Annotated in this window: 46 protein-coding genes (2 of these 46 only partly in view); 23 read left to right on the top strand and 23 right to left on the bottom strand. The window is 75.1% G+C overall.

Going from position 1 to position 57,671, the window contains the following annotated elements; genetic code table 11:
* From HNR12_RS21990 to HNR12_RS21980, 3 genes are all read right to left on the bottom strand, one after another.
* On the bottom strand, positions 1 to 13 hold the start of the coding sequence (locus HNR12_RS21990) for a GTP-binding protein (protein WP_179769351.1). Its footprint begins 587 nt before the window's first position; the window shows 13 of its 600 coding nt (coding positions 1-13); it begins with the start codon at positions 11 to 13; its stop codon lies off the left edge, out of view.
* A gap of 198 nt (positions 14 to 211) precedes the next feature.
* Positions 212 to 1,747, bottom strand: a complete 1,536-nt coding sequence (locus HNR12_RS21985; protein ID WP_179769350.1) for a uracil-xanthine permease family protein — start codon at positions 1,745 to 1,747, stop codon at positions 212 to 214.
* A gap of 185 nt (positions 1,748 to 1,932) precedes the next feature.
* Positions 1,933 to 3,723 (bottom strand): helix-turn-helix domain-containing protein, encoded by a 1,791-nt coding sequence (locus tag HNR12_RS21980; RefSeq protein ID WP_179769349.1) that lies wholly within the window; start codon positions 3,721 to 3,723, stop codon positions 1,933 to 1,935.
* Between the two features lie 634 nt (positions 3,724 to 4,357).
* On the opposite strand from HNR12_RS21980, the gene hisS reads away from it, so the two are divergent.
* The 4 genes from hisS to HNR12_RS21960 all read left to right on the top strand — a co-directional run bounded on the left by hisS (position 4,358) and on the right by HNR12_RS21960 (position 12,400).
* On the top strand, positions 4,358 to 5,698 hold the full coding sequence (hisS, locus tag HNR12_RS21975; protein ID WP_179769348.1) for a histidine--tRNA ligase: 1,341 nt from the start codon (positions 4,358 to 4,360) through the stop codon (positions 5,696 to 5,698).
* Between the two features lie 180 nt (positions 5,699 to 5,878).
* Complete coding sequence (locus HNR12_RS21970; RefSeq protein ID WP_179769347.1) at positions 5,879 to 8,326, top strand: tetratricopeptide repeat protein; 2,448 nt, start codon at positions 5,879 to 5,881, stop codon at positions 8,324 to 8,326.
* 172 nt (positions 8,327 to 8,498) lie between these two features.
* Positions 8,499 to 10,961, top strand: a complete 2,463-nt coding sequence (locus HNR12_RS21965) for a helix-turn-helix transcriptional regulator (RefSeq protein WP_179769346.1) — start codon at positions 8,499 to 8,501, stop codon at positions 10,959 to 10,961.
* 596 nt (positions 10,962 to 11,557) lie between these two features.
* Positions 11,558 to 12,400, top strand: coding sequence for an AMP-binding protein (locus tag HNR12_RS21960; RefSeq protein WP_179769345.1), 843 nt, complete (start codon positions 11,558 to 11,560; stop codon positions 12,398 to 12,400).
* A 52-nt stretch (positions 12,401 to 12,452) separates the two neighbouring features.
* On the opposite strand, the gene HNR12_RS21955 is transcribed toward HNR12_RS21960, so the two are convergent.
* Positions 12,453 to 13,388, bottom strand: a complete 936-nt coding sequence (locus tag HNR12_RS21955) for an alpha/beta hydrolase (RefSeq protein WP_179769344.1) — start codon at positions 13,386 to 13,388, stop codon at positions 12,453 to 12,455.
* A 79-nt stretch (positions 13,389 to 13,467) separates the two neighbouring features.
* Positions 13,468 to 14,022, bottom strand: a complete 555-nt coding sequence (locus HNR12_RS21950) for an ATP-binding protein (protein ID WP_179769343.1) — start codon at positions 14,020 to 14,022, stop codon at positions 13,468 to 13,470.
* A 418-nt stretch (positions 14,023 to 14,440) separates the two neighbouring features.
* Here HNR12_RS21950 and HNR12_RS21945 point away from each other — a divergent pair, with 418 nt between their 5' ends.
* From HNR12_RS21945 to HNR12_RS21925, 5 genes are all read left to right on the top strand, one after another.
* The gene (locus HNR12_RS21945) at positions 14,441 to 15,406 is read left to right on the top strand and encodes an ATP-binding protein (RefSeq protein WP_179769342.1); all 966 of its coding nucleotides are present in this window, start codon (positions 14,441 to 14,443) and stop codon (positions 15,404 to 15,406) included.
* Between the two features lie 536 nt (positions 15,407 to 15,942).
* On the top strand, positions 15,943 to 17,541 hold the full coding sequence (locus tag HNR12_RS21940) for an ABC transporter substrate-binding protein (RefSeq protein WP_443729147.1): 1,599 nt from the start codon (positions 15,943 to 15,945) through the stop codon (positions 17,539 to 17,541).
* 85 nt (positions 17,542 to 17,626) lie between these two features.
* Entirely contained in the window at positions 17,627 to 18,577 is a 951-nt protein-coding gene (locus HNR12_RS21935; RefSeq protein ID WP_179769341.1) for an ABC transporter permease, read from the top strand.
* Positions 18,574 to 19,467 (top strand): ABC transporter permease, encoded by an 894-nt coding sequence (locus HNR12_RS21930; protein ID WP_179769340.1) that lies wholly within the window; start codon positions 18,574 to 18,576, stop codon positions 19,465 to 19,467. Before HNR12_RS21935 ends, HNR12_RS21930 begins: the two co-directional genes overlap by 4 nt.
* Positions 19,464 to 21,191 carry an ABC transporter ATP-binding protein gene (locus HNR12_RS21925; protein ID WP_179769339.1) on the top strand — a complete coding sequence of 576 codons (1,728 nt, stop codon included), beginning with the start codon at positions 19,464 to 19,466 and terminating at the stop codon, positions 21,189 to 21,191. Before HNR12_RS21930 ends, HNR12_RS21925 begins: the two co-directional genes overlap by 4 nt.
* A 65-nt stretch (positions 21,192 to 21,256) precedes the next feature.
* On the opposite strand, the gene HNR12_RS21920 is transcribed toward HNR12_RS21925, so the two are convergent.
* The 7 genes from HNR12_RS21920 to dxr all read right to left on the bottom strand — a co-directional run bounded on the left by HNR12_RS21920 (position 21,257) and on the right by dxr (position 31,782).
* Positions 21,257 to 22,456: an acetate/propionate family kinase gene (locus HNR12_RS21920; protein WP_179769338.1), complete on the bottom strand. Its 1,200-nt coding sequence runs from the start codon at positions 22,454 to 22,456 to the stop codon at positions 21,257 to 21,259.
* Positions 22,453 to 24,540, bottom strand: coding sequence for a phosphate acetyltransferase (gene pta / locus HNR12_RS21915; RefSeq protein WP_179769337.1), 2,088 nt, complete (start codon positions 24,538 to 24,540; stop codon positions 22,453 to 22,455). Before pta ends, HNR12_RS21920 begins: the two co-directional genes overlap by 4 nt.
* Before the next feature lie 155 nt (positions 24,541 to 24,695).
* Entirely contained in the window at positions 24,696 to 25,535 is an 840-nt protein-coding gene (locus HNR12_RS21910; protein WP_179770812.1) for a GNAT family N-acetyltransferase, read from the bottom strand.
* 170 nt (positions 25,536 to 25,705) lie between these two features.
* On the bottom strand, positions 25,706 to 27,316 hold the full coding sequence (locus HNR12_RS21905) for an alpha/beta hydrolase (RefSeq protein WP_372451124.1): 1,611 nt from the start codon (positions 27,314 to 27,316) through the stop codon (positions 25,706 to 25,708).
* A 207-nt stretch (positions 27,317 to 27,523) separates the two neighbouring features.
* Complete coding sequence (gene ispG, locus HNR12_RS21900) at positions 27,524 to 28,681, bottom strand: flavodoxin-dependent (E)-4-hydroxy-3-methylbut-2-enyl-diphosphate synthase (RefSeq protein ID WP_179769336.1); 1,158 nt, start codon at positions 28,679 to 28,681, stop codon at positions 27,524 to 27,526.
* Between the two features lie 509 nt (positions 28,682 to 29,190).
* On the bottom strand, positions 29,191 to 30,549 hold the full coding sequence (locus HNR12_RS21895; protein WP_179769335.1) for a M50 family metallopeptidase: 1,359 nt from the start codon (positions 30,547 to 30,549) through the stop codon (positions 29,191 to 29,193).
* Between the two features lie 30 nt (positions 30,550 to 30,579).
* On the bottom strand, positions 30,580 to 31,782 hold the full coding sequence (dxr, locus tag HNR12_RS21890; RefSeq protein WP_308118797.1) for a 1-deoxy-D-xylulose-5-phosphate reductoisomerase: 1,203 nt from the start codon (positions 31,780 to 31,782) through the stop codon (positions 30,580 to 30,582).
* A gap of 259 nt (positions 31,783 to 32,041) precedes the next feature.
* On the opposite strand from dxr, the gene HNR12_RS21885 reads away from it, so the two are divergent.
* The 3 genes from HNR12_RS21885 to HNR12_RS21875 all read left to right on the top strand — a co-directional run bounded on the left by HNR12_RS21885 (position 32,042) and on the right by HNR12_RS21875 (position 36,022).
* On the top strand, positions 32,042 to 33,070 hold the full coding sequence (locus tag HNR12_RS21885; RefSeq protein ID WP_179769333.1) for a trypsin-like serine peptidase: 1,029 nt from the start codon (positions 32,042 to 32,044) through the stop codon (positions 33,068 to 33,070).
* A 173-nt stretch (positions 33,071 to 33,243) separates the two neighbouring features.
* Positions 33,244 to 34,866 carry a D-alanyl-D-alanine carboxypeptidase/D-alanyl-D-alanine endopeptidase gene (gene dacB, locus HNR12_RS21880; RefSeq protein ID WP_179769332.1) on the top strand — a complete coding sequence of 541 codons (1,623 nt, stop codon included), beginning with the start codon at positions 33,244 to 33,246 and terminating at the stop codon, positions 34,864 to 34,866.
* A 187-nt stretch (positions 34,867 to 35,053) separates the two neighbouring features.
* A complete protein-coding gene (locus HNR12_RS21875; RefSeq protein ID WP_246425147.1) occupies positions 35,054 to 36,022 on the top strand; it encodes a 3-methyladenine DNA glycosylase in 969 nt (322 codons plus the stop codon).
* Positions 36,023 to 36,120: 98 nt separating this feature from the next.
* Here HNR12_RS21875 and HNR12_RS21870 read toward each other — a convergent pair whose 3' ends face one another.
* Positions 36,121 to 37,731 carry a serine hydrolase domain-containing protein gene (locus HNR12_RS21870; RefSeq protein WP_179769331.1) on the bottom strand — a complete coding sequence of 537 codons (1,611 nt, stop codon included), beginning with the start codon at positions 37,729 to 37,731 and terminating at the stop codon, positions 36,121 to 36,123.
* A gap of 185 nt (positions 37,732 to 37,916) precedes the next feature.
* Here HNR12_RS21870 and HNR12_RS21865 point away from each other — a divergent pair, with 185 nt between their 5' ends.
* A complete protein-coding gene (locus tag HNR12_RS21865) occupies positions 37,917 to 38,774 on the top strand; it encodes a hypothetical protein (protein ID WP_179769330.1) in 858 nt (285 codons plus the stop codon).
* Between the two features lie 52 nt (positions 38,775 to 38,826).
* On the opposite strand, the gene HNR12_RS21860 is transcribed toward HNR12_RS21865, so the two are convergent.
* Entirely contained in the window at positions 38,827 to 40,242 is a 1,416-nt protein-coding gene (locus HNR12_RS21860; protein ID WP_179769329.1) for a GH1 family beta-glucosidase, read from the bottom strand.
* 414 nt (positions 40,243 to 40,656) lie between these two features.
* On the opposite strand from HNR12_RS21860, the gene HNR12_RS21855 reads away from it, so the two are divergent.
* The 5 genes from HNR12_RS21855 to HNR12_RS21835 all read left to right on the top strand — a co-directional run bounded on the left by HNR12_RS21855 (position 40,657) and on the right by HNR12_RS21835 (position 44,536).
* Positions 40,657 to 41,406, top strand: coding sequence for a hypothetical protein (locus HNR12_RS21855; protein WP_179769328.1), 750 nt, complete (start codon positions 40,657 to 40,659; stop codon positions 41,404 to 41,406).
* Positions 41,407 to 41,660: 254 nt separating this feature from the next.
* Positions 41,661 to 42,290 (top strand): phospholipase, encoded by a 630-nt coding sequence (locus tag HNR12_RS21850; protein WP_179769327.1) that lies wholly within the window; start codon positions 41,661 to 41,663, stop codon positions 42,288 to 42,290.
* A gap of 110 nt (positions 42,291 to 42,400) precedes the next feature.
* Positions 42,401 to 43,183 carry an alpha/beta fold hydrolase gene (locus tag HNR12_RS21845; RefSeq protein WP_217783076.1) on the top strand — a complete coding sequence of 261 codons (783 nt, stop codon included), beginning with the start codon at positions 42,401 to 42,403 and terminating at the stop codon, positions 43,181 to 43,183.
* A gap of 91 nt (positions 43,184 to 43,274) precedes the next feature.
* Positions 43,275 to 44,075 (top strand): carbon-nitrogen hydrolase family protein, encoded by an 801-nt coding sequence (locus tag HNR12_RS21840; RefSeq protein ID WP_179769326.1) that lies wholly within the window; start codon positions 43,275 to 43,277, stop codon positions 44,073 to 44,075.
* 296 nt (positions 44,076 to 44,371) lie between these two features.
* Positions 44,372 to 44,536: a hypothetical protein gene (locus HNR12_RS21835; RefSeq protein WP_372451158.1), complete on the top strand. Its 165-nt coding sequence runs from the start codon at positions 44,372 to 44,374 to the stop codon at positions 44,534 to 44,536.
* Between the two features lie 317 nt (positions 44,537 to 44,853).
* Here the strand turns inward: HNR12_RS21835 and HNR12_RS21830 are convergent, their stop codons facing one another.
* Positions 44,854 to 46,368 (bottom strand): CoA-acylating methylmalonate-semialdehyde dehydrogenase, encoded by a 1,515-nt coding sequence (locus HNR12_RS21830; protein WP_179769324.1) that lies wholly within the window; start codon positions 46,366 to 46,368, stop codon positions 44,854 to 44,856.
* Positions 46,369 to 46,399: 31 nt separating this feature from the next.
* Entirely contained in the window at positions 46,400 to 47,692 is a 1,293-nt protein-coding gene (locus tag HNR12_RS21825) for an aspartate aminotransferase family protein (RefSeq protein WP_179769323.1), read from the bottom strand.
* Between the two features lie 211 nt (positions 47,693 to 47,903).
* Between HNR12_RS21825 and HNR12_RS21820 the strand changes: the two genes are divergently transcribed.
* Both HNR12_RS21820 and HNR12_RS21815 read left to right on the top strand, forming a co-directional pair.
* Positions 47,904 to 49,523 carry a PucR family transcriptional regulator gene (locus HNR12_RS21820; RefSeq protein ID WP_179769322.1) on the top strand — a complete coding sequence of 540 codons (1,620 nt, stop codon included), beginning with the start codon at positions 47,904 to 47,906 and terminating at the stop codon, positions 49,521 to 49,523.
* 157 nt (positions 49,524 to 49,680) lie between these two features.
* Positions 49,681 to 50,178 (top strand): AsnC family transcriptional regulator, encoded by a 498-nt coding sequence (locus HNR12_RS21815; protein WP_179769321.1) that lies wholly within the window; start codon positions 49,681 to 49,683, stop codon positions 50,176 to 50,178.
* Between the two features lie 27 nt (positions 50,179 to 50,205).
* On the opposite strand, the gene HNR12_RS21810 is transcribed toward HNR12_RS21815, so the two are convergent.
* Positions 50,206 to 50,643, bottom strand: coding sequence for a VTT domain-containing protein (locus HNR12_RS21810; RefSeq protein ID WP_179770808.1), 438 nt, complete (start codon positions 50,641 to 50,643; stop codon positions 50,206 to 50,208).
* Positions 50,644 to 50,749: 106 nt separating this feature from the next.
* On the bottom strand, positions 50,750 to 51,847 hold the full coding sequence (gene rlmN / locus HNR12_RS21805; RefSeq protein ID WP_179769320.1) for a 23S rRNA (adenine(2503)-C(2))-methyltransferase RlmN: 1,098 nt from the start codon (positions 51,845 to 51,847) through the stop codon (positions 50,750 to 50,752).
* Positions 51,848 to 52,039: 192 nt separating this feature from the next.
* Between rlmN and HNR12_RS21800 the strand changes: the two genes are divergently transcribed.
* Positions 52,040 to 53,125, top strand: a complete 1,086-nt coding sequence (locus tag HNR12_RS21800; protein ID WP_179769319.1) for a suppressor of fused domain protein — start codon at positions 52,040 to 52,042, stop codon at positions 53,123 to 53,125.
* A gap of 15 nt (positions 53,126 to 53,140) precedes the next feature.
* Here HNR12_RS21800 and HNR12_RS21795 read toward each other — a convergent pair whose 3' ends face one another.
* The gene (locus HNR12_RS21795) at positions 53,141 to 53,410 is read right to left on the bottom strand and encodes a hypothetical protein (RefSeq protein WP_179769318.1); all 270 of its coding nucleotides are present in this window, start codon (positions 53,408 to 53,410) and stop codon (positions 53,141 to 53,143) included.
* 181 nt (positions 53,411 to 53,591) lie between these two features.
* Between HNR12_RS21795 and HNR12_RS21790 the strand changes: the two genes are divergently transcribed.
* Complete coding sequence (locus HNR12_RS21790; protein ID WP_179769317.1) at positions 53,592 to 54,206, top strand: winged helix-turn-helix domain-containing protein; 615 nt, start codon at positions 53,592 to 53,594, stop codon at positions 54,204 to 54,206.
* On the top strand, positions 54,203 to 55,426 hold the full coding sequence (locus HNR12_RS21785) for an MFS transporter (protein ID WP_308118372.1): 1,224 nt from the start codon (positions 54,203 to 54,205) through the stop codon (positions 55,424 to 55,426). The genes HNR12_RS21790 and HNR12_RS21785 overlap by 4 nt, the downstream gene beginning before the upstream one ends.
* A 6-nt stretch (positions 55,427 to 55,432) precedes the next feature.
* On the opposite strand, the gene HNR12_RS21780 is transcribed toward HNR12_RS21785, so the two are convergent.
* The 4 genes from HNR12_RS21780 to pyrH form a co-directional block, all read right to left on the bottom strand.
* Positions 55,433 to 56,266, bottom strand: a complete 834-nt coding sequence (locus tag HNR12_RS21780; protein WP_308118377.1) for a phosphatidate cytidylyltransferase — start codon at positions 56,264 to 56,266, stop codon at positions 55,433 to 55,435.
* A 215-nt stretch (positions 56,267 to 56,481) separates the two neighbouring features.
* On the bottom strand, positions 56,482 to 56,628 hold the full coding sequence (locus HNR12_RS21775; RefSeq protein ID WP_179769316.1) for a hypothetical protein: 147 nt from the start codon (positions 56,626 to 56,628) through the stop codon (positions 56,482 to 56,484).
* Positions 56,629 to 56,633: 5 nt separating this feature from the next.
* Positions 56,634 to 57,191, bottom strand: coding sequence for a ribosome recycling factor (frr, locus tag HNR12_RS21770; protein ID WP_179769315.1), 558 nt, complete (start codon positions 57,189 to 57,191; stop codon positions 56,634 to 56,636).
* A 47-nt stretch (positions 57,192 to 57,238) separates the two neighbouring features.
* Positions 57,239 to 57,671, bottom strand: the 3' portion of a protein-coding gene (gene pyrH, locus HNR12_RS21765; RefSeq protein WP_218903109.1) for a UMP kinase. The gene runs 293 nt beyond the window's last position; only the last 433 of its 726 coding nucleotides appear in the window; its start codon lies beyond the right edge, outside the window — the gene reads right to left on this strand; its stop codon occupies positions 57,239 to 57,241.

The raw sequence follows: 57,671 nt of genomic DNA, 5'->3' as shown, positions 1-57,671 counted from the left end.
GGGTTTCGCTCACGTGGATCTCTGGCTCCCTCACGACGCTGGAAGCCGCCGGGCGTACCGCAAAGGACGCCCTGGCGGACAGAAGGGGAAGAAAGGCGCGGGTCCCGTTGGTGGCGGCGCATCGGGCACCACGCACTGAAACTAGCACCGCCCCGCACACTCCAGCGCCACGCGGTGACGATACGGATTCACCCCCGCCGTGATTGGCGCCTCACCCCGCGCCCGCGCCGCCGCCGGGCCGCCCCTCGGCCCCGCCGGAACCACCCGCGCGGCGCTGTGCCGGCCCGGCCGGGGCGCCGGGGCCGCCGTCGGGCTCCTCGGCGCCGGCCGGCTCCTCAGCCGCCATGGCGTCGACCCCGCTGCCCAGCAGCAGCCCGGCGCCGGAGTCGGCGTCGGTGTGCCCGTGGCCGAGGGGGCCGGCGGGCGCGGCGGCCGGGCGCATCGCGGCGGGCGCCAGGCGCACCAGCGCGTGGTAGCCGACCAGGGTGATGAGCGTGCCCAGCGCGATGCCCTCGATCGCGAAGGTGCCGGTGATCTCCAGCCGGACCCCGCCGATGCCGGCGATGAGGCCGGCGGCCACGGGCACCAGCACGATCGGGTTGCCGAAGTCCACGCGGTTCTCGACCCAGATCTTGGCGCCGAGCAGGCCGATCATGCCGTAGAGCACCACCGTGATCCCGCCCAGCACGCCCGCCGGGGTGGCGGCGACCAGGGCGCCGAACTTGGGGCACAGCCCGAACAGGACGGCCACCACGGCCGCCACGTAGTAGGCGGCGGTGGAGTAGACCCGGGTGGCGGCCATGACGCCGATGTTCTCGGCGTAGGTGGTGGTGGGCGGGCCGCCGACCGCGCTGGACAGCGAGGTCGCCACGCCGTCGGCGATGATGGCGCGGCCCATGTAGCGGTCGAGGTCGTCGCCGGTCATCTCCTGGACGGCCTTGACGTGCCCGGCGTTCTCGGCGATCAGCGCGATGACGGCGGGCAGCACCACCAGCACGGCCGAGGTCTCGAACTGGGGGGCGTGGAACTCGGGCAGGCCCACCCACGGGGCGGCGGCGACGTCGGCGAGGTCCACGCGCGGCGCGCTGCCGCCCTCGGGCAGCGCGGCCGGGCCCAGCAGCAGGTCGGCCGCCCAGGAGAGCGCGAACCCGAACACCAGGCCCAGCAGGATGGTCACGCGGCCCAGGAACCCGCGCAGCAGCACCGTGGCGAGGATGACGAAGGCCATGGTGAGCAGGCCGATCCACTGGTCGAACGGCCAGTAGCTGTCGGCCACCACGGGCGCCAGGTTGAACCCGATGAGCATGACCACCGCGCCGGTGACCGCGGGCGGGAACGCGGCGAGCACGGCCCGGGGGCCCAGCAGGTGGATGACCAGGCCCGACAGCGCCAGGACGGCGCCGGCCACGCACACGGCGCCGGTGAGCACGGCGGGGTTGGCGCCCTCGGGCGAGACGACCGCGGCGGCGGCCACGAACGAGGCGCTGCTGCCCAGGTAGCTGGGGATCCGGCCCTGCACCACGAGCAGGAACAGGATCGTGGCCACGCCCGACATCATGATGGCGAGGTTGGGGTCCAGGCCCATGAGGACGGGGAACACGAAGGTGGCGCCGAACATCGCGACGACGTGCTGGGCGCCCAGCCCCGCCGTGCGGCCCCACGACAGCCGCTCCTGCGGCCGGACGACCTCGCCGGGCGGCGGCGCGCCGCCGTCGCCGTAGAGCTTCCACCGCAAGCCGAGATCCACCGGGCCTCCACCAGGACGAGTCGGGTGCGACCGCGCCTGTCGCTGTGGCGGTCGCGGGGCGCGGGCCGTGCACAGCACTACCCCATTGGTCGCATTCGCCCCATAGGTCGCACACAAGGATGTACCACCATGATCGCCGGGAGGTTTCGCGCCGGTAACCGCTGCCGCTCGGTGGGGGCGGGGGGCTACCCCGGGTCGCGCATGCGCAGCACGCGCAGGGCCACCAGCAGGTCCAGGCGCAGCTGCGGGTCGGTGCTGAAGGGGCCCAGCATGCGCTCCAGCTTGCCGATCCGGTAGCGCAGGGTGTTGTAGTGGAAGTGCAGCGCCCGGGCGGTCTCGGCGACGTTGAGGTTGTTGTCCAGCAGCGCCTCCAGGGTGGCGCGCAGGTCGTCGGCCTCGGGCGAACCGGTCTCGGCCAGCTCGCCCAGGGTCTCGGCGGCGAACGCGCGCAGTTCGGCGCCGTCGCCGACCAGGCTGAGCAGCCGGTCCACCCCCAGTTCGTCGAACTCCGCCACCGCGCCCGGCCCGCGCGTGCTCCGGGCCACGCGGGCGGCGCGCCGCGCCTGCTCGTAGGCGCGCGGCAGCTCCCGGGGCCCCTGCGCCGCCCGGCTGATGCCGGCGGTGAAGGCGGGCGCCCCGCCGGGCCCGCCCGGCTCCCCCGCCATCCGCGCGACCAGGTCGCGGGCGGCCGACGCGGAGGCGCCGCGCCGGCCCGCGCCCTTGGCCGCGCCGCCGGCCCCGCCGCCCCGCCCGGGGCCGTCGGCGCGCGTCAGCACCACGACCTCCCGGCGGTAGCCGGCCACGGCCGCGCCGGGGTCGCGCTCGCGCGCGGCGGCGGCCCAGGCGGCGGCCCGCTCGTGGTCGGGGCGCGCCCCGCCGTCGGCGCCGGCCTCCGGCGGGAACTCCGCCGCCGCCACCACCAGCGGCCGGTCCACGTCCCAGCCGAGGGCCGCGCAGCGGCGCGCGGTGCCGCCGGGGTCGCCGGGGTCGTCGGCGCGCCCGGCCAGCAGGTCGCGCAGCAGGTCCCCCCGGTACTTCTCGGCCATGGCGGCCTCGGCCAGGCCGCGGGCCAGGGACAGGGCGGCGGTGGCGGCGGCGCGCTCCAGCAGGCCGACGTCCTCGGGCGCCGCCGCGCGGCCGTGCGGCAGCAGCACGACGCGGCCGTGGTCGACGCCCCCCGATACGACCGGCACCTGCACCGCGCGGGGCGCCGCCGCCGGCCCGGCCGCCCCGGCGGCCTCGGACGCCGCCTCCTCGAACTCCGCCGGCCCCAGCGGGAAGTCGGCCGTGCGGAACCGCGCGCCGCCGTCGTCGAAGAGCGCCGGGTCGGCCGCGGCGCCGCCGGAGACCCCGGCCCGCGCCAGCACCCGCCCCTCCGGCGTGGTCACCAGCACCCCGCCGCCCAGCGGACCGGCCAGCGCGGCCGCCAGGGCGGCCGGGCCGCCCCCGGCGCGGTCGGCCTCGGCCAGGGCCCGGCGCACCCGCTCGGCGCGCTCCAGGCAGGCGGCGCGGCGGTCGAGGACGTCGCCGAGCAGCCGGGCGGGCACCTCGCCCAGGGGGACCTCCGCGCCCAGGCGCAGGACGGGCAGCGCGATGTTGTCGGCGGTGCGCAGCGCCTCGCGCGGCACGGCGGCGGCGCCGGGGCCCACCGCCACGGCCGCCAGCCCGCGGTCGTCCAGGTCGCGCAGCAGCCGGACCGCGCCGCCGCGCCCGCCGCCGCGCAGCGGCGCGGCGGCCAGCAGCAGCTCCCCCGCGCCGGCGCCGGCCATCTCCTCGGCCGTCGCCGCCACGGCCAGCCGGCGGACCACGCGGCCCAGGCCGGCGGCTCCGGCGAGGATTTCGGTGCCGCGCAGGCCGGGCAGGCCCAGGGCCTCGGCCACGGTGATGCCCCGCGCCGGCGCGTCGGCCGGACGGGGCCGGTCGGCGCCGGACGCGTCCGCGGCGGGCGGGGCGTGCTCGTCGGCCGGGTGGTCCATGGCAACGACGATAACGGCCGCCCCGGAGCCGCCCCGGGGCGCGCGGCCCCGCGCCGGCGCGCCCCGCGCGCCCCGCGCGCGCCGGGATCGCCGCGGTGGCCGGGCGGCCCGGCCGCGCGCGGGCGGCCCAGGACGGCTCCGAGCTGCTCCGGGACGCACGTGTGCTTTATGACATTGTGAGCGGCCCATTTCGGCCGCCTCCGGCTCTGGGCGTGGTGGGCTCGGCGGTCTACCGTGAACCCAAGGGCCCGCGCCGTGCGGGCTCCGGCGCCGTTCTCCTGGCACGAGACCCCGCCGGACCACGCGGCCGCAAGGGTCCGCGTCGACACACGCTGAGCGTGGGGCCGTTCGCTGACGTCGCTGGGGCAACGTCGGCCCGCATCGGTCGATGCTCCGCGGTGCTCGACGGCCCCACCGGCCCGCGAACCGTCCACGCGGGCCGGTGGCGGTGTCCGCCGCCCCGGCACCGCCGGGCGGTCGGGGCCGACTCCGGCCGCGCGCCCGCTCCGCTCCCCCACGCGCACCCGTGCGCGCCCGCGCCCGCGCGCGGCGGCCGCCCGCCCGGCGGCGAGGGCCTACCATTGAGCTGTTTGGGCTGTTAACGCACACCGGCCGCAAGGAGCCACACGAACCAATGTCCGACCAGCGCGTCCTCCGCCCCGCACCCATCAGCGGCTTCCCCGAGTGGTCGCCGGAGATCCGGTCCGTGGAGCTGCGCTGGCTGGACCATATCCGCGTCAACTTCGAGCGCTACGGGTTCGCCTCGGTCGAGACCCCCTCGGTCGAGAGCCTCGACGTCCTGCTGGCCAAGGGCGAGACCTCCCAGGAGGTCTACACCCTGCACCGGCTCCAGGAGGACCCCGACGACCGCTCCGACGCCCGCCTGGGCCTGCACTTCGACCTCACCGTGCCGTTCGCCCGCTACGTGGCCCAGCACTTCAACGAGCTGACCTTCCCGTTCAAGCGCTACCAGATGCAGCGCGTGTGGCGGGGCGAGCGCCCCCAGGAGGGCCGGTTCCGCGAGTTCACCCAGTGCGACATCGACGTCATCAACGTCGACCAGGTGCCCCTGCACTTCGACGCCGAACTCCCCCGCATCGTCCACGAGGTGCTGAGCGGCCTGGACCTCCCCGCCTGGACGCTCTACGTCAACAACCGCAAGGTGCTCCAGGGCTTCTACGAGGGCCTGGGGATCGCCGACCCCGTCGCCGTCATCCGCGCCGTCGACAAGCTGCACAAGATCGGCGCCGACGCCGTGCGCGAGATCCTGGTCGACCGGGCAGGCCTCACGCCCGAGCAGGCCGGGGGCTGCCTGGAGCTGGCCGCGGTCAAGGGCGCCGACGCCTCCTCGGTGGTCGCCGAGGTCAAGCGGCTGGGCGTGGCCTCCGAGCTGCTGGACCAGGGACTGGAGGAGTTGGCGTTCGTACTGGACTCCCTGGCCGACCTCCCGGCCGGCGGGGTCGTGGCCGACCTGTCCATCGCGCGCGGCCTGGACTACTACACCGGCACGGTCTATGAGGCGTCCTTCGACGACGACCCCGGCTACGGCAGCATCTGCGCGGGCGGGCGCTACGAGGACCTGGCCGGCCAGTTCATCCGGCGCAGCCTGCCCGGCGTGGGCATCTCCATCGGCCTGACCCGCATCTTCGCCAAGCTGGTGGCCGAGGGCCGGATCGCCCCGGGCCGCTCCTGCCCCACCGACGTGCTGGTGGTCCTGCCCTCGGCCGAGCGCCGCGACGAGGCCCTGCGCACCGCCGCCCTGCTGCGCGGGCGCGGCATCAACACCGAGGTCTACCACCAGCCCGCCAAGCTGGGCAAGCAGGTCCAGTACGCCTCGCGCAAGGGCATCCCCTTCGTGTGGTTCCCCCCGTTCGAGGACGGCCGGGAGCACGAGGTCAAGGACATGGCCGGCGGCGCCCAGACCACCGCCGACCCCGCGTCCTGGGCGCCGCCCGCGCCCGCCGCGCAGGGCTGAGGGCGGCGGCGGGCACGCCCGCCGCCGCTGCCGCGCCTCCCCCGCCTCGGCCGCGCGCCGGAACCGGCCATTCCCGAGACAGGGCCGGACCCGCGTGCCAAACTGGCCCACACCGGCGCCGGAGCCCCCTGTACGGCACCGGCGCGGCCACGACGACGCGGCTGCCCAGTGAACGAGGCCATGACACACCCGCGCCCCACCCCGAGCCTGGCCACCGGACCGCGCCCCGGCGACATGGTCGGCCGCGAACGCGATGTAGCGGAACTGTGCCGGATCCTCGGGCAGAGCCGCCTGGTGTCCCTCACCGGCAGCGGGGGCATGGGCAAGACCCTGCTGGCCGTGCGCGTCAGCGACCTCGTGCGCTCGCGCTTCACCCACGGCAGCAGCTTCGTGGACCTCAGCGAGGCCGCGACCCCCGACCAGGTCGTGCGGGCGGTCGGCCGGTCCCTGCGCGTGCTGGAGAACAGCCAGCGGCCCCCGCTGGAGGCGATCGTCACCGCGCTGCGCCACCGCAGCGTCCTGCTGCTGCTGGACACCTGCGAGCGCGCCGTCGCCGCGCTGGCCGAGCTGTGCCGGGTGCTGCTGGACACCTGTCCGGGGGTGCGCATCCTGGCGACCAGCCGCCAGCCGCTGCGGATACCCGGCGAGACCGTGTGGCGGGTGCCCCCGCTGTCGCTGCCCCCGCCGCCGCGCCCCTCCGACGACGGCTGCCCGCCCGCCGCAGTCGGACCCGACCAGGTGCTGCGCTACGAGGCGGTCCGCCTGTTCGCCGCCCGCGCGGCCCGCGCCCGGCCCGGGTTCCGGGTGACCGCCGACAACGCCGCCGCCATCGCCAGCGTCTGCCGGATGCTCGACGGCGTGCCGCTGGCCATCGAACTGGCGGCGGCCCGCGTGCGGGTGCTGTCGGTCCACCAGATCCTCAGCCGGCTCGACGACCGGTTCCGGCTGCTGGTGACCGCCGGCAGCGAGCTCCCGGCCCGCCAGCGCACCCTGCGCGCGGTGCTGGAGTGGAGCCACGACCTGCTCGTCCACCCCGAGCAGCTGCTGCTGCGCCGCCTCACCGTGTTCGGCACCTGGAACGGCGCGCAGGCGGCGCGGGTGTGCGGCCGCGACGGGGTCGACCCCGCCCAGGTCGGCCGGCTGCTGGAGTCGCTGCGCGACAAGTCGCTGATCGTGCTCGACTGCGAGGTCGGCGGGGACGCCTACTACCGCCTGCCCGACACCGTGCGCGCCTACGCCGCCGAGCGGCTGGCCGCCGCCGGCGAGGAGGCCGCCACCTGGCAGCACTGCCTGAGCGCCGCCGTGGCCGAGATGGAGGACATGGCCGAGGCGGTGGCCCGCCCGCTCACGTGGGCCGAACGCCTGTCCTACCTGCACCTGCTCGACCACCACCGCGAGAACACCGCCCGGCTGCTGGAGTGGGCGCTGCGCCAGGGCCGCGCCGAGGAGGGCCTGCGGCTGTGCGTGGCGCTGCGGCCCTACTGGTTCGCCCGCGGCCTGCTGGCCGAGGGCAGCCGGTCGCTGCGCCGGCTGCTGTGGGAGTCGCCCGAGACCCAGCCGCCGCACGTGCGCGCCCGCGCCCTGGCCGTGCACGCCGAGCTGTGCCTGGACCTGGAGGGCGCCCGCACGGCCGCCTCCATCGCCACCACCGCCCTGGACACCGCGCGCGCCTGCGGCGACACCCCGGCCGCCGTGGTCGCCTGGGGCGTGCTGGCGGCCGCGGCCCTGCGCGCCGGCGACGACCGGGGCTGCCGCGAGGCCGCCGAGCGGGCCCTGGCCCGGGCCGCCGCGGTGCCCGACCACTTCACCGAGGTGTCGGTGCTGGGCACCCTGGGCCGCCTGGCCCGCCGCTCCGGCGACCTGGACACCGCCGAGAAGTACCTCGACCGCGGCGTCGAGGCGGCCGAGAAGCTGGGCGACCTGTGGTGCGTGGCGCGCTGCCTCAACGGGCTGGGGGTGATCTCCACCGAGCGCGGCGACCTCGACGTCGCCGCCGGGCGGCTCGACCGCGCCATGGAGATCTTCGGCGACATGGGCGTGGCCCCCGAGACCGCGCGCTGCTCGGCGGCCATGGGCTACCTCGACCTCGCGCGCGGCGACATCTCCGGGGCGCGCCGCCGGTTCGCCGGCTGCCTGCGCATCAGCGCCGCCTCGGGGCGGCGCGCCGCCGCGGCGCGCGCGCTGGAGGCCCTGGCCGAACTCGCCATCGCCGAGGAGCAGCCCGAGCGGGCGGCGTCGCTGGCGGGGGTGGCGGCGCGGCTGTACGCGGCGCTGCGCCAGCCCTACCCGCGCGCCGAGCGCCTCTTCGCGGCGGCCTGCCGGACCCTGCCGGCCGACGTCGCCCAGCAGGCGTGGAAGGCCTGGCGCACACTGCCGCTGGACCAGGTGGTGGAGCGCGCGGCGAGCTTCCCGGTGCCGCGCCGCCCGCTGCCGGCCCTGCTGACCCCCCGCGAGCGCGAGATCGCGGTCCTGGTCGGCGAGGGGATGTCCAACCGGCAGATCGCCCGGCACCTCACCATCAGCCAGGCCACGGTGGCCCGCCACATCGCCAACATCTTCCGCAAGCTGCTCATCACCTCCCGCGCCCAGCTCGCGGACTGGGCCGCCGAGCACGGGCTGAACCGCTGAGCCCGCGGCGGGGCACCGGGGCGGGCGGCGGGCGATTCCGCGGTACCGCTTGCGCACCGACTGTGCACCTACTAAGACAGAGCTTTAGGCACGAGCACGCACCACTCCCGATCCCGCCCTTACCCCCAGGCAAGGTGAGCGCGGTCCCCGACTGCCTACTCGTGTGAAGGCCATGGCACCTCAGACCGCTCCCGCGCGGCAGAACCTTCCCGTTGAGACCGACAGCTTCATCGGACGCGACCGGGATCTGAGCGACCTCCTGCGGCTGCTCGGCGCCGACCGGGTCGTCACCCTCAGCGGCGCCGACGGTATCGGCAAGACCCGGTTGGCGCTGCGGCTGGCGGCCCACGCCACCGCCTCGTTCCCCGACGGCGTGTGGCTCGCCGGGCTGGCCTGCGCCGGCACGCGCGCCGACGTCGCCGCCCGGATCGGCGCGGCGGTGGGTGTCGCCGAGGAGGCGCTGTCCGACCCGGTCGACCACCTGTGCGAGGCGCTGCGCCGCCGGGCGCTGCTGCTGGTGCTCGACGACTGCGACGGGGCGGCCGACCACGTCGCCGAGGTCGCCGCCGCCCTGACCGCGTCCTGCCCGGCGCTGTCGCTGCTGCTGACCTCCGGTGAGCCGCTGCGCGTGCCCGGCGAGCGGGTGTGGCGGGTCCCGCCGCTGACCCTGCCGCGCGAGGGCGTCGACCCCGCCGACAGCGGCGCGGTGCGGCTGTTCCTGGACCGCGCCCGCGCCGCCGACCCCGGGTTCGCCGTGGACACCGGCACCACGGCCGACCCCGCCGGCCTGCGCACCGTCGCCGAGGTGTGCGAGCGGCTCGACGGCGTGCCGCTGGCCGTGGAACTGGTGGCCGCGTGGGCCGGAAGGGTGCCGCTGGACCGCCTGGCCGAGGGGCTGGCCGCCCACCTGCCCGCGGCCGATCCGCGCCGGCACGGCCGCGCCGCGCGCCGCCGCCTGCTGGAGGGCGTCCTCACCTGGAGCCACGCGCTGCTCAGCGATCCCGAACGGGTGCTGCTGCGCCGCCTGGCCGTCTTCCCCGACTGGGACCTCGAAGGCGCCGAACGGGTGTGCGGCGCCGCTCCGCTGGCCGAGTCCGACGTCTTGGACCTGCTGTCGGGCCTGGTGGACCGCGGGCTGATCTCGCTCACCGGCGAGCACCACAACCGGGTGCGCTACCGGCTGCCCGGCGCCGTCCGCCGCTTCGCCGCCGCCCGCCTGGCCGAATCCGGCGAGGCCGACGAGGCCCGCGCCCGGCACACCGCGCGGATGGTGGCGCTCACCGAGGACCTGGGCCGCATCGCGGTGGAGGGCCGGCCCATGCCGTGGGCCGAGCGGTTCGGCCACCTGCAGCGGGTGGTCTGCGAGTACGACAACGTGCGCGCGGCGCTGCTGTGGGCGGAGCGGCGCCGCGACGCCGAGGCGGGCCTGCGGCTGTGCGCGGGGCTGCGGACCTACTGGGTCCTCGGCCACCACTTCGGCGAGGCCGGGACCTGGTGCGACACCTTCCTGGCGGTCGAGGGCGCCGACGACGCGCTGCGCGGCCGGGTCATGGTGCTGCGCGCCCAGGTGTACCGCGCCCAGCGCCGCTACCCCGAGGCCGCGCGCATGGCCGCCGAGGCCGAGGCCCGCTGCCGGGCGGCGGGCGACACCGAGTCGGTCGGCCAGGCGCTGAACGTGCTGGCCGACTTCGACATCCGCGACGGCGCCTACGCGCGGGCGCGCGAGCGGGCCACCGAGGTGCTGGAGGCGGCCCGCGCCACCGGCGACCTGTGGAACGAGGCCGTGGCGCTGGCCCTGGTGGGCGCGGTGGCCGTGCACACCGGCGAACTCGGCGAGGCCGAGACCCGGTTCAACACCGCGCTGATGATCATGCGGGGCATGGACCACCGCTGGGGGGTGGGCCTGGTGCTGATGGCCCAGGGCGCCGCCGCCGAGGTGCAGGGCGACGCCCAGAGCGCCGACCGCTGCTACCGCGAGGCGCTGGACATCCAGCGCGGCATCGGCGCGGTGCCCGAGATCGCGGCGGCGCTGGCGGGGGTGGGCCGCATCGCCCCGGCCCTGGGGTCGGTGGCCCAGGCCTACGACTACCTCAGCGAGAGCCTGCTGGTCAGCCACGCCGCCGGGCACCGGCCCGGCGCCGCCCGCGCCCTGGAGGCCATCGCCCAGGTGGCCCTGGACCACGGCGTGGCCGAGGACGCGTTCCGGTGCGCGGGCGCCGCGGCGGCCCTGCGCGGCGGCCTCGACTCCGAACTGCCCGACCCCCGCCGCCCGGCGGTCCCGCTGAAGCCCGGTGTCGAACCCGAGCAGGTGCGCGCCTGGTGGGAGGAGGGCCGCGGGCTGGGCCTGGACGCCGCGGTCGACCTCGCGCTGCGCATCACCGAGTCCGGCCGGCCGGCCCGGCCGCGCCCGGCGCCCGCCCGCCTCTCCGAGCCGCCGCGCACGGCGCTCACCCCGCGCGAGCACGAGATCGCGCAGCTCATCGGGCAGGGGGAGAGCAACCGGGTGATCTCCGAGCGGCTGTTCATCACCCAGGCGACCGTGGCGCGGCACGTCGCCAACATCAACCGCAAGATGGGCTTCAACTCGCGCCGGCAGATCGCGGCGTGGGTGAACCGCCATGCGGTGTCGCCGTGAGAAGCCGGTGAGCTGCGGCGTTCCCGGCTGAACCCCTCCGCGCCGGATCTACATATGCAGATGCACTCGTTTCTGCATGTGCAAAAGCTCGCGAAAACGCTAGAGTCGTCATCATGAGATCGGGCCCGGGAGGGCGCCCCTGGCGCCACCACCGGAACCGGCTCAGACCTCCCGGAGGCCGCACCTCCGGGACGCCGTGACCGCCGCGGACCCGCGCTCGCGCCACGCCCCGCCTGACGCCCAACGGGGGCGCCGGAGCGGGCGGGGGTCCACCGGCGCCGCGGCATCGCTGGAGCCGTATCGCCGCGGGTGCGCAGAGGGGAGGCGCCCGCGGGGCCCATCGGTACGGCGACGCCGGGCTCGCCACGTGGAGGGGGCGTGACGAGCCCGGCGCGCGATGACGGCCGGGGTGTCCGGCGGTGCGCGCCCGCCTGTCCGACGCGGGCGGCGACGCGCGCCGGTGCGCCGCGGGCGCCGCCGCCGCGGCGTGAGGGGCCGGGGGGCTCTCCGCCGATTGGGAGGCGGCCGGCGGCGCCCGCGCACCGCGCGCTTCCCACCGACACCGCCGAACACCCCGCGCCGGACGGGAGGACCCTATGGACGTCGACCGGTTCGACCAGCGGGTGCGCCGCCTCCGGGCGCCGGCCCGCGCGCGTCCCGCCGGGTCGCTCACCGGCGGGCTGGCCGACCGGCTGCGCCGCGGCTGCGGCCGCCCCCGGGTGCGCGACACCTCCGGCACCGACCTGGACGCGCTGACCTTCGCCGTGACCGTCGAGCGCGCCGCCGCCGGGCTGAGCCGGCGCGGCACCTGCCCCGACGACGTGGTCGGCGTGCTGGCCCCGGTGGGCCCCGAGCGGCTGACCGCCGTCTACACGGTGATGGCCCTGGGCGGGATCGCGCTGCCCCTCGACCTGGACTCCGACCTGGAGACCATCATCGATGTCCTCACCGCCGTGGACGCCCGGATGATCCTGGTGACCGCCCCGCTGGCGGGGATCGCCCGCGAACTCGCCGACCGCTCCCGCGTGCGCCAGGTCGTGGCCTTCGGCGAGGCGCCCGAGACCACGCCGTTCGGCGAACTGCTGATGCCCAGCCCCGACGGCAGCGGCTACGACCCCGCGCGCGGCCTGTTCGACAACGGCATCCTGGCCTACTCCGCCGACGCGGGGGGCGTGCGCACCGCGCTGCACGGCCACCGCGAGCTGCTGCGCCGCCTGGGCGAGGTCACCGAGGCGCTGGGGCTGGGCCCCGGCGACACCGTGGCCGTGGACTCCGGCATGGCCGAACCCGAGCGCGCGGTCCTGGCCGCCGCCGCGCTGTGGAGCGGGGCGTCGGTGGTCACCACCGCGGCCCGGGGCGCCGAGGCCGTGGGGCGCGAGCTTGCCGGGTTCGGCGTGACCGTGCACGGCTCGCCGGCGCCCGCCCGGGTGGCGGGCTGAGGGCGCCCCCGCCCACCCGGCACGCGCCGCACCTCCGGCGGGCGCGCCGCGCCTACGGCGCCGCGAACGCCGCCCGCAGCGCGTCGAACGCCGGCTGGGCGGCGGCGCGGGCCGCCGGCACCGCGTGCATGAACCGCAGGAAGCCGTGGACCATACCCGGGCTGTCGTGCAGGCGCGCCGGGACGCCGGCCTCGGCGAGGCGGCGCGCGTAGAGGGCGCCGTCGTCGCGCAGGGGGTCGCCCTCGGCGGTCAGGACGAAGGCGGGCGGCAGGCCGGAGAGGTCGGGCACGCGCGCCGGCCGCAGGTAGGCGGGGAGGTCCTCGGGCCGGGCGCCGCCGAGGAAGGCGCGCCCGTACCACTCCAGCTCCGCGGGCCGCAGCCCCGACGCGTCGGCGAACGCGCGCGCCGACGGGGTGTCGCCGGCCCCGGTGGAGGGGTAGACGAGCAGCTGGAAGACGGGCGGGCGCACGCCGCGCTCGGCCGCCGCGAAGCACAGCACCGCCGCGAGCAGGCCGCCCGCGCTGTCGCCGGCCACCGCCACGCGGCCGGGGTCGCCGCCCAGCTCGGCGGCGTGCTCCAGGCACCAGCGGTAGGCGGCGAACGCGTCCTCGACGGCGGCGGGGTAGGGGTGCTCGGGCGCCAGCCGGTAGTCGACCGCCACCACGAGGGTCCGGGCCTGCTCGGCGAGCAGCCGCGCGGCGTTGTCGTGGGTCTCCAGGCTGCCCACCACGAAGCCGCCGCCGTGCAGGTAGAGGGTCACCGGCAGGTCGGGACCCGGCGAGGGGCGGTAGACGCGGACCCGGACGTCGGGGGCCCCGGGCGGGCCGGGCACGGAGGTGTCGCGGACCTCGTGCGGGCGGGCCAGGCGGGGCGCCGCCAGGCTCTCGGCGTTCTCGGCGGCGCGCACGGCCGCGAGGTCGAGGTCGTCGTCCCACACCAGGTCGGGCTGGTCGGCGAGGTAGGCCGCCAGGACGGGGTCGAGCTGCACGGTGCCCGTGCTCCTCTCATCGGGGGTGGCGGGACCGGCCGCCGGGCGGGCGGCCCTCGCCCCGGCGACGCTGAGGGGGCTACTCGGCCGCGGCGCCGCGGTCGGGGTCGTTGACGTCGATCTCGAACCACGCCACGTGGGTGGTCTCGGTCCAGTACTCGCCGCTGCGCGTGGTGCAGCTCTCGATGATCAGCTTGCCCCGGCCGTAGTCGTCGTTGTCGGGGCGGGCGGGGTCGGTGGGGGCGGCGGTGGTGTGCTTCTCGCCCTGGTCGGCGACCGCGACGCGCACGCGGTCGCGGCTGGAGCGGATGAAGAGGGTCATGACGCCGCCGGTCTGGCCGGAGCGGGAGTGCAGGAGGGCGTTGGTGGCCAGCTCGCTGGAGGCGAGTTCGGCGTCGTCGAGGACGCTCTGGGGCGGCGCGGAGCGCTCCAGGAACTCCCGCACCCGCGCCCGGATGGAGCGGACGGCGGTCAGGTTGCCCACGCAGCTCCACACGGTGTGGTCGGTGGCGGCCTCGGTGTACTCGCTGGCCTCCAGCGCGGCGGTCTCGACGGGGTCGGCCGGGTCGGCGGCGGAATCGGGAACGACCGGACCGGCGGCGCCGTACTCGCGGAGTCGCTGCGAATCGCTCATACCCGTCTCACTCCCATCGCGACCGGGGGACAGCCGACGGCCTCACCTTAGACAACCCCTCGACACGCCCTCGACAAGGCACACCACCACCAGGACAGCACACCAGGTGCCGGCTGTTCTCGTATACCCCGCAAAACGCGGCCGTGTGGCCGATCCGACAGGGGGCGGGCGCGGGCGCACCGGCTCCCGGTCATGCGCGGTGACCTGCGTGTTCACGATACGCGCCCGCGCAAGCGCGGCGCGGGAGGCGGGCGCGCGCGGCCCGGCGGCGCAGGTCAGCGGGCGTCCGGGCGGCCAGGACACGATCCGGTGAATTACCTGACAGGCACTCTCGGCAACAACGATAATCGTTTCCACAAGACCGCGGAGCGTGCCGGCCACCGGACGCTCCGCCCGGATCCCATGGAAAGAGGACCTCGTGAAGATCGCGTTCGCCGGCAAGGGCGGCAGCGGCAAGACCACCCTGTCCGCGCTGTTCACGCGCTACCTGGCCGCCACCGGGGCGCCCGTGGTCGCCATCGACGCCGACATCAACCAGAACCTCGGCGCGGCACTGGGCCTCAGCGCCGAGGACCTCGCGCGCGTCCCGCCGATGGGCGGGCACCTCACCGAGATCAAGGAGATCCTGCGCGGCGACAACCCGCGCATCGCCTCGGCCGAGGCCATGACCAAGACCACCCCGCCCGGGCGGGGCTCGCGCCTGCTCTCCGTCTCGCCCGACAACCCGCTGCACCTGCGGTTCGGGGTGCCGGCGGCGGGCGCCACACTGATGGTCACCGGCCCCTACGGCGAGGACGACCTCGGCGTCTCCTGCTACCACTCCAAGGTGGGCGCCGCCGAGATGTACCTCAACCACCTGGTCGACGGCCCCGGCGAGTACGTCGTGATGGACATGACCGCCGGCGCCGACTCCTTCGCCTCGGGCCTGTTCACCCGCTTCGACATCACCTTCCTGGTGGCCGAGCCCACCCTGCGGGGCGTGGGCGTCTACCGCCAGTACGCCGAGTACGCCGGCGACCACGGGGTGGAGATCCAGGTGATCGGCAACAAGGTGCAGGGCGAGGACGACGTCGCGTTCCTGCGCGAGCACGTCGGCGACGCGCTCGCCGCCTGCTTCGGGTTCTCGCCGTTCGTGCGGGCCATGGAGAAGGGCCGCCACCCCGAACTCGCCGAACTGGAGGAGGCCAACGTCAAGACCCTGGCCTGGATGCGCGACGCGGTCGACTCCGCGGGCAAGGACTGGGCGAAGTTCACCCGGCAGAGCGCGGAGTTCCACCTGCGCAACGCGCGGCGCTGGGGCGGCGACAACGGCGCCGAACTGGCCGCCCAGGTCGACCCCGACTTCCAGATGGGCCCCGAGGCGCTCGCCGCCCAGCGCGGCTGAGCGAGGCGGCCGGGCGCCCTGCCACTCCAGGCGCCCGGCCGCCGCCCCGCTCGGGGCGGGCGGGGGCGGGCCGAGACGCGATGGCGTCGGGAAGCGAGGATGTTTCTACCGTGCAAAATCCGACAAACTACGCAAATCTCCTCATAAACAACAAGATTTCACCACCCCGCGGCATCGATCGGATTACGACCTGCGCGCCCGAACTGACACGCCTCGGCCCGCAGAGCACGCTGCGAGCACACCTCCGGCGCACCGCGGCCCCGATCTTGCGATAATCGCAAACCCCCTGCTGGCAGCGGAAATCACTACGCACCGTGCACACCCCCGCACGCGCCATTCGCGCCGCCCCGCACCCCCCATTGCCACGCCGGGTGATCATCCAGACACGGTTTGACGTGCGTGTTCGGTGTGACAACTATCGAAACGGTCGGCGTGTGCGCTCGTGCACACGCCGGCGGGACGCGCCCGCGAACAGCCGGGACCACGGCCTTGCGGCGCCGCCTCCTGACCGAACACCCGACCGAACCGAGGTTGCCGTGCCGCCCACCCCCGCCGACAGCGAACATCGGGTTCCCCCCGCCGCCGCAGCGCAGACCGCCCCCAGCCGCCGCAGCGTCCTGATGGCCGGAGCCGCCGGTGCCGTCGTCGTCCCCGCCCTGTCGGCGTGCGGCGGTGGCGGTTCCAGCGGAGCCGGGAGCGGGCGGCTGCGGGTGGGGGTGGCCGGCGGGTCGGCCGAGGACACCCTCGACGCGCACAAGCCCACCGACAACACCGACATCGCCCGGGCGCACAACCTCTACGCGGGCCTGTGCTACTTCGAGACCGACTACAGCATCCAGATGGCGCTGGCGGAGTCGATCGAGCCCAACGAGGACGCCACGGTCTGGACCATCCGCCTCAAGCCCGGCCTCACCTTCCACGACGGCTCCCCGGTCACCGCCGACTCCGTCGTCTTCACCCTGCGCCGGGTCACCGACCCCGAGATCCTGGGCATCGGCGCGCCGCAGCTGGCCACCATGGACCGCGACAACATCGAGCGGGTCGACGACCGCACGGTCCGGGTGCCCTTCGCCGAGCCTTACGTCACCCTGCTGGACCTGCTCGCCGAGTACTCCATGGGCATCGTCCCCGAGGACTACGACCCCGACAACCCGGTCGGCGCCGGGCCGTTCCGGCTCGTGGAGTTCACCCCCGGCCAGCGCAGCCTGTTCGAGAGGTTCCCCGGGTTCTGGCAGGAGGGCCACCCCAGGATCGAGGAACTGGAGATCATCAACTTCCCCGACGAGACCGCCCGGGTCAACGCCCTGCTGGGCGGGCAGGTCGACGCCATCAGCCAGCTGCCGCCCAGCCAGATCGAGGTCGTGCGGGCCAACCCCAACATCGAGACCCTGGAGTCGGAGTCGGGGATGTGGACCCCGTTCACCATGCGGGTGGACAAGGCGCCCTTCGACGACGTCCGGGTGCGCCAGGCGTTCCGGCTCATCGTGGACCGCCGGCAGATGGTCGACCAGGCGCTGGCGGGCTACGGCAGCGTCGGCAACGACATCTACGGCCGCTTCGACCCCGCCTACGTCGAGGACGAACTCCCCGACCAGCGCGAGCGCGACATCGCCGAGGCCAAGCGGCTGCTCGCCGAGGCCGGACACGGCGACGGCCTGGAGGTCCAACTGGTCACCGGCCCCATCACCCCCGGGGCCGTGGCCGCCGCCCAGGTCTTCAAGGAGCAGGCGCGCGCCGCCGGCGTCACCGTCAACCTCAAGCAGACCAACTCCACCGAGTACTACGGCGAGAACTACCTCCAGTGGACGTTCGCCCAGGACTTCTGGGCCACCCGCAACTACCTGTCCCAGGCGGCGCAGGGCTCCCTGCCCGACGCCCCGTTCAACGAGACCCACTGGGCCGACGAGGAGTGGGTGGAGATCGTCAACGAGGCCCGCCGCACGGTCGACGAGGAGGAGCGCAACCGGCTCATCCGGCGGGCCATGGAAATCGAGCACGAGCGGGGCGGCTACATCATCTGGGGCTTCGTCAACACCCTCGACGCCTTCCACCGGAAGGTCAAGGGGCTGGAGCCCTCGGTCACCGGGCACCCGCTGACCTCCTACGGCTTCCACCGCGTCCGCATCGAGGAGTGAGCGCGCCGCGGCCGCCGCGCCCGCGGCCGGCCGCCCGCTCCCGCCCCGATCCCCGCTGACCGATGTCTCGCAAAGGTCGTCTCACATGTCACGTCTGATCCTCTACCGCCTCGGCTACGGGCTGCTGACCCTCTTCGTGGTCTCGCTCGTGGTGTTCCTGGCGACGCAGGCCCTGCCGGGCGACGCCGCCCGCGCCATCCTGGGCCGCGACGCCACCGCCGAGCGCGTCGCCCTCCTGCGCGACCAGCTCAACCTCGACGACCCGCTGGCCGTGCAGTACGGCAAGTGGCTGGCCGGCCTGTTCACCCTGGACCTGGGCGACTCCTTCGCCAACGCCCGCCCGGTCAGCGAGTACCTCGGCCCGCGCGTGACCGCCAGCTTCGTGCTGATGGGGCTGGCGGCGCTGATCGCCACCCCGGTCTCGCTGCTGATCGGCGCCTACAGCGCCCTGCGCCGCGACCGCGCCGCCGACCACGCGACCTCCGCGGTGTCGCTGGTCCTGGCCGCCCTGCCGGAGTTCGCCGTGGGCATCCTGCTCATCCTGCTGCTGTCCACCGGCTGGCTGCACCTGCTGCCGCCGGTGTTCGCGGGCAGCGCCGGCGCCGTGCTGGCCGACCCGGCCCAGCTGATCCTGCCGGTGCTGACGCTGGTACTGGCGGTGAGCCCGCCCATCATCCGGATGATGCGCGCCTCCATGATCGAGGTGCTGGAGAGCGAGTACGTGCAGCAGGCCCGGCTCAAGGGGCTGCCCGAGCGGGTGGTGGTGTGGCGGCACGCCGCGCCCAACGCCATCGGCCCGGTGGCGCAGGTGATCGCGGTGCAGCTGGGCTGGCTGGCCGGCGGCGTGGTGGCCATCGAGTTCCTGTTCGCCTTCCCGGGGATCGGGCTGGCGCTGATGGACGCGATCACCACCCGCGACATCCCCGTCATCCAGGCCGTCACCCTGCTGATCGCCGTCGTCTACATCGTGGTCAACCTGCTGGCCGACGTCGTTGGCCTGGCCGCCAACCCGAAGGTGAGGGTGTCCGCCCGATGAGTCTCGCCACCGCAACCGCCCCCGAGTCGGCCGCGGCCGCTCCCCCCGGCCGCCGCCAGGGCCTGTTCCGCGCGGCCTGGCGGCACGGCCGCACCAGGATCGGCGTGGTGCTGGTCGGCCTGGTCGTGCTGACCGCCGTGGCCGGGCCGTTCCTCAGCCCCTACTCCCCCACCGAGCTGGTGGGAATCCCCAACCGCACCGGCGTCGAGGGGACCGTCTTCGGCACCGACGGCATCGGCCGCGACGTGCTGAGCCGGTTCCTGCACGGCGGCTACACGCTGATCACCATCGCGGTGTCGGCGGCGCTGGTGGGCGTGGTGCTGGGCGCCGCCGTCGGCGTCGTGGCCGGCTACCGGCGCGGCTGGCTGGACGAGGCGGTCATGCGCACCAACGACATGGTGCTGGCCTTCCCGCAACTGGTGCTGGCCCTGCTGGTCATGTCGATCATCGGCCCCGAGGTGTGGCTGATCATCGCGCTCATCGGCGTCTCCCACGCCTCGCGCGTGGCCCGGGTGGCCCGCGAGGCCACCCTCAAGGTGGTCGAGCAGGACTTCGTGAAGTCGGCCGAGGCCATCGGCGTCCCGGGCTGGCGGATCATGGGCGGGGAGATCCTGCCCAACATCACCAGCCCGCTGCTGGTGGAACTGGGCCTGCGCATCACCTACTCGGTGGGCCTGATCGCCACGTTGAGCTTCCTGGGCATGGGCCTGCAACCGCCCACCGCCGACTGGGGCCTGATGATCAACGAGAACCGCATCGCCATCACGGTGCAGCCGTGGTCGGTGGTCCTGCCGGTGGCCGCGGTCGCGCTGCTGACCATCGGCGCCAACCTCATCACCGACGGCCTGTCGCGGGCGTCGATCGGCATCGACCGGGGGGTGGAGAAGTGACGACGAGCCCGGACACGACCCAGCGCGGCGACGCGCGCGTCGCCCTGGAGGTGGAGGGCCTGACCGTCGTCGGGCGGCCCTCCGACGTGGAGATCATCCACGACGTCACGCTGCGGGTGGCCCGCGGCGACATCCTCGGCCTGGTCGGGGAGTCCGGCTCGGGCAAGACCACGCTCGGGCTGGCCCTGCTGGCGCACTGCAAGCGCGCCACCGAGATCACCGCCGGGCGCATCGCGCTGTCGGGCTCGGTGCTGGACCCGGCCGACGCCGCGGCGGTGCGGCGCATGCGCGGCCGCCGGGTGGCCTACATCCCGCAGTCCCCGGCCTCGGCGCTGAACCCGGCCCTCACCCTGGGCACCCAGCTGCGCGAGGCGCTGCACGACTCCGGCGTGGCCGCCGACGGCGGGGACGGCGCGGGCGGGCCGGGCGCCGGCGCGGCGCCGACCGCGCGCGAGCGGGCCGTCTCCGGCGACCCCGAGGCCCGGGTCCGGGAGGTGCTGCGCGAGGTCGCGCTGCCCGACGACGACGCGTTTCTGCGCCGCTACCCCCACCAGCTCTCCGGCGGCCAGCAGCAGCGCGTGGCCATCGCCATGGCGTTCATCGGCTGCCCCGACCTCATCGTGCTGGACGAGCCCACCACCGGCCTGGACGTCACCACCCAGGCGCACGTGCTGCAGACCATCCGGCACATGACCCGCGAGTACGGCACGGCCGGGGTCTACATCAGCCACGACATGGCGGTGGTGGCCGACCTCGCCGACGAGATCGCCGTGATGTACAGCGGCGAGGTCGTGGAGCGCGGCCCCGCCGACCGGCTGCTGGGCGACCCCCAGCACCCCTACACGGTCCAGCTGCTGCGCGCCGTGCCGCTGCTGAAGACGGCCGGGCACACCGCGCCCGCGCCGGCCGCCGAGGAGGACGTACTGCTGCGGGTGCGCGGCCTGCGCGCCGGCTACGGCCGCACCACCGTGCTCAGCGGGATCGACCTGGACCTCGCGCGCGGGCAGTGCGTGGCGCTGCTGGGCGAGTCGGGGTCGGGCAAGACCACGCTGTCGCGCTCGCTGGTGGGCCTGCACCACCAGTTCACGGGCGAGGTGGTCTTCGACGGCGCACCGCTGGCGCCCAGCAGCTACCGGCGCACCGCCGAGCAGCGCCGCCGGGTGCAGTACATCTTCCAGAACCCCTACGAGGCGCTGAACCCGCGCAAGCGGGTGCGCGACCTCATCCTGCGGCCCTACACCCACCTGGCGGGCCGGCCCAAGGACCCCGACGCGGTGGTGGCCACGGCCCTGGAGCGCGCGGCGCTGCCCGCCTCCTACGGCGAGCGGTTCCCCGACCAGCTCAGCGGCGGCGAGCGGCAGCGGGTGTCCATCGCCCGCGCGATCGCCACCCGCCCCGACCTGCTGATCTGCGACGAGATCACCTCGGCGCTGGACGTGTCGGTGCAGGCCGAGATCGTGGAGCTGCTGCGCAACCTCCAGGACGACGGCATGGCCCTGCTGTTCGTCACGCACAACATCGCGCTGGTCTCCAACATCGCCCAGCACGTGGCCGTGCTCAACAAGGGCGAGATCGTGGAGTACGGCGACGTCGGCACGGTGATGTCGGCGCCCGCCCACGCCTACACCCAGGCGCTGATCGCCGACACCCCCGACTTCGAGCTGTCGTTCGGGGAGTCCCCGCTGCACCGCCCGGCCACGGGCTCGGCCCCCCGGACCGACTAGCCGCCCGCTCCCGCGCCGTGTCCCGCGCCCGTCCGCCGCCCCCGCGGCGGGCGGGCGCGGCGCCGTCAGCGGCGTCCCTCCACCAGGGCCACGGCCTCCACCGCGATCTCCCACTCCTCGTCGGTGGGCACCACCAGGACCGGCACCCGCGCGCCCGGCGGGGAGACCTCGCGCTCCTCGCCGCTGTCGGCGGCGTTGCGCTCGGGGTCGACCGCCAGGCCCAGCGCGTCCAGGCCGCGCAGAGCGTCCTCGCGCAACCGGGCGTCGTGCTCGCCCACCCCGGCGGTGAACACCACCGCGTCCACCCGGCCCAGCACCGCGTAGTAGGCGCCGACGTACTTGCGCACCCGGTGGGCGTAGACCTCCAGGGCCAGCGCGGCGCCGGACTCACCGGCCGCGGCGCGCCGCCGCACCTCGCGCATGTCGTTGGCCCCGGCCAGCGCCAGCAGCCCGCTCTCGCGGTTGAGCGCGGTGTCCACCTCGCCCGCCGTCAGCCCGGCCTCGCGCGCCAGGTAGCCCGGCAGGGAGGGGTCGATGTCGCCGCTGCGGGTGCCCATGACCAGGCCCTCCAAGGGGGTCATGCCCATGGAGGTGTCGACGCTGCGCCCGCCGGCCACGGCGGTGGCGCTGGCGCCGTTGCCCAGGTGCAGCACGATGAGGTTGACCTGCTCGGGATCGCGGCCCAGCCACGCGGCGGCGCGGCGGGTGACGTAGGCGCAGGAGGTCCCGTGGAAGCCGTAGCGCCGCACCCCGTACTCGGTGCGCCAGGTGCCGGGCACGGCGTAGGTATGGGCGGCGGGGGGCAGCGTGCTGTGGAAGGCGGTGTCGAACACGGCCACGTGCGGGACGTCGGGGAAGGACTTGCGGGCGACCCGGATGCCCTCCAGGTTGGCGGGGTTGTGCAGCGGCGCGAGCGGCGCCAGCTCCTCCACGGCGCGCATCACCGCGTCGTCGACCACGGCGGGCCGCACGAAGCGGTCGCCGCCGTGCACCACGCGGTGGCCCACGGCGGCCAGCTCGATCCCGGAGAGGTCGGGGCCGGCCTCGCCGAACGCGTCGAGGACCGCGCTCAGCCCGGCCTCGTGGTCGGCGAAGGGGCCCGGCCGGACGTGGGGGTCGGTCCCGGGGCGGCGGTGGGTCAGCTCCCCGCCGTCCTCGCCGATGCGGTCGGCGATTCCCCAGGCGATGGGGCGTTGGGCCGCCATGTCCAGCAGGCGGTACTTGATGGAGGACGATCCGCTGTTGACGACCAGCACGTGGCTCATGCGCCGGTTCCCTCCTGTTCGGGCCGCGGGGGCGGCGGTTCCTCGCGCGCCGCGTGCGCCTGCACGGCGGTGATGGCGACCGTGTTGACGATGTCCTGCACGGTCGCTCCGCGCGAGAGGTCGTTGACCGGCCTGCGCAGCCCCTGGAGCACCGGACCCACGGCCACGGCGCCTGCGCTGCGCTGCACCCCCTTGTAGAGGATGTTGCCGGTGTTGAGGTCGGGCGCGATGAAGACGGTGGCGTGTCCGGCCACCGCGCTGCCGGGCAGCTTGGCGCGGGCGACGTCGGGGTCGATGGCGGCGTCGTACTGGATCGGGCCCTCGACCAGCAGGTCGGGGCGGGCCGCGCGCACGGCCTCAGTGGCCCGGCGCACCTTGTCGACGTCGGCGCCGGTGCCCGAGGCGCCGGTGGAGTAGGACAGCATGGCAACGCGGGGCTCCACGCCGAACCGGGCGGCGGTGTCGGCGGAGTCGGCGGCGATGCGGGCCAGGTCCTCGGCCGAGGGGTCGGGGTTGACCGCGCAGTCGCCGTAGACGAGCACGCGGTCGGGCAGCGACATGAAGAAGACGCTGGAGACCAGCGAGGTGCGCAGGATCTCGAAGGAGGGCCGGATCGTCTGGGCGGTGGTGTGGGCGGCGCCCGACACCATGCCGTCGGCCAGCCCGCAGTGCACCATCAGCGTGCCGAAGTAGGACACCTCGCCGACGGTGTCGCGGGCCAACTGCTCGGTGACGCCCTTGTGCGCGCGCAGCCGCGCGTACTCGGCGGCGAAGCGCTCGCGCAGTTCGGGGTCGTCCGGGGAGACCACCTCGGCGGCGCCCACGTCCAGCCCGAACTCCGCCGCGCGGGCGGCGACCTCGCGCGGGCGGCCCAGCAGCACCAGTTCGGCGGCCTCGCGGCGCAGCAGCACCTCGGCGGCGCGCAGGACCCGCTCCTCGGTGCCCTCGGCCAGCACGATCCGCGCCGGGCGGGCGCGCGCCCGGGTGAGCAGGGTGTGCTCGAACATCAGCGGGGTCACGACCTCGGTGCGGTCGACCTGGAGCCGGGACAGCAGCGCCGGGCCGTCCACGGCCTGGCCGAAGGCGGCCAGCGCGGCCTCGGTCTTGCGGTCGGCGTCGGGGGTGATGGCCCCGCGCACGGCCGCCAGCCGGGTGGCGGTGGTGAAGGTGTCCTGGGCCGAGGCGATGACGGGCAGCCGCAGGTCCATGCCGGACAGCAGCCGCCACACCGGCTCGGAGACCCCCAGGTCGCCGGTGAGCACCACCCCGGCCAGGGTGGGGAAGTCGGCGGAGCGGTGCGCGGCGGCCAGGGCGGGCAGCAGCGCGCCCGCGCGGTCGGCGGCCACCAGCACCACGTGGTCCTCCTCCAACCGGTCCAGCACGTTGGGCAGCGACATCGCCGCCACCAGCAGGCCGGAGGTCTCGCGGCCCAGCCGCTGCTCCTCGCCGAACAGCAGCCGCCCCTCGCAGGCGCGCAGGAGGTCGCGAACGGTGGGCGCGGTCAGCCCGGGGACCTTGGGCAGCACCCAGGCGTCGCCGGCCAGGGCGGCGCGCAGCCCGGCGACCCGCTCGGGCTCGACCCGGTCGACCACGGTCCCGGCGCGGGCGGCGTGCTCGCGGTCGACCTCCTTGGCCGCCAGGGCGATGGCGTCGCGGACGGCGCGGGGCTCGCGCCCGGCGCCCGAGACCGCCAGCAGCACGGGCAACCCCAGGTTGGCGGCCACCCGGGCGTTGAAGGTGAACTCGGTGGGGGCGCCGACGTCGGTGTAGTCGGTGCCCACCGCCACCACGGCCGCGCAGTCCCGCGCCAGCCGCTGGTAGGCGTCGATGATCTCGGCGGTGGCGGCGTCGGGGTCGGCGTGCACGGCGTCGTAGTCCACGCCCACGCACCGCTCGTAGGGCGCGGCGATCTTGAAGCGGCGGCGCAGGGTCTGGACCACGGGGTCGGGGGCGCCCGCGGCGACCACGGGGCGGAACACCCCGATCGGGTCGACGGCCCCCGACAGCAGCTCGGCCGCGCCGAGGGCGATCGCGGCCACCCCGCTCTCGGCTCCGCTGGCGGCGACGTAGACTCCGCGCGTCATGGCCACACACTCCCCGCTACGCTGCTGGGCTGCCTGCGACTGTGGCCTACCCCGCGGCGGGGCGCAAGACGCGTTGCGGGACCGGACTGGTGTGTCACACCGCCGGGCGCGCCGGGCGCCGGGGCCCGGGCGGGGTCAGCGGGGGCGGGCGGGGGTCAGAACAGCACCGAGCGCACGGCCCCGACCTCGCGGAACCCCACGCGGCGGTAGGCGGCGCGGGCCGGGGTGTTGAAGTCGTTGACGTAGAGGGTGACGCGCGGGGCGACCTCGGCCAGGGCGCGGCGCACCACGGCGGCCATCCCGGCGACCGAGTGGCCGCGCCCCCGGAGGTCGGGGTGGACCCACACGCCCTGCACCTGGCAGGCGTAGGGGGTGACCGCGCCGATCTCGGCCTTGAACACCACGCGGCCGTCCTCGATGCGGGCGAAGGCCCGGCCGGTGCGCACCAGTTCCTCGACGCGCGCGCGGTAGAGGGACCCGCCGCCGGAGTCGGGCGGCACCCCGACCTCCTCGGTGAACATGGCGACGCAGGCGGGGAGCAGGATGTTGATCTCGTTGGGGCGCACCCTGCGCACCAGGGGGTCGGGCTCGGCCGCGGGCGGCTCGGAGATCTCCAGCACCGGCTGGCGCTCGCGGATGGCCCGCGCCGGCCCCCAGGCCGGGCGCAGCCGCGCCCACAGGTCGGCGACGGCGTCGACGGGTCCGACGATGGAGGAGCAGCGGCGGCCCTGCCAGCGCGCCTGCTCGGCGAACTGGCGGATGGCGGCGGGACCGGCGTTGACCGGGACCAGGTTGGCGCCGGAGTAGCACAGCGCGGTGATCCGGCCGCGCTCGACGAAGCCCCACAGCTCGGCGCCCAGCCGGTGGGAGTCGATCCCGGCGGCGCGCAGCCGCGCGCTGACGAACACGTTGCCGACGGGGTCGGAGTCGAGGATGGCGTGGACGGTGTCGCGGTCGCGTTCGTCGAGCACCCGCACGGACGAGGTCCGCAGCACGCGCATCACCCCATCCGTTGCGGGGCGCCCGGCGGACGCCCCGCGTGCCGCGCCCACCCGCCGGGCGGGCGGCGCCTGAACAGTCACGATCCTGGTGACTCCAGCCTAATCGACCCCCGCCGCGGTGGGAGTGGCGCGGCGGGCCTTCGGCGTGGCGCCGCCCGGCCGGTTCAGGCGCGCGGTGCCGCCTGCGGGGTGCGCGGCGGGTCCTGGGCGGCGGGTTCGGCCGCCGCGGCCTCGGCGCCCTCCCCGGCGGCGCCCTCGCCCTCGGCGGCGGGCTCGGGTTCGGGCGAGGCCGGGCAGGTGAGGTCGGGCGATCGGGGGTCGCCGCCGGCGGGCGGCAGGGTGCCCTCCAGCAGGTAGGCGGCGAACACGTCGTCCACGCAGTCGTTGCCGCCCAGGGCCACGCCGTGGGAGACCCCGTCCTCCTCCAGGACCAGGCGCCCTCCGGGGAAGCGCTCGCGCATGGCGTAGGCGCCCTCCAGCGGGGTGGGGCCGTCGTGCTCGGCCTGGATGAGCAGCGCGTCGGCCACCCCGGTGCCGTCGACGTGGAACCACGGCTCGTGGCCGGCCGGCCACGACGCGCACGGCATGTTGTACCAGATGTTGTTCCAGCCCTGGAAGGGCGCCTCGGCGTGGGCCTCGCGGCCGTCGGTCAGCCAGGTGTCGGTGTTGCGCGGCCAGCGGGAGTCGGTGCACTGGGTGGCGAGGTAGGCGCCGTAGACCGGATCGCTCTCGGCGTTCTCGCCGTAGCGCTCGTGCACGGCCGCCAGCCCGGCGGTGTCGCCGCCGACCGCGTAGTCGGCCAGGGCCCGCGCCAGCCGGGGCCAACTCGCCGAGGAGTAGGCGGCGGTGAGGTAGGCGTTCTCCAGTTCGGTGGGCCCCACCACGTCCTCGGCCGGTTTCTCGGCGAGCGCGGCGCGGGCGGCGTAGTAGCGGTCGGCCACGGCCTCGCCGGTGGCGCCCAGCCCGTAGACGTCGTCGTGGCGCGCGGTCCAGGCGAAGAAGTTGCCCGCCGCGGCGTCCAGGGCGCGGCTCTGCCGGAGGTTGCTCGCGTACCAGGGCCGCCCGGGGTGCACGACGCTGTCCAGCACCAGGCGGCGAACCCGGTCGGGGTGCAGCGTGGCGTAGGCGCCGCCGAGCAGGGTGCCGTAGGAGTAGCCGAGGTAGTCGATGCGCTCCACGCCCAGTGCCGCGCGGATCGCCTCGATGTCGGCGGCGCTGTCGCGGGTGGTCATGTTCTCCAGCAGCGCCGCGCTGGAGTTGTCGGCACAGGCGGCGGCGTAGTCGGCGGCGCGCCCCACCAGGACGTCGGTCTCCGCGGCGGAGCCGGGCCAGGTGTCGGGCCGGACGGGGTCGAAGTAGCCGGGGTCGCAGGCCACGGCCGGGGTGCTGGCGCCGGTGCCGCGCGGGTCGAACCCGACCACGTCGTAGTGGTCGCGCACGCGGTCGGGCAGCCGGGCGGCGGTGTAGGAGGCCCAGATGCGGCCCGGGCTGCCGGGACCGCCGGGGTTGACCACCAGGGTGCCGGTGCGCTCCTCGCGCGCGGGCACCCGCGACAGCGCGAGGTGGGCGGTGCCGGCGCCGGCGGCGCGGTCGAGCGGGACGGCGAGGGTGGCGCAACTGAGGGGGCCGCCGTCCTCGATCGCCTCGATGTCCTCGCAGGCCGCCCACTCCAGGGCCGGCGCGGCGGCGGCCGGGTCGGCGTCCGCGGCCGTCCCCGAGACCGCCATCAGCACGGCGGCGCCCGCGGCCGCCCGTCCCCACCAGCCTCGCGCCACTCCCGCCGCCCTTCACTCGCCGCCACTGGCCGCATTCTCTCCGAGACCGTACACGGCGCGGCGAAGCGACACGGGCGGTTTGGGCGTGGTCGCGGCCGGACCGTGTCCGCGGGCGGCGCACCGGGGCGCCGCGCGGCCGGGCCGGACACGCGGACGCCCCGGCGGGCGGACCGCCGGGGCGCGGGGTTGGGCGCGGAGGCGCGGGACTCAGCCGGCGACCGAGACCGAGGGGGTGCCCGACTCCGTGCCGGACTCCTGCATCTGCTCGGCCAGGCGCATGGCCTCCTCGATCAGGGTCTCGACGATCTTGGACTCGGGCACGGTCTTGATGACCTCGCCCTTGACGAAGATCTGGCCCTTGCCGTTGCCCGAGGCCACGCCGAGGTCGGCGTCGCGGGCCTCGCCGGGGCCGTTGACGACGCAGCCCATGACCGCCACCCGCAGCGGGACCTCCATGCCCTCCAGGCCGGCGGTGACCTCGTCGGCCAGGGTGTAGACGTCGACCTGGGCCCGCCCGCAGCTGGGGCAGGACACGATCTCCAGCCCGCGCTCGCGCAGGCCAAGGGACTCCAGGATCTGGTTGCCGACCTTGACCTCCTCGGCCGGCGGCGCCGACAGCGACACCCGGATGGTGTCGCCGATGCCCTCGGCGAGCAGCGCGCCGAAGGCCACGGCGGACTTGATGGTGCCCTGGAAGGCCGGGCCGGCCTCGGTGACGCCCAGGTGCAGCGGGTAGTCGCACTGCTCGGCGAGCAGCCGGTAGGCGTTGATCATCACGACGGGGTCGTTGTGCTTGACCGAGATCTTGATGTCGCGGAACCCGTGCTCCTCGAACAGGGAGCACTCCCACAGCGCCGACTCCACCAGCGCCTCGGGCGTGGCCTTGCCGTACTTCTGCAGCAGGCGCTTGTCCAGGGAGCCGGCGTTGACGCCGATGCGGATGGGCACGCCGGCCTCGGAGGCGGCCTTGGCGATCTCGCCGACCTTGTCGTCGAACTTCTTGATGTTGCCCGGGTTGACCCGCACGGCCGCGCACCCGGCGTCGATGGCCGCGAAGACGTACTTGGGCTGGAAGTGGATGTCGGCGATGACCGGGATCTGGGACTTCTTGGCGATGATCGGCAGCGCCTCGGCGTCGTCGGCGCTGGGCACCGCAACCCGCACGATCTGGCAGCCCGCGGCGGTCAGCTCCGCGATCTGCTGGAGAGTGGCGTTGATGTCGGAGGTCACGGTGGTGGTCATCGACTGCACGGAGACCGGGGCGTCGCCGCCGACCGGCACGTTGCCCACCATGATCTGGCGCGACTTGCGCCGCACGGCGAGCGGCCGGGGGCGCACAGCGGGGATTCCAAGATCGACGGTCACGCGTATTTCACCTCGTCGGCCACCGGGGCTCGGCCGGCGGCGTCGTTTGAAATCGGCTGAGGAACGGGCAGCGGGCATGCGACGAGCCGCCGCCGAAGGGCGCCGGATGAGGGTCCGAGCGCTCCGACACGCTGCCAAGGCTACCCGTATCGGGCAGGACGTTACGCCGTGGCCGAGCGAACAGAGGGTGACCGTTCCCTGGTCGGTTGCGGGGTTTGCCCCGGCTTGGGCGATGACTGTGAGGTGCCTCCGACCCGCCGCCGCCCCGCGAACCAGGGCAAGCAGGGACACATCACCGCAGGAGGGAGCGGCCCCGGGCCCGGCCCGGGTCACAGGGGCACCACCCGTCACACCCGTGCCGAGCGGCGGGCCCCTCGGCGCGGGCCGCCCGGCTCAACGCCGGACCTGCGGCGATGACGCGGCGTGACAGCACGCGGCCCGCCCGCGCCGGGCGCGGACGGGCCGGGAAGGCGGGGGGCCGGGCCCGCCGCGGCGGCGCCCCGGCCGGGTCACTGCGTCAGCCGCACCGGGTTCACCACGTCGGCCACCAGCAGCATGAGGCTGAAGACCACGAAGCAGGCCACCACGATGTAGGCGAACGGCATGAGCTGGGCGACGTCGAACGGCCCGGGGTCGGGCTTGCGGAACAGCCGCGCGACGCCCCGGCGCACCCACTCCCACAGCGCGCCGAAGATGTGCCCGCCGTCCAGCGGCAGGATCGGCACCATGTTGAAGGCGAAGAGGAAGAGGTTGACCCCGGCCAGCATGTTCACCAGGAAGACCACGCGGTCGATCGCCGGGATGGGCTGGGCCAGCACCTCGCCGCCGATGCGCGAGGCGCCCACGATGCCCACCGGGGAGTCCACCGTGCGCTCCTCGCCGAGGAAGGCCGCGCGGAACACGTCGTCGACCCGCGAGGGCAGCTCGATCAGCGCCTGGCCCACGCCCACCACCGACTGCCACATGGTGGCCGCGGACTCCCCCACGCTCAGCGGGGCGCGCTCCTGGGCGAAGGTGATGCCCAGGAACCCGGCCGGCTCGGTGCGGGGCACCCGGTAGCCGTCCTCGTCGGTGACGGGCTCGCCGTTGGCGTCGGTCTCGTAGAGGACGTCGCCGTTGTCGTCGCGGGCCACCACCTGGTTCTCGATGATGTCGGCGGTGACCGTGCGGGTGTCGCCGCCGCGCTCCAAGGTGATCTCGGTGGGGCCCATGGACTCCCGGATGGCGACGTTGGCGGCCTCCCAGTCGGGGGTGGGCTCGCCGTCGACGGCCACGATGCGGTCGCCCGGCCGGATCCCGGCCTCCATGGCGGGGGTGGGCGGGGCGGCCGCCGGGCACTCGGTGGCCGTGGAGTCGGCGGGCAGCACGCAGCGGGCGACGGTGTCGACCGTGGTGGTGCTCTGCGGCAGGCCGATCCCCATCATGATGATCGAGAAGAGGATGACCGCGAGGATGAGGTTCATGACCGGCCCGGCGGCCATGACGATGATCCGCTTCCACGGGGCGCGCTGGTAGAACTGGCGGTCCTCGTCGCCCGGCTCCAGTTCGACGGTGTTGGCCTCGCGGGCGTCCTCGATCATGGCCCGCCAGCGCGACATGGGCTTGCCGGAGGTGTCGCGCGGCTTGGCCGCGGGCGGGATCATGCCCACGATCCGGACGTAGCCGCCCAGCGGGACCAGCTTCAGGCCGAACTCGGTCTCGCCCCGCTTGCGCGACCACAGGGTCTTGCCGAAGCCCACCATGAACTGCGTGCAGCGGATGCCGAACATCCGCGCCGTGGCGAAGTGGCCCAGCTCGTGCCAGGCGATCGAGAACAGCAGCCCGAGGAAGAACAGCACGATCCCGAGCGTGGTCAGAAGGGCGACCATGAAACTCTGTACCTCTCCCCGCAGGTCGGCTCACCGCGACCGGGAGATCAGCTCCCGTGCCCGGTGGCGTGCCCATTCGTCGGCCGCGTAGACGTCGGCCAGCGACAGATCGGACGCGGTCGGCGTGTCCGGTCCACGTTCTGAGACTACCTGGGCGACCGTGTCCACAATCGCGGGGAATGCCAGACCTCCCGCCAGGAACGCGGCGACCGCCTCCTCGTTGGCGGCGTTGTAGACCGCCGGGGCCGTGCCGCCCGCCGCGCCGACCTCGCAGGCCAGGGCGACCGCGGGGAACGCCTCGTGGTCCAGCGGGGCGAAGGTCCAGGTGTGGGCCCGGGTCCAGTCGACGGCCGGCGCCGCGCCGCTGACCCGATCCGGCCAGCCGATCCCGTAGGCGATCGGGATGCGCATGCTGGGCGGGCTGGCCTGGGCCAGGGTGGAGCCGTCGACGAACTCCACCATGGAGTGGACCACCGACTGCGGGTGCACCACGACCTCGATGCGGTCGAAGGGGATGTCGAACAGCAGGTGCGCCTCGATGACCTCCAGGCCCTTGTTGACCAGGGTCGCGGAGTTCACGGTGATGACCGGGCCCATGGCCCAGGTGGGGTGGTTCAGCGCCTCGGCGGGGGTGACGTCGGCGAGCTGGTCGCGGGTGCGGTCGCGGAACGGGCCGCCGCTGGCGGTGATCACGAGGCGGCGGACCTCGCCCAGCCGCGCGGCCACCTGGCCCTGGGCCAGACTGGTCAGCTCGGCGGGCGGCACCCGCGGGAAGCACTGGGCCAGCGCGAAGTGCTCGGAGTCGACCGGCACCACCTGGCCGGGCTGGGCGGCGGCGCGCACCAGCGGGCCGCCGATGATCAGCGACTCCTTGTTGGCCAGGGCGAGCAGCCGGCCGGCGCGCAGCGCGGCCAGCGTGGACTCCAGGCCGAGCGCGCCGGTGATCCCGTTGAGCACGACGTCGCACGGCCACGCGGCGAGTTCGGCCACGCCCTCGGCGCCGGCGAGCACCTTGGCGCCGCTGCCGCGTTCGCGCAGCCGCGCGGCCAGGTCGGCCGCCGCGCCGGGGTCGGCCACGGCCACGGCCTCGGCGCCCAGCGCGCACGCCTGGTCGACGAGGAGGTCGAGCCGGCCGCCGCCCGCGGCCAGGCCGACCACGCGGAAGCGGCCGGGGTTGGCGGTGACGACCTCGACGGCCTGCGTGCCGATGGAGCCGGTGGAGCCGAGGAGCACGAGCTCGCGCGGGCGGTCGGCGGAGGGTGCCTCAAGAAGCTGCTGGGCGATTCGCACGCGCCCATTGTCGCGCATCGCGGCAGGTGCGCCGGGCGGGCGGCGGGGCGGCGCCGGGCCCGCACGGGGCGGGCGCGCCGGGCGGCCGGAGGCGGCCGAACGGAGGCCCCGCGCGCGGGGGCCCGCGGGCACGGGGAACGGCGACCCGCCCTAAGCCCAAAGTAGCCGAATGGCTACGCAAAGTGTGGCATGATCCTTTGCCATGACTTCATCCGTCGTCTTCAGGCTGGTCGGCGCGCTGGCCGGCGCCGCCCTCGCGGTGGCCGGGGTGGTCGCGGTCCCCGCGGCCGCGGCCGACACCCCTTCCGCCGGTGCCGCGGCGGCCGCTCGGGAGAGCGGCGTCGTGCGCCAGGCCGCGGCCGTCGACGCCGACGACCACCGCCGCGTCCTCGACTACTGGACCCGGGAGCGCATGGCCGCCGCCGTCCCGCTCGTGCGGGCGCTCGACGGCGTCGCGGGCGGCCTGCTCGGCACCGCCCGACCGGGTGGCCAGGCCGCCGCCGACACCCGACCCGGTGGCCAGGTCGCGGTGCCGCAGGCCGCCGCGGCCTCCAGCACCGGCGAGCGGTGGAGCGGCGGCGGCCGGGTGGCCAAGACGACCGGAAGGGTCTTCCTCACCCTCGACGGCCGCGACTTCACCTGTTCGGCGGCCGTCGTCTCGGCCCAGAACCGCGACACCGTCATCACGGCCGGCCACTGCCTCAAGGACGGCACCGGCGGCTGGGCCGACAACTGGACCTTCGTGCCGGGCTACGCCGACGGCGAGAGCCCCTACGGCCGCTACACCGCGCGGCAGATGTTCGTGGCGCCGCAGTGGGCCGACAAGGCCGACGACAGCTACGACTTCGGCATGGCCGTGCTCAACCGCTCCGGCGACCACCACGTGCAGGACCGCACCGGGGCCCACCCCGTCTCCTTCGGCACCGCGCCGGGCGACCCCACCTACGCGTTCGGCTACCCCGCCACCGGGCGCTTCGACGGCAGCCGCCTGCACTACTGCGCGGGCGCCACCACCCCCGACGACGGCGGCACCACCGCCAGCGGCATGGCCTGCACCATGACCGAGGGCTCCAGCGGCGGCCCCTGGCTGGCCGACTTCGACCCCGCCTCGGGCAAGGGCACGGTGGTCTCGGTGATCAGCTTCAAGTACGCCGACGACACCCGCACCCAGTACGGCCCGTTCCTGGGCGACGCCGCCCGGCGGGTCTTCGACCGCGCCGCGTCCTTCTGAGCCGGCCCGCGGCCCGCGCCCCGCGGCAGGGGTGCGGGCCGCGGGCCGGCGCCCCCGTCCCGCCCCTTCGGGGCCCGGCCGCGAGGCGGTGCTACGACTCTGCCGTGTGGCGTCCGTGTCCTTCGGCCGCGATGGGCTGTTTTTCGGTTCCGGCTCCGGTAGGTTACGGCGCCATGTCCATCCGCAACCCCCCTTACCCCGTTCGGGCCGCCGCGCCGCGCCGAGCGCGCGGCGCCGCGCGCCTGGGCTCGGTCGCGGTGACCGCCGCCGCGGCGATCGCCGCCGCCGGGGCGGCCCCCGCCGCCGCCGACACCGCGACCGGTGTCGCCGACCTGCGAGCCGACCTCGCGGCGCTGCTCGCCGACCCCGCGCTGGAGGGCGCCACGTCCGGCGTCATCGTCACCAGCCTCACCCGGGGCGACGTGCTCTACCGCAGCGAGCCCCGGACCCAGGTGGTGCCCGCCTCCAACGCCAAGCTGCTGACCTCGGCGGCCGCGCTGGAGGTCCTGGGCGCCGACTACCGGTTCACCACCTCGGTGGCCGCGGGCGAGGACCCCGGCGACGGCGTCGTCGACGGCGACCTCTACCTCGTGGGCACCGGCGACCCCACGCTCACCCCCGAGGCGGTCGACCAACTGGCGGCCGAGGTCGCCGCGTCCGGTGTCACCGAGGTCACCGGCGACCTGCTGGCCGACGACACCTGGTTCGACTCCGAGCGCTACCTGCCCGAGTGGGACCCCACCGACGCGCCGTACTACTACGCGGCGCAGATCTCGGCGCTGACGGTCGCCGCCAACACCGACTACGACACCGGTGTGGTGAACGTCGACGCCCAGGCGGGCGGTGCCGCGGGCGACCCCGTGGACGTCGCCCTGGAGCCGATGACCGACAACCTCAGTCTGGACAACCGGGCCGAGACCGGCGCCTCCGGCAGCACCTCCACGTTCGGGGTCAGCCGGGCCGACGGCACCAACGCGTTCACCGCCGACGGCGCCCTGCCCGTCGAGCAGACCTACTCCACGCTGCGCACCGTGCACGAACCCACCGACCACGCCGCCCACCTGTTCGCCGCCGCGCTCGCCGAGCACGGCGTCAAGGTGTCGGGCGAGGTCGGCCGGGGCGCCGCGCCGGAGTCGGCCGACCCGGTCGCCGAGCGCTCGTCCATGCCGCTGAGCGAACTGCTGACCCCGTTCATGAAGCTGTCCAACAACCCGCACGCCGAGATCCTCATGAAGGCCATGGGGCGGGAGGAGTCGGGCGAGGGCACCTGGGCCGCCGGCATCGACGCGGCGACCGAGGCCCTGGAGGACATGGGCGTCAACACCCGCAAGGTGGAGCTGGTCGACGGCTCCGGGCTCTCCCACTCCGACCGGGTGACCGCTCAGGCGGTCATGGACGTGCTGGAGGAGGCCCGCGCCGAGCCCTGGTTCGGCGTGTGGCGGGACTCCCTGCCGCTGGCCGGCCACCCCGACCGCCTGGTCGGCGGCACCCTGACCAGCCGCATGCGCGACACCCCCGCCGAGGGCAACGTCCAGGCCAAGACGGGCTCGCTCACCGGCGCCAGCGCGCTGTCGGGCTACGTCACGGCCGCCGGCGGTGAGGAGCTGGCGTTCACGGTCATCAACAACGGGTACGCGGGCGCCGCCCCGCGCGGTGTCCAGGACGCCATCGCGGTGCGCCTGGCCGAGTTCACCCGCGACCGGACCGCCGACGTCGTGCGGCCGCTGGCGGCCGAGCGCACCTCGCCCAGCGCCCCCGACGCCGATCTGGAGTGCACCTGGGCCGGCACCTGCTGATCCCGTAGGACCGCGGCCCGGCCGTCGCCCCCGGGTGGGCGGCCGGCCGCCCGACCCCGCCGGTCCGCTGCGACCGGAGCCCGCCCGCGCGGACGGCCTCGGCCGCATCCGCCCCGCCCTGCGGCGCGGATGCGGCCGAGGCCGTCCGGGGCACCGCACACCGCGCGCCCGCCTACCCTGGAGGGCGATGGACCCCAGCACGCCCACCCGCGACCCCGCGCCGGAGCCCGCCGCGCCCGAGCGGGCCGGCGCCGGCCCGGCGGCCACCGCCGTCCTCACCCCCGACCTCTGGCGCCCGCGCGAGCGGCGCCACCACGAGCGGGTCGACGCCCTGCTGGCCGACCACCTCGACCGCCGCCGGCGCGGTATCGCCCACCCCGTCGAGGACTTCCTCTTCACCTACTACAGCCACCGCCCGGCCCAGCTGCGGCGCTGGCACCCCGGCGCGGGCACGGTGCTACTGGGCGACGACTCCGCCGACCGCTCCGGCGACACCTACCGCGCCGTCCGCGCCGCCGGCCCCGACGGCCGTCCGGCGCCCGGCCGCACCCTGGACACCGCCGCGTTCGCCGAGCGGCGCGGCGCCACCCTCGACTTCGTCGCGGCGCTGCTGGGCGCCGTGCGCACGCGCGCCCCCCACCTGGGCTGCTTCGGGCTGCACGAGTGGGCCATGGTCTACCGGCTGCCGCCCGAGCGGCTCCGGCACGCGGCGGTGCCGCTGCGGCTGGGCCCCGAGGGCACCGACCGGGTGGTGGAGACCCACCGCGTGCGCTGCTCGCACTTTGACGCGTTCCGGTTCTTCACCGACGCCGCGCGCCCGCTCAACCGGCTCCAGCCCACCCGGGCCGACCAGGCGGACCTGGACCAGCCGGGGTGCCTGCACGCCAACATGGACCTCTACAAGTGGGCCTACAAGCTGTCGCCGGGCGTGCCCTCGGAGCTGGTCGTCGACTGCTTCGAACTGGCCCGCGACATCCGGGTGCTGGACATGCGCGCCTCGCCCTACGACCTGCGCGCCCACGGCTACACCCCGGTGGAGATCGAGACGCCCGAGGGCAAGGCGGAGTACGTGGCGGCCCAGCGCGCCTTCGCCGAGCGGGCGGCGGTCCTGCGCGACCGGCTGCTGGCGGCCTGCGCCCGGCTCTCCGCCGGCTGAGGCGCCCGGGGGGCGGCCTGCGCGGGTGCCGCCCCGCGCGGGCCGGCCCCGCCGCCCCCAGGGGAGGCGGGGGCGGCGGGCGGGGTGGTCCGGCGCCCTCAGGCGTACACGGCGGCCAGCGCGCCGGCCACGGTCAGCGCCACGGCGCCGGAGACCGCCACCGACACCGCGAAGAACGCAATGTGCAACCCGCGCCAACGGCCGTTCTCCACGGGCACCCGGGGCCAGTACCACCCGCCGGCCACCGCCGCCGCGACGACCGCGCCGACGGCCGCCGACCACAGCACCGGCGGGGTGTTGACCCACTCCCCCAGCGGCAGCGCCGCGAGCAGCACCGCGAAGGCGCCCAGCGGCATCGACACGATCCGCAGCCGGTCCAGCGGCCGCTGGCCCACCAGGGTGCGGCGCCGGACCATCAGCGACAGCGCCAGCAGCGGCGGGAGCAGCAGCAGTGGCAGGGTGCACCCGAGGCTGTAGGCCACGCTGGGCACCATCGGCGACTCCGCCAGCGGCGGGACCTCGGGGGCGCCCATCAGCCGCGGGCCGATGAAGGCGGCGTCGGCGGTGAAGCTGTTGGACAGCACGACCACGCCGCGGTCGCCCTGGTAGCCCACGAAGGCGGTGGAGCCGTAGGTGCCCCCGCTGTGCTGCACCAGCTCGACGCCGTCGCCGAAGTCGGTGGTGAGCCAGCCCAGCCCGATGCGGGTCTCGCCGTTGGGGCCCTCGTGCGCCGGCTCGACGGCGGACATCCCGGGCGCCGTGCCGTCCATCAGGGCGCGCAGCAGGAGCTCCAGGTCGGCGGCGGTGGTCCAGGTGCCGATCCCCACCGGCAGGTACTCGGTGTTGCGCCACGGCTCGCTGCGCTTGCCGGGGGCGATGTGCGGCACGGCGGCGCCCTCGGGCAGCCCCTCCAGGTCGGCGCCGCGCATGACGGTGTCGTCCATGCCCAGCGGGTCCAGCACGCGCTCGCGCACCAGCCGGGGGTAGGGGGTGCCGGTCTCCTCCTCCAGCGCGTCGCCCAGCACGGCGAACCCGAAGTTGGAGTAGGCCCACTCGGGCTGCCCCTCGGCGAGCGGTGTGGTCTCCAGGGACCGCTCCACGGGCGGCAGGTCCGCGTAGGGGTCGGTGCCCAGGAACAGGCTGGTGGTGCCGGCCGCCATGGCCTCCACGGGCATGCGGGGCAGGCCGGAGCGGTGGGTGGCCAACTCCTCCAGGGTGATGTCGGCGGCCTCGGGCGAGGCGAAGTCCACGTCGGGGTAGATCTCGCCGAGCGTGCGGTCCAGGGAGGTCTCGCCGTCGGCGACGAGGTCGGCCAGGGTCATGGCGGTGAACACCTTGAACACCGAGCCGGTCTCGAAGGGGGTGTCGGCCCTGACGGCGGCCTCGCCGTCGCGGGTGCCGCCGACCAGGGCGGCGGTCTCCCCGCCGTCGATCCGCAGCACCGCCAGGCCCTGCACCTGCCCCTCCACGCCCGCGACGGTGCCGGCCACCGACTCGGCGAGGCGGGGGTCGCCCTCGTAGGAGGCCGGCTCGGCGGGGGGCTTGCCGGGCATCACCAGGTGGGCGGCGACCGCCGCGACCGCGCCGACGGCCAGGGCGGCCGCCCAGACGCGCAGCGGCGCGCGCTCGGGGCGGGGCGCCCGGGGGCGCCGGGGCGGTGGGGGCGAAGAGGGTGCCGCGGCGGGCGCGGCGACGTCGGTGTGCTCCATACCCGCAAGCGTCGCGAAACCGCGCCGGGGCCTGTAGACGGCGATGTCAGCGATCGGCGATGACAGGTGTCATACGCGCGGGCGGGCGCCTTTCCCGCGGCGCCGGGCCCCGCGGCGCCCCGACCGCCGACACCCGCCTCCCCACCAGGGGGAACCCGTGCGGGGCCACGAGCGTCGGAACGCCCATGACACCCCCGCACTCCTTTCCGCCCCCCGGTCCGCCGCCCGGCCCGCCGCCGGGGTCCTACCGCCCCGGCCAGGGCCGGGGCGTCGCCGCCGCCGTGCTGTCGGTCGCGGCCGCCCTGGTGGTCGGCATCGTCGTGCTCACGGTGGTCATGCTGCGCGGCGCCGAACTGCCCGGACTGCCGCCGGCGGCCGACAGCGCGCCCTCGCCCTCCGCGAGCCCGTCGCCGAGCCCGGTGACCCTGAGCACGCCCACCGCCGACGCCCCCGAGGCGTTGACCGAGGCGACGGTGGCCAACTGGAAGGGCGTCGCGGTGCCCGACTACGGGATCGCCTACGACATCCCCCAGACGTGGTTCGCGGCCGACCCCGGCGTGATCACGGGGTTCGAGGAGCCCGATCCCGACGCGCCGTTCGGCTACAGCCCGACGGTCGCCATGAGCGGGGTGGCGGAGTACGGCGCGCGGCGGGGCCCCTGCCACACCTATCCGCCCGGCCCGGGGACCGCCGGGATCTCGGCGGAGGGCGAACCGGTCGACACCGCCGAGGCGGCCGCGCGCACGGCCCAGAGGTGGGCGGACGCCGCCTACAGCAACGACAGCGGGACCGCCGAGGTGGAACTGGGCGAGCCCGAGCCGTTCACCGCCGGAGGGCTGGCGGGCCACCAGGTGCGGGCCACCGTCCAGGTGCCGGAGTTCGAGTGCTACCCGGCCGAGGCCGAGGTGCGGGCGGTGTCGTTCACCGCGCCCGAAGGCGGCGACGTCTACCACTTCGTGGTCTACGGCGACACCTCCGGCGACGAGGGTCCCAACCCGGCCGACTTCGACACCATGATCGCCTCCCTGCGGCCGCTGGCCTGAGCGGTGCCCCGCGCCGCCCGGCCCCGCTCGGCGCGGGGCGGCGCGGGTGTGCTCAGGCGGTGGTGCCGTGGGCGGCGGCGTGCTCGCGGATGGTCTCGCGGTACCAGTGGTAGCTGTCCTTGGGCGTGCGCGTGAGGGTGTGGTAGTCGACCCGGACGATCCCGAAGCGCCGCTCGTAGCCGAAGGCCCACTCGAAGTTGTCCAGCAGCGACCACACGAAGTAGCCCCGCACGTCCACCCCCGCCTTGACCGCCTCGGCGACCGCCGTGAGGTGGTCGCGGATGTAGGCGATGCGGTCGGTGTCGTGGACCCGCTCACCGGTACGGTCGGTGTCCTCCTCGGCCGAGCCGTTCTCGGTGATGAGGATCGGCGGCAGGCCCGGGTAGCGCCGGTGCAGGTCCACCAGCAGGTCGGTGAACGCCGAGGGCACCACCGGCCAGTCCATGGTGGTGTGCCGCACCCCCTCGAACCGGGGCGAGGAGGTGCCGATGTCGATTGCGGTGCGGCGGGCGGGGTCGGGCTCGGTGTGGGGCGCGTCGGCGATCTTCGTCGGCCGGTAGAAGTTGACGCCGAGGAAGTCCAGCGGCTGGCCGATGACCTCCAGGTCGCCGTCGCGGCGGTAGGAGCCGTCCGCCAGCGCGCCCCAGGTCTCGGCCTCGTTGTCGGGGTAGCGGCCCAGCAGCAGCGGGTCCAGCCACACCCGGTTGTGCAGGGTCTCGGCGCGGTCCACCGCCGCCCGGTCGGCGGCGGAGTCGGTGGCCGGGACCAGCCGCTCCAGGTTGAGGGTGATGCCGACCTCGGCCGCGCGCCCGTGCTCGGCCGCCGACGCGCGCAGTTCGCGGGCGGCCAGGCCGTGGCTGACCAGCAGGTGGTGGGCGACGGCGAGGGCGGGGGTGCCCTCCTGCGTGCCGGGGGCGTGCCGGCCCAGGGCGTGGCCGAGGAAGGCGGCGCACCAGGGCTCGTTGTGGGTGATCCAGCGGGTGACGCGGTCGCCCAGGCGGTCGGCCAGGATCCGGGCGTAGTCGGCGAAGCGCTCGGCGGTGGCGCGCACCCGCCAGCCGCCGGCGTCCTCCAGGGCCTGGGGCAGGTCCCAGTGGTAGAGGGTGACGACCGGCTCGATGCCGGAGGCGGTCAACTCGTCGACCAGGCGGTCGTAGAAGTCCAGCCCCTCGGGGTTGGCCGGGCCCGTGCCCGAGGGCTGGATCCGGGGCCAGGCCACGGAAAAGCGGTAGGCGCCCACGCCCAGCTCCGTGAGCAGGGCGACGTCCTCGGGGTAGCGGTGGTAGTGGTCGCAGGCGACGTCGCCGTTCTCGCCGCGCAGCACGGCGCCGGGGGTGTGGCTGTAGGTGTCCCAGATGGAGGGGCCGCGTCCGCCTTCGTTCACGGCCCCCTCGATCTGGTAGGAGGCGGTGGCGGCGCCGAACAGGAAGTCGGCGGGCAGCAGCGGCGCGGGGCCGTTGTCGGGCATGGTGCGGTGACCTCCGGTGGTCGTGGGGCGCCGTGGCGCGCGGATCGCGGGGCGGGTGCGGGCGGGCGGCTGGGTGTGGGCGGGGTCCGGGAGCGCTCCCAAACCGCGGGCGCGGATCACCCGGGGCGGCCTTCCGCACGGGGCGGGGGGCCGCTGAACCGATTCGTCTTCCTCTGGGATGGTAGGAACGCCCCGGCGCCGGGGTCAATGGGCGATCATGGCGCGGACCGGCCCCGACGCCGCCGCCGGAGGGGGCCGCGGCCCGCCCGGGGCGGATTCGGACGCGTCCGTTTTGCCAAGGGCCGCGCCGAGGATTATCGTTCCGGACCGCAGTGCGGCCCGGATCCCCGGTGCGGCGGGCCCGCGGGCCCGCGCTTGGCCGCCCACGCGCGACAGCGGAAAGACGGCGCTTCCATGGACCCCGACGCGACCCAGATCCTCAACAGGACCGTGGAGATCACCCGGCAGGGCGACACCGCACCGGCGTGGGAGGTGGCGGCGCGCGCCCGGCTGAACGCGGCGATCGAGCGCTTCACCGGCCCGCTGGCCGACCTTTTGGCCCGCGACGCCAACGAGGGCGACACCCGGCTGCTGGTGACCGACTTCCTCAGCGACGGCCTGAACTTCAGCAAGTACGGCGACCTCACCACCGAGTACCGCACCAAGGGCGAGTCGGTGGACTACGGGATCACGCTGGGCGACACCCTCTTCGCGTTCATCGAGGTCAAGCCGTGCGGCGCGCGGCTGGACCCGCGCGGCCTGCGCCAGGCCCGGCTGCACGCGGCCGAGCGCAAGGTGGCGTGGGCGGTGCTGACCAACGGGCGCGTGTGGCAGGCCCACCACCTCGGCGACGGCGGCGAGGACGCCGGGACCGGCCTGGTCGTCGACGTGGACCTGCTGTCGGAGGCGCCCCTGCACGAGCGGGTGGACGCGCTGCTGCCGCTGACGCGCGAGGCGGTCGAACGGGGCCGGCTGGAGACCCTGCGGGCCTGGCGGGCGGCCCTGGAGCCCGGCCCGCTGGCGGCGGCCGCCGCCTCCCCGCCCGTGGTCGCGGCCCTGCGCGCCGAACTGCTGCGGCGCACCGGGCACGAGGGCCACATCGGCGACACCGCCGAGACGGCGCGGGCGCTGACCGAGGGCGTCGTCAAGAAGGGCCTCCTCTAGCGGTTCCCCCCCTTCCGTCCGGGCCCGCCCGGTCCCTGTGAGGGAGCCGGGCGGTGCCGGGGGCGGGGCGAGGGCAAGGTTGCGCGGGCCGCTCCCTCCCGGTTTCGGTCAGGCCGATTCCGGGTCACCGCCGTTCGTGTCCAACCGGTTACACAAACATCACCCGGCATTTCGCGCGTCGGCCTTTCGCACGGTGCGTCATCTCCCCTATCTATCGGTAGTCACCTCGTTCGCACCGGAAGGGGAATCCCCCCATGCGCTCTCCCGTCCGACGCCTCGTCCAGGCCGCGACCGCCCTCGCGGGCGCCGGCGTCCTCGCCCTCACCGGCGCCGGCGTGGCCAACGCGGCCGCCCTGCCGCCCGAGGAGCTGCGGAGCGTCACCGACACCTACCTCTACGACCTCTCGCTCACCGCCTTCATCGAAACCCGCGACCAGGCGCCCTACAGCGACCAGCTCGACTGGAGCAGCGACTCCTGCAGCTGGTCGCCCGACCAGCCCATCGGCTACGACTTCGACCCCGGCTGCAAGCGCCACGACTTCGGCTACCGCAACTACGAACTCCAGGCCCGGTTCACCGAGGAGAACCGGCTGCGCATCGACGACAACTTCCGCGACGACCTCTACGGCATCTGCGACGGCGACTGGCTGTGCCGGGGCGTCGCCGACATCTACTACGCCGCGGTGCGCCAGTTCGGCGGCTCGGGCGCCACCACCGCCGACGCGCTGCGCGCGGCCGGGGCCCAGGAGCAGGCCGAGGAGCTGGCGGCCGTCCACGAGCACCTGCGCGCGGCCGACACCCAGGCCGAGGCCAACGCCCTGATCGCCGAGTTCGAGGCCGAGAACGACGTCGACCTCACCCAGCGCTACCCGGTCGGCGGCTGACGCCCGCCCGGGCCGCACCCCGTCGCCCGCCGGGTCCGGTGCCGTACCGTCCCCGGCGGGTGCGCGGCCCCGGCCCGGCCGCGCCTTGGGGGCTGTGCCACGCTGTGTGCGTGCAGACCTCCGATTCCGGTCCGGAGCCCGGCGGCGCCGGCCTGCCCTGGGTGCTGTTCGTGCACGGGACCCGGCTCAGCGCCGCCCAGTGGGCACCCCAGACGGCGCGGCTGCGCGGCAGGCTGCGCACGCTGGCCGTCGACCTGCCCGGCCACGGCGCGCTGCGCAACACGCCCTTCACCCTCGACTCCTGCGTGGCGGCCCTCGACGACGCCCTGGACGCCGCCGGCGCCGCGGCGGCGGTCGTGGTCGGCCACTCCCTGGGCGGCTACGTGACCATGGAGTACGCGCGGCGCCGCCCCGAGCGCTGCCGCGGCGTGGTGCTGTCGGGCTGCACGGCGCGCACGACCGGCGTCTACACGCTGCCCTTCCGCGCCGTCGCCGCCGCCGTGGCGCGCCTTGACCCGGCGCGGCTGACCCGGTGGAACGACTGGGCCTTCCGGCGCGCCTACCCCGCCGACGTGGTGGGGCCGGCCGTCGAGGCCGGGTACGGGTTCGCGGCCCTTCCGGCGGCCTGGCGGGCGGTGCTGGGGCGCTTCGCGCCGGAGAGCCTGCGCGGCGCCGACATGCCGGTGCTGATCCTCAACGGGGCGCGCGACCTGGTGTTCCGGTCCGAGGAGGCCGCGTTCGCCGCGGCCTGCGCCCGGGCGCGCGTCGAGGTGGTGCCGGGCGCCGGCCACCTGGTGGCCTTCGACCGGCCCGACGCGTTCTCCGACGCGGTGCTGCGGTTCGCGCGCGAGGTGGCGGCGGGCACGGCCGACGGGGTGGGTCGAACGGGCTGATCTCGGGCACAATCGGTGCCACCCCCGCTTGCGCGGGGCGCGCCGGGGCGGCTGCGGCCCGAGGCCGGCGCCGAACCGGTGAGGGAGTCCGATGGTCAACGTCGCAGTCGCGCAGTTCGCCCCCGGCGAGGACAAGCCGGCGAACCTGGCCGCCGCGGGCCGGCTGGTGGCCGAGGCCGCCGACCAGGGCGCGCGGGTGGTGCTGCTGCCGGAGTACGCGATGTTCACCGCGCCCCGCACCGACGAGCGGTTCGTGGCCGCCGCCGAGCCGCTGGACGGCGCGTTCGTGGCCGGGCTCGCCCGGCTCGCCTCGGCCTCGCGCGCGGTGGTGGTGGCCGGCGTGGTGGAGTCCGCGCCCGGCGGCGAGCGGTTCCGCAACACGCTGGTGGCGGTGGCGCCCGGCGGGGAGGTCGTGGCGCTCTACCGCAAGCTGCACCTCTACGACGCCTTCGGCGTGACCGAGTCCGACGTGGTGGAGCCCGGCGCGATCGAGGAGCCGCGCACCTTTACCGTCGACGGCCTGACATTCGGCCTGCAGACCTGCTTCGACCTGCGGTTCCCCGAGGTCACCCGGCGCATCGCCGACGCGGGGGCCCAGGTGCTGCTGCTGGCCGCCGAGTGGGTTCCGGGGCCGCTGAAGGAGGACCACTGGACCACCCTGGTGCGGGCGCGGGCGATCGAGAACACGATGTACGTGGCGGCGGCCGGGCAGAACGCTCCCACGGGGTCCGGAAACAGCATGATCGTCGACCCGATGGGGGTGCGGCTGGCCGCGCTGGGTGAGCAGACGGGGATTGCGGTCGCGCACATATCGGACGAACGCCTCACCGAGGTCCGGACGAAAAACCCCACCCTGGCCCTCCGGCGGTTCAGCGTGACCGCCAAGCAGTAAGGCGGATTCCGACATTTAACGCCTTCGACCACACTTCCCCCCGACCCATTCCACTGACAACTACGGATAGTTACTCTACCTAGGCTCTCTGTAGTAAAAATCGGCCCGTGCCATTCCGGTCGCAGACCGTTTCTGATTCAATAAGAGCCGATAGCCACAAGCCCGCCACACTGTCCTAAACCACGGGGGGAGCAAGGACGTTGAGCGGTCTGAGCATTATGTGCGGATCAGACATCAAAAATGGGGACACAACCGACATTCACCTCTTCGACCCAGGGTCGCTGAGCACCGCGCAGATGATGGGGGACGCCTGCGCCGTATGCCACGTCCGCTGGCCGCGCCCGCGGCACCCGATCGGCGGGTCGCCCGAGGGCGGCGAACTCTACGGGTGCGACGAATGCGCCGGGTTCCTGGCCGAGCAGGACGACCACCTGCTGGAACACGCGCTGGTCGCCCACTGACCGCGCACGGGGGTGCGGGCGCGGAGGGCGGCGCGGCGACGGCGCCGAGGGGTGCGGATGGCCCCGCCGAACGAGGCGGGGCGCTCCGGGTCCAGGGGGGTTCCAGACCCGGAGCGCACCCGCTGACGCGCCCGCTCCAAGGGGGGAGGAGGGGAATGAGCGCGCCGTCCGGAAACGCCGACGGCGGCCGCCGCGCAGGAGTGGCGCGCGGCGGCGGATCGGCCTCCACCATACTCCTGGTGTTCGCGGAAAAACCCTGAGTAGGCGAAATCCCTCGCGTGCGGCGGACCGGCCCGGCCGGTCCGCCGCACGCGCGATCAGCCGCCGGAGGGGAATCCCAGGTCCACCCGCGACCCGGCCGCCTCCCCGGCGCCGGGCCGCCAGCGCGCCGTCACGGCCTTGGTGCGGGTGTAGAAGCGCACCCCCTCCACGCCGTGCATGTGGGAGTCGCCGAACAGGGAGTCCTTCCACCCGCCGAAGGAGTAGTAGGCCATCGGCACCGGGATCGGCACGTTGATCCCGACCATGCCGACCTCGACCTCGTTCTGGAACCGCCGGGCGGCGGCGCCGTCGGCGGTGAACACCGCCGTTCCGTTGCCGTAGGGGTTGGCGTTGATCAGCCGCAGTCCGGCGTCGAGGTCGGGCACCCGCAGCATGCTCAGCACCGGGCCGAAGATCTCGTCGGTGTAGCAGCTCATCTCGGGGGTCACCCGGTCCAGCAGCGAGGGCCCCAGCCAGAACCCCGCGCCGCCGCCGCCCAGCACCGGGTGCACGCGGCCGTCGATCGCCAGCGTGGCGCCCTCGCGCACGCCCGCCTCCAGGTAGGCGGCGACCCGGTCGCGGTGCTCGCGGGTGACCAGGGGGCCCATCTCGCTGCGCTCGTCGTCGCCGGGGCCCACGCGCAGCCGCCGCACCCGCTCGGTGATGCGCTCCAGCAGGTCGTCGGCGACCGCCTCGACCGCCACCACCGCCGAGACCGCCATGCACCGCTCCCCCGCCGAGCCGTATGCGGCCGAGACGGCGGCGTCGGCGGCGGTGTCCAGATCGGCGTCGGCCAGCACCAGCATGTGGTTCTTGGCGCCGCCCAGCGCCTGCACGCGCTTTCCGTGCGCGGCGGCCGTGGCGTAGACGTGCCGGGCGATCGGGGTGGAGCCCACGAAGCTGACCGCCTTGACATCGGGGTGGACCAGCAGCGCCTCGACCGCCTCCCGGTCGCCGTGGACCACGTTGAACACGCCGTCGGGCAGCCCGGCCTCGGCCCACAGCTCGGCCAGGCGCACCGCCGCCGAGGGGTCCTTCTCGCTGGGCTTGAGGACCACGGTGTTGCCGCAGGCGATGGCGACGGGGAACATCCACATCGGCACCATGGCCGGGAAGTTGAACGGCGTGACCGCAGCGACCACGCCCAGCGGCTGGGGGATGGAGTAGGCGTCCACCCGCGTGGACACGTTCTCGGAGAACGCGCCCTTGAGCAGGTGGGGGATCCCGCAGGCGAACTCCACGACCTCCAGGCCGCGGGCGACCTCGCCGGCGGCGTCGGAGACCACCTTGCCGTGCTCGGCGCTGATGATCGCGGCCAGCTCGCCGCTGTGGCGGTGCACGAGTTCGCGGAAGCGGAACAGCACGGCGGCGCGCTGGGCCAGGGAGGCGTCGCGCCAGGCGGGGAACGCGGCGCGCGCGGCGGCCACGGCGGTGTCCACCTCGGCCGGGCCCGCCAGGGCCACGGTGCCGGTGACCTCACCGGTGGCGGGGTTGTGGATGTCGCCGCGCCGTTCGGCGGCGCCGCCGGGGTGCGGCTTGCCGCCGATCCAGTGGGTGACGTGGGTACTCATGGGCGTCCTCGCAGAACAGGCGGTGGCGGGGTCAGCGGGCGGCGGTGTCGACCTCGGTGACGGCGTCGACGAGGATGTCGCGGGCCTCGCGCGCGTCGCCCTCCCCGACCGTCAGCGGCGGCGCGATGCGCAGGACGTTGCCGTGCAGGCCGCCCTTCCCGATGAGCAGGCCCCGGCGCCGGGTGGCCTCCAGAACGGCGGCGGCCAGCTCGGGGGCCGGCCGCCCGGTGCCCGGATCGGCCATGTCGATCGCGAACATCAGGCCCTTGCCGCGCACGTCGGCGACCGAGGGGAGGCCGGCCAGGGGGCGCAGGCCCTCCAGCACCAGCGCGCCCAGCCGCGCGGCGTTGGCCTGGAGGTCGTGGTCGAGGACGTAGTCGATGACGGCGTTGGCGGCGGCCGTGGCGATGGGGTTGCCGCCGAAGGTGGAGACCCCGTTGGCGGTGAGGCGGTCCATGAGGTCGCCGCGCGCCACGACGCCGCCGATGGCGAACCCGTTGCCCAGGCCCTTGGCGAAGGTCATGGCATCCGGCGTGACGCCGTGCTCGGCGATGCCCCAGAAGGCGGCGCCGGTGCGGCCCCAGCCGGTCTGCACCTCGTCGGAGACGAACAGGATGCCGTACTCGTCCAGCACCTCCTTGTAGGCGGCGAACAGGCCGGGCGGAGGCATGGTGAACCCGCCGACGCCCTGCACGGGCTCGGCGATCAGGCAGGCCACGTCGGGCGCGGTGGCGGTGGCGAGGACGTCGCGCAGGTCGGCCACGCACGCCTCCACGTACTCCTCGTCGGACAGCCGCGCGAACGCGGGGGCGCGGCGGTCGGTGCCGTGCAGGTAGTGCACGTTGAGCGGGGAGAGCGCGGAGTTCTTCCAGGAGGCGTTGCCGGTGACGGCCACCGTGCCGTAGGAGCGCCCGTGGTAGCCGTTGCGCATGGCCAGGACCTGGTCGCTGCCGCGGGCGCGGGTGGCCAGCAGCAGGGCGGTCTCGTTGGCCTCGGTGCCGGAGTTGGTGAAGAAGACCTTGGCGTCGGGGATGTTGGAGAGCCGGGCGATCTTCTCGGCCAGCTCGACCTGGCCGCGCAGCAGGTAGAGGGTCGAGGTGTGCACGACGCCGCTGGCGAGCTGGCGCTCGACGGCCTCGCGGACCTCGGCGACGTCGTAGCCCAGCATGTTGGTGAGGATGCCGGCGAAGAAGTCGAGGTAGGTGGTGCCGTCGGCGTCGGTGACGCGCACCCCCTTGCCGCTGACGATCTCGATGGGGGCGTCGTAGTAGAGGGCGAGCCAGGAGGGCAGGACGGCGCGGTGGCGAGCGAGCAGATCCGACATGTGCCCAGTCTCGCCCGCCGGGCACCCGCGTGCCAGCGGCAGGGTGTCGGTTTCGCACCGGGGTGGTTGACACCGTGTCAGGGCCGGCCGGACCGCCGGGCGGGCCGCGCGGGGGACGCCGCCCCGGTTCCGAGGGGCGGCCCGGGGCCCGCGCACACCGGGCGCCCGATCGGCCCTCCTGGCCCGCGACCAGCCGCCCTAGACTGGTCGGATGCTGCCGACGCTCGCCGATGTGCTGGGGCTGCCCGCCGTCCAGCGCGCCCGCCCGCGCGTGGTCGTCGGCGCCGACCGCCTCGGCGGCACGGTCCGCTGGGTGCACATCGCCGAGGTCACCGACCTCGCCCACCTGCTGCGCGGCGGCGAACTGGTGCTGACCACCGGGATCGCCATGCCCGACGACCCGCCCTCGCTGCAGCGCTACGTCGACGGCCTGGCCTCGGCCGGGGTCGCCGGGATCGCCGTGGAGCTGGGCCGCAAGTACCGCACCGAGCTGCCTCCGGCGCTGCTGGAGCCGGCGCGGGCGGCGGGCATTCCGGTGATCTGCCTGGAGCGCGAGGCCCGGTTCGTCGAGATCACCGAGGCCGTGCACTCCCGCGTGGTCAACCAGCAGCTCGCCGAACTGCGGGAGTCCGCGCGGCTGCACGAGGTCTTCACCGAGCTGTCGGTCGAGGGGGCGCCCCCGCAGCGGGTGCTGCGCGAGATCGCGCAGCTGTCGGACTGCCCGGTGGTGCTGGAGAACCTGGCGCACCAGGTGCTGGTGTGCGACCTCAACGGCGAGGACCCCGGCCGGCTCCTCGCCTCGTGGGAGGCGCGCTCGCGCGCGGTGCGCACCTCCGGGCGCACGGTGCACGACGCGCCCTCGGGCTGGCTGGTGACCACGGTGGGCGCGCGCGGCCAGGACTGGGGGCGGCTCATCCTCATCTGCGGCGCGGCGCCCAGCCCGCGCCAGACCATGCTCCTGGAGCGGGCCGCCACCACGCTGGCCCTGGGGCGGCTGCTGGAGCGCCACCAGGAGAGCCTGGAGCGGCAGACCCACCGCACGATCATCTCCGGGATCATCGACCGGGCCTACTCCGACCCCGAGGAGGCGCTGGTGCGCGCCCGCGCGGTGGGCGTGCCGCTGGGCGGGCGGCCCCTGGTGGGGCTGGTGCTGCGGCTGCGCGAGGCGGGCACCGGGCTGGCCGCGCAGGCCCGGTTGGCCGACACCGCCGAGGCGGTGGCGCGGGCCTGCCGCGAACTGCGGCTGGCGGCGCTGGTGGGCTCGGTCGACGACCTCCGGGTGGGCGTGCTGCTGGCCCAGCCCGAGTCCGGCGACCTGGACTCCGCGCTGCACCGGCTGGCCGAGCGCATCCGCGGCCGGGTGGGCGCCGAGGCGGTGCTCGCGGCCGGCTCCACCGCCGAGGACGTGCGCGAGGTGCGGCGCTCGTTCCTGGAGGCGCGCCAGGTGGGCGACGTGGCCGCGCACGAGGAGCCGCGCGAGGGCGGCCGGCCGTTCTACCGGCTCACCGACCTGCGGCTGCGCGGCCTGCTGCACCTGCTGCGCGACGACGAGCGGCTGCAGACCTACGTGGAGCGCGAACTGGGCCCGCTGCTGGACTACGACGCCCGCCACGGCAGCGACCTCACCGAGATGCTGCGCCGCTATCTTGAGGCCGGGCGCAACAAGGCCCTGGCGGCGTCCACCGCCCACCTGTCGCGGCCGGCGTTCTACGAGCGGCTGCGCCGGATCTCCCACGTGCTCGGCGCCGACCTGGACTCCGTCGAGACCTGCCTGTCGCTGCACGTGGCGCTGCTGGCGCTGGACTCCGTGCGCGGCCGGCTCGCCACGTGACCGGTCTCTCCCCGCGCCGCGCCCCCGGCGCCGCCGCCCGGGCGCTTTCCGTGCAGTACTTTTGATTCCGTTTTCCAGCCCTACTCGCGCAACCAATTCGGCAGAATGGCGAGCGGGACGCATTCGTTCGCGTCAACCCCAGACATCGGAGGCCCCTGTGACCGACCACGGTGGTACGGCACCGGCCGGACGGAGGCACGCGGCCTCCGGCATCGTGCTCGACGCCACGGCCAAGCGCATCATCGAGCAGCTCCAGCAGGACGGGCGCCGCTCCTACGCCGCCATCGGCAAGGCCGTGGGACTGTCGGAGGCGGCGGTGCGCCAGCGCGTGCAGCGCCTGCTGGAGGCCGGCGTGGTGCAGGTGGTGGGCGTGACCGACCCGATGATGCTGGGGTTCAGCCGCCAGGCCATGATCGGGGTGCGCACCGACGGCGACCTCACCGCCGTGGCCGACCGGATCTCCGACCTGGACGGCGTGGACTACGTGGTGGTCACCGCGGGCTCCTTCGACGTCCTGGTCGAGGTGGTGGCCGCCGACGACGACGAACTGCTGAAGATCCTCGGCGCCGTCCGGGCCGTGCCCGGGGTGACCGGCACCGAGACCTTCCTCTACCTCAAGCTGCACAAGCAGACCTACGCCTGGGGCACCCGGTAGGGCCGCCGGGCCCGCGCCGCGACCCGGCTAGAGCAGCCCCAAGGCCAGGCCGGGGGCGTAGACCAGGGCCGCGAACCGCGCGGTGCGGGTGACGAACGTGACCGCCACGAAGCTCACCAGCGGCATGCGCAGGGTGCCGGCCAGCACCGCCACCACCATGAACGGCGGGATGCTGGAGAACGAGCTGACCCCCACCAGCCCCATCGTCCACAGCGGCCGGCCCTCGGCCTTGGCGCGCCAGCGCTCGGCCCGCTCGGCCCAGCGCGAGGGGGTCTCGGCCCTGCGCTTGAGCCAGGGGATGTTGAGCGCGCCGCGGCCGAGGTAGAAGTAGACGATCTTGGCGAGGGTCTGGCCGATTCCGGCCGCCACCGCCATGGCGAACAGCACGCCGCCGCCGAGCGCGCCCATGCCCATCAGGTACAGCTCGACGTTGATGACCGGGACCAGCGCCGACACCGCCCCCATGACAAAGGCCAGCGCGGTCTCGGTGACGGACTGGATCACTGCGGCCTTCCGTTTCGCCGGGGACGAAGGAGCCGGGCGGGACCGGGGGTGCGGCGGAGCGCGGGCGCTAGTTCTCGGCCGCGGCCAGCTGGCCGCACGCGCCGTCGATCTCCTGGCCGCGGGTGTCGCGGACGGTCACCGGCACGCCGTGGGCCTCCAGGCGGCGCACGAACTCGCGTTCGTCCTCGGGCCGCGAGGCGGTCCACTTCGAGCCGGGTGTGGGGTTCAGCGGGATCAGGTTGACGTGCACCAGGTGGCCCTTGAGCAGCCGCCCGAGGAGGTCGGCCCGCCACGCCTGGTCGTTGATGTCGCGGATCAGAGCGTACTCGATGGAGACCCGGCGGCCGGTGGTGCCGGCGTAGCGCCACGCGGCGTCGAGGACCTCGGCCACCTTCCACCGGTTGTTGACCGGCACCAGTTCGTCGCGCAGGTCGTCGTCGGGGGCGTGCAGCGACACCGCCAGGCGCACCTGCATGCGTTCGGCGATCAGCTTGTCGATGGCCGGCACCAGGCCGACGGTGGAGACCGTGACGCTGCGCTGGGAGATCCCCAGGCCGCCGGGCACGGGGTCGGTGATGCGCCGGACGGACTCCAGCACCCGCTTGTAGTTGGCCAGCGGCTCGCCCATGCCCATGAAGACGATGTTGCTGATGCGGCCGGGGCCGCCGGCGACCTCGCCGCGGGCGAGGTCGCGCGCCACCGACACCACCTGGTCGACGATCTCGCCGGTGGAGAGGTTGCGGGTGAGGCCGTTCTGGCCGGTGGCGCAGAAGGGGCAGTTCATGCCGCAGCCGGCCTGGGAGGACACGCACAGCGTGACGCGGTCGGGGTAGCGCATGAGCACGGACTCGAACAGCACGCCGTCGAAGGCCCGCCACAGGGTCTTGCGGGTCATGCCGTTGTCGCAGGTGATGTGGCGCACCGGGGTGAGCAGCGGCGGCAGCAGGGCGGCGCCCAGGCGCTCGCGGGCGCCGGCCGGGAGGTCGGTCATGGCCGCGGTGTCGGACTCCAGGCGGCCGAAGTAGTGCTGCGCGAGCTGCTTGGCGCGGAAGGGCGGCTCGCCCAGCTCGGCGACCGCCTCGCGGCGCTGCTCGGGGCTGAGGTCGGCGAGGTGGCGGGGCGGCTGGGCCCGGCGGGGTGCGACGAAGGTGAGCTCGGCAGGCATCGGTATCCAAGGACGGAAGGGAGCGGGCGGAACCGGCGACGGAAGCGGCGATGCGCGGTACTTTAGGGGCCTAAACGGCCAATGCGGCGGACGCCGTGGTGCCGCCCCTTGGGGCACTACGGTTCATACTATGCGGCGCTGGGGCGGCGCCGTCCGTTGACGAGTCGTTCGACCAGCCGACAAGGAGGGCCGGTGGCCGGAGCGCGCGTACTCCTCGACCAGTTCAGCCCGTACCGCAGCCGCCGGGTGATCGTGGAGTACGACACACGGACCACGGCCGCCTACCTGCTCGACGCCCGCGGCACGATCCGTGTGCCGGTGTGGCTGGCCAACCACGAGATGGCGCCCGACAGCAGCGATCCCGAGGGCCTGTACCGAGGTCAGGCCCCGCTCATGCCGGCGGCCCACACCAAGCACCCCCAGGGCCGCGCGCCGTTCGCCGAGGACAGCCTGCGGGCGGTGTGGTTCGAGGAGGGCGACGGCGTGGCCCTCCTGGACGACGACGGCCTGCTGGCGATCATCCCGGGCTGGGCCGAGGCCGACAGCGGCCTGCCCGGCTACGCCCGCGAGGCGATCGGCCGCTCCCCCTACGCCTGGGCGCTGGACCCCGTGGCCGCGCAGCTGTGGCCGCGCGTGGTGCACGCCGAGGCGTACTGGGACTGGCGGGCCGCGCCCAACGCCTGGCGCAGCGTGCAGCGCACGGTGTTCAACCACCTCACCCGCACCGTGGGGCCCGCCGGGCACTACTGGGACGTGTCCGACGGCCACGCGCCGCTGATCCGGGTGTCGGAGCGCCCGCCAACCGAGGACCGGCCCTACACCGTGCTCAGCACGGTGGGCATGTGCGGCCAGCGCATGCCCACGCTCGACCGGTACATGGCCGACACCTCGGCCTACGCGCGGATCGAACTGGCCCTGGCCACCACCACCCAGGCGCACGTGGCGGCGCGGATCTTCCGCTGGATCGGGGCGTTCCCGTGGCGGGCGGTGACCTGGTTCGGCACCGGGCACAGCGTGAAGTGGCTGGACAACCCCGAGGACACCGCCATGCGGGGCGGCAACGCCGCGGTACTGCTGGTGGCCGACCCGACACCCCTGTCGGGGGAGTCGGGGCACCTGCCGCCCGACACCTCGGGGCTGACGTTCCACGGCGACCCGGTCACCTGGTTGTGGATCGTGCCGATCACCCGGCCCGAGCATCTGTTCGCCAAGGAGCACGACTCGGCCACCCTGATCGACAAGCTCGCGGCCGAGGGCCGCAGCTGGATTCTGGGCTAGGGGGGGTCATCGCGGTCATCGCCGCCACCGCCGGGACACCGCTTCGTCGATGACGTCGGAGGCGGCGTTGTAGGTGTGGGTGAGGTTGAACTCGGCGGCGCCGGCGCCCAGGGCGAAGGGCGTGATGTCGCTGTCGGTCAGGGCGACCTCGTAGCCGTGGGCCGTGGTGATGTGGTGGAGGCGGCCGTCGGGGGTGTCCTCGATGCTGTGGTACTCGATGATCTTCAGCCCGGCCAGGTCCATGAGGATGCGGCCGAGGGTGTCGCGCGGGGGCCAGGACTCCATGCGTGTCTCCTTGGACTGCGTGGGCGGTCGTGCCCGACCATCTGGCTTCCAGCCTGCCAGGCGGGCCCGGCCGGGGTCCGCCGCTCGCGGCAATCTGTGGACAACCGGCCCGCGCCCTCGGCACGACGACCCCCAAAGAACTGTTTGACGGTGGGGGCGGCGCGGCCGTAGGTTGTCGGCCGTGCCCAACAACTCCCCCGATCCCTCCCTCGTCGGCCTGCGGCTGTTCGCCCACCCGCTGCGGCTGCGCCTGCTGTCGCTGCTCACCGGCGGCGCCATGAGCGCCGCCGAGGCCGCCCGCGAACTCGGCGAGACCCAGGCCAACGTCAGCTACCACATGCGCCGCCTGCACCAGGGCGGCCTGCTCGAACTCGCCGAGGAGGTCAGCGTCTCGGGCGGCCGCGCCCGGCGCTACCGCCACAACCCCGACAGCGGGCCGGCCGCCACCGCCGCCGCTCCCCCGGCCACCCGCGACGAGCACCGGCTGCTGGTCGAGGCGCTCGCCGCCGAACTGCACCGGCGCACCGACCGGCGCCGCACCGAGGTCCCCGGCCACTTCACCGACGCCGAGGTGTGGATCCCCGCCGAGGAGTGGGCCGCCCTGCGCGCCGCCTTCGACGCCCTGGGCGCCCGCGTCCACGGCTGCGCCCTCCCGCCCCGCTCCCCCGGCGCGGTCCACCTCAGCGCGTCCCTGCTGCTCTTCCAGATGGCCGGCAGCGACGGTGCGGCCGACGGCACCGCCGACCGCGCCGGGGACAGCGCGACCGGCCCTTCGGGCGGAGAGGACGCGCCGTGACCACCGAACCCGTCCGCGTGCGCCGCGTGCTGGCCCACCGCGACTTCCGCGGACTGGCCGCCGGCCGGGCCCTGATGTACTTCGGCAACGGGCTGGCCACCGTCGGCCTGACCTTCGCCGTCCTCGACCTCTCCGGCTCGCTGGTGGACCTCGGCGTCGTGCTGGGCGCCCGGTCGGTGGCCCTGGTGGTGTTCGCGCTGGCCGGCGGCGTGCTGGCCGACCGGCTGCCGCGCCAGGCCGTGCTCCAGGGCGCGTGCGCGCTGGCGGCGCTGTCGCAGGCCGCGATCGCCGCCGGGGTGCTCTCCGGCGCCGCCTCGGTGCCGCTGCTGGCCGGGCTCAGCCTGGTCAACGGCGCCGTGTCGGCCGTGGGCCTGCCCGCCGCCGTGTCGCTGATCCCCCGGACCGTGCCGGCCGCCCTGCTGCGCCCGGCCAACGCGGTGGCCCGCATGGGCATGATGCTCGGCATGGCCGTGGGCATGTCGGTCGGCGGCGGCGCGGTGGGGCTGGCCGGCCCCGCCTGGACCCTGGCCGGGGGCGCCGCCGTCTTCGCCGCCGCCGGGCTGGCGTTCGCCACCGTGCGGGTGGTGGTGCCGCCGCGCACCGCGCGCACCCATCCCCTGCGCGACCTCGCCGAAGGCTGGGGCGAGTTCGCGTCGCGGCCCTGGGTGTGGTCGGTGGTGCTCCAGTTCATGGTGGTGAACGCGGTGATCGCCGGCGGGGTCAAGGTGCTGGGCGCCGGTGTCGCCGACGAGACGATCGGCCGCGGCCTGTGGGGTGTGGTACTGGGCGCCGAGACCGCCGGCGCCCTGGTCGGCGGGGTGCTGGCGGCCCGCCGGCAGCCGCGCCGGGCGCTGCTGTTCGGTGTCGCGCTCACCGCCGTGGACGCGCTGCCGCTGCTGACGCTGGGCTACGCCCCCTCGGTGCCGTTCCTGCTGCCGGCCCTGTTCCTCACCGGTGTGGCGCTGGAGCAGTTCGGCGTGGCCTGGGAGGTGTCGCTGCAGCAGAACATCCCGCCCGACCGGCTGGCTCGGGTGTACTCCTACGACGCGCTGGGGTCGTTCGTGGCCCTGCCCATCGGCGAGACGCTGGCCGGGCCGCTGGCGGCCCTGCTGGGCACCCGCACCACCCTGACGGGCGGCGCCGCGCTCATCCTGCTGGCCACGCTGGCCGTGCTGGCCTCGCGCGGGGTGCGCACCCTGGAGGTGCGCCCCGACGGGTGAGCGCGCTCAGGCCACCAGCAGCGACAGCACCACCCAGGCGACCGGGCCGGCGATCAGCAGGGAGTCGACCCGGTCGAGCAGGCCGCCGTGGCCGGGCATGAAGCGGCCCATGTCCTTGAGGCCGAGGTCGCGCTTGAACATGGACTCGATCAGGTCGCCCACGGTGGCGGCCAGCACCACGGCCAGGCCCAGCACCGCGCCGGCCCACACCGGGCCGTCGAGCATGAGGACCACGGTCAGCGCCCCGACGAGCATGCAGGCCAGGACCGAGCCGCCGAACCCCTCCCAGGTCTTGTTGGGGCTGATGACCGGCGCCATCTTGTGCCGGCCGACGAGGATCCCCGCGAAGTAGCCGCCGATGTCGCTGGAGATGGTGACCAGGATGAAGGCGATCAGCCGCTCGGGGCCGTCGTCGGGCGTGGCGATCAGCAGCTGCCAGGTCCCCAGCAGGAACGGCAGGTAGACCAGGGTGAACAGGGTGGCGCCGGCGTCGCGGACGTAGCCCTCCGACCCCGAGCGCAGCCGCCAGGACAGCGCGGCGATCGCGGTGAGCGCGGTGGCGCCCACCAGCCACTGCGCGCCGCCGAAGTAGGCGCACACCTGCATGGCCACGCCGCCCACCGCCAGCGGCGGCACCGCCAGCCGGCCGCCGACGGCGGCCAGGCCGCGGTTGATCTCGCGCAGCCCGATCAGCACGGCCGCCGAGGTGATGGCGACGAAGCCCGCGGAGTAGGGGTAGATCGACAGCAGCACGAGGGCGCCGAGCGCGACGCCGCTGGCGATGGCCACCGGCAGGTTGCGCCCGGTGCGCACCGGCTGGCCGTCGGGCTTGTGCAGCACGAAGCGCCGGCCCTCCGGACGCGCGGGACCGGCGCCCGGCGCGGCGGACCCGGGCCGGTCCGCGCCGGGCTCGGCCGGCTCACCCGACGGTGGGGGCTGCGGGGCGCCCGCGCCGGCCGTGGCGTCGGGCTCCTTGGGGCCGCGGCCGCCGCCGGGCACGGGAGGCACGGCGCCCTGCCCCGGGCCGTGGGCGGCGTCCTCGGGCGCGGAGCCGTTCACCGAGGGGGCACCTGGCGGGCGGACCCGGTCGCCCCGGCGGCGCCGGCCGGGTCGGCGGCCGCGCCGGAGTCGGCCGCGGGCGGCACGGGACCGGTCCCGCCGCGGTCGTCGTCCTGCTCGGATCCGGGCTCAATGAACGTCACTGGCGCTAGACCTCAAGCAGTTCGGATTCCTTGTGCTTCAGCAGTTCGTCGATCTCGGCGACGTACTTCTGGGTGAGCTCGTCAAGCTCGTCCTGGGCGCGGTGGCCCTCGTCCTCGCCGATGTCGCCGCCCTTGATCGCCTTGTCGAAGGCGTCCTTGGCGTGCCGGCGGACGTTGCGCACGGACACGCGGGCCTCCTCGGCCTTGCCGCGCGCCACCTTGATGTACTCCTTGCGGCGCTCCTCGGACAGGTCGGGGAACACCACGCGGATGATGTTGCCGTCGTTGGCCGGGTTCACGCCGAGGTCGCTCTCGCGGATGGCCTTCTCGATGGCCGACAGGGAGTTCTTGTCGAACGGGGAGACGACCACCATGCGGGGTTCGGGCACGGAGAACGAGGCGAGCTGGTTGATCGGGGTGGGTGCGCCGTAGTACTCGGCCGTGATCTTGTTGAAGGTGGCGGGACCGGGACGCCCCGTGCGGATCGCGGCGAAGTCCTCCTTGGCGACCACCACGGCCTTCTCCATCTTCTCCTCGGCTTCGAGGAGGGTCTCTTCGATCATTGGGGCTCCCGTGTGTCGCGTCGGTCTGTCGGAGGTCTGCGCGTGCCTCAGCCGTCGGCCCGGCCGACGATGGTGCCGATCTTCTCGCCGCGCACCGCGCGGACGATGTTGCCCTTGCCCATCAGGTCGAACACCACGATCGGCAGGCCGTTGTCCATGCACAGGCTCACCGCGGTGGCGTCCATGACCTTCAGGCCGCGGGTGAGCACCTCGTTGTAGTCGAGCCGGTCGAACTTGACCGCCCCGGAGTTGCGGTGCGGGTCGGAGTCGTAGACGCCGTCGACCTGGGTGCCCTTGAGGACCGCCTGGGCCTCGATCTCCAGGGCGCGCTGGGCGGCGGCGGTGTCGGTCGAGAAGAACGGCGCGCCCAGCCCGGCGCCGAAGATGACCACGCGGCCCTTCTCCAGGTGCCGGATGGCGCGGCGCGGGATGTAGGCCTCGGCGACCTGGCTCATGTGGATGGCGGTCTGCACGCGGGTC

The organism is Streptomonospora nanhaiensis (genome assembly GCF_013410565.1).
GTDB classification, from domain to species: domain Bacteria; phylum Actinomycetota; class Actinomycetes; order Streptosporangiales; family Streptosporangiaceae; genus Streptomonospora; species Streptomonospora nanhaiensis.
Note: the sequence above shows the minus strand (reverse complement) of the source record. Positions and strands in the feature narration are given on the sequence as shown.

Excerpts from the sequence above, each read along its gene's own strand:
- HNR12_RS21980 (WP_179769349.1), bottom strand. The coding sequence starts at position 3,723 with ATGGACCACCCGGCCGACGAGCACGCCCCGCCCGCCGCGGACGCGTCC.
- hisS (WP_179769348.1), top strand. The coding sequence starts at position 4,358 with ATGTCCGACCAGCGCGTCCTCCGCCCCGCACCCATCAGCGGCTTCCCC.
- HNR12_RS21970 (WP_179769347.1), top strand. The coding sequence starts at position 5,879 with ATGACACACCCGCGCCCCACCCCGAGCCTGGCCACCGGACCGCGCCCC.
- HNR12_RS21965 (WP_179769346.1), top strand. The coding sequence starts at position 8,499 with ATGGCACCTCAGACCGCTCCCGCGCGGCAGAACCTTCCCGTTGAGACC.
- HNR12_RS21960 (WP_179769345.1), top strand. The coding sequence starts at position 11,558 with ATGGACGTCGACCGGTTCGACCAGCGGGTGCGCCGCCTCCGGGCGCCG.
- HNR12_RS21950 (WP_179769343.1), bottom strand. The coding sequence starts at position 14,022 with ATGAGCGATTCGCAGCGACTCCGCGAGTACGGCGCCGCCGGTCCGGTC.
- HNR12_RS21935 (WP_179769341.1), top strand. The coding sequence starts at position 17,627 with ATGTCACGTCTGATCCTCTACCGCCTCGGCTACGGGCTGCTGACCCTC.
- HNR12_RS21930 (WP_179769340.1), top strand. The coding sequence starts at position 18,574 with ATGAGTCTCGCCACCGCAACCGCCCCCGAGTCGGCCGCGGCCGCTCCC.
- HNR12_RS21920 (WP_179769338.1), bottom strand. The coding sequence starts at position 22,456 with ATGAGCCACGTGCTGGTCGTCAACAGCGGATCGTCCTCCATCAAGTAC.
- pta (WP_179769337.1), bottom strand. The coding sequence starts at position 24,540 with ATGACGCGCGGAGTCTACGTCGCCGCCAGCGGAGCCGAGAGCGGGGTG.
- HNR12_RS21895 (WP_179769335.1), bottom strand. The coding sequence starts at position 30,549 with ATGGTCGCCCTTCTGACCACGCTCGGGATCGTGCTGTTCTTCCTCGGG.
- HNR12_RS21885 (WP_179769333.1), top strand. The coding sequence starts at position 32,042 with ATGACTTCATCCGTCGTCTTCAGGCTGGTCGGCGCGCTGGCCGGCGCC.
- dacB (WP_179769332.1), top strand. The coding sequence starts at position 33,244 with ATGTCCATCCGCAACCCCCCTTACCCCGTTCGGGCCGCCGCGCCGCGC.
- HNR12_RS21875 (WP_246425147.1), top strand. The coding sequence starts at position 35,054 with ATGGACCCCAGCACGCCCACCCGCGACCCCGCGCCGGAGCCCGCCGCG.
- HNR12_RS21870 (WP_179769331.1), bottom strand. The coding sequence starts at position 37,731 with ATGGAGCACACCGACGTCGCCGCGCCCGCCGCGGCACCCTCTTCGCCC.
- HNR12_RS21865 (WP_179769330.1), top strand. The coding sequence starts at position 37,917 with ATGACACCCCCGCACTCCTTTCCGCCCCCCGGTCCGCCGCCCGGCCCG.
- HNR12_RS21860 (WP_179769329.1), bottom strand. The coding sequence starts at position 40,242 with ATGCCCGACAACGGCCCCGCGCCGCTGCTGCCCGCCGACTTCCTGTTC.
- HNR12_RS21855 (WP_179769328.1), top strand. The coding sequence starts at position 40,657 with ATGGACCCCGACGCGACCCAGATCCTCAACAGGACCGTGGAGATCACC.
- HNR12_RS21850 (WP_179769327.1), top strand. The coding sequence starts at position 41,661 with ATGCGCTCTCCCGTCCGACGCCTCGTCCAGGCCGCGACCGCCCTCGCG.
- HNR12_RS21840 (WP_179769326.1), top strand. The coding sequence starts at position 43,275 with ATGGTCAACGTCGCAGTCGCGCAGTTCGCCCCCGGCGAGGACAAGCCG.
- HNR12_RS21835 (WP_372451158.1), top strand. The coding sequence starts at position 44,372 with ATGATGGGGGACGCCTGCGCCGTATGCCACGTCCGCTGGCCGCGCCCG.
- HNR12_RS21830 (WP_179769324.1), bottom strand. The coding sequence starts at position 46,368 with ATGAGTACCCACGTCACCCACTGGATCGGCGGCAAGCCGCACCCCGGC.
- HNR12_RS21825 (WP_179769323.1), bottom strand. The coding sequence starts at position 47,692 with ATGTCGGATCTGCTCGCTCGCCACCGCGCCGTCCTGCCCTCCTGGCTC.
- HNR12_RS21820 (WP_179769322.1), top strand. The coding sequence starts at position 47,904 with ATGCTGCCGACGCTCGCCGATGTGCTGGGGCTGCCCGCCGTCCAGCGC.
- HNR12_RS21810 (WP_179770808.1), bottom strand. The coding sequence starts at position 50,643 with ATGGGGGCGGTGTCGGCGCTGGTCCCGGTCATCAACGTCGAGCTGTAC.
- rlmN (WP_179769320.1), bottom strand. The coding sequence starts at position 51,847 with ATGCCTGCCGAGCTCACCTTCGTCGCACCCCGCCGGGCCCAGCCGCCC.
- HNR12_RS21795 (WP_179769318.1), bottom strand. The coding sequence starts at position 53,410 with ATGGAGTCCTGGCCCCCGCGCGACACCCTCGGCCGCATCCTCATGGAC.
- frr (WP_179769315.1), bottom strand. The coding sequence starts at position 57,191 with ATGATCGAAGAGACCCTCCTCGAAGCCGAGGAGAAGATGGAGAAGGCC.